Origin of the sequence: Pantoea sp. Lu_F5_004 (assembly GCF_051136245.1) — a bacterium.
Lineage (GTDB): Bacteria > Pseudomonadota > Gammaproteobacteria > Enterobacterales > Enterobacteriaceae > Pantoea > Pantoea agglomerans.
This window is the reverse complement of record NZ_CP194946.1, coordinates 1,200,950-1,257,088: the sequence shown is the minus strand read 5'-3', so window position 1 is coordinate 1,257,088 and position 56,139 is coordinate 1,200,950. Positions and strand designations below refer to the sequence as shown.

Sequence of the window (56,139 nt, the reverse complement as noted above, 5' to 3'; positions counted from 1 at the left end):
CGGACAAGCGTACACTGCGCCTCATTATGGCGTGTGGAGAGTCAGCATGTTTTTCCTATACCCGCTCTTTGCGGTAATAATCTGGTCGATCAACTCAATTGTCAGCAAACTCTCGGCGGATGCGATCGATCCGGCGGCGATCTCATTCTACCGCTGGTTGCTGGCTCTGCTGGTGCTGACGCCCTTTGTGCTGCCCGGCGTCTGGCGCACGCGTCAGGTCATTAAACCGCACCTCTGGCGGCTGGCGATCCTTGGCCTGCTCGGCATGGTGCTCTATCAGAGTCTCGCCTACTACGCAGCACAAAGTGTCAGCGCACTCTTTATGGGCATTATCGGCGCCCTCATCCCCCTGCTCACCGTGCTGCTGAGCGTGGTGATCCTGCGGATTGCGCCGACGCTCGGCATCCTGCTCGGCAGCATCATCTCCTTTACCGGTCTGGTGTGGCTGGTCAGTGAGGGCAACGTGATGCAACTGCTGAATCACGGTCTGGGTAAAGGTGAACTGCTGATGCTGGCCGCCTCCGCCGCCTATGCGCTGTATGGCGTGCTGACACGGCGCTGGGCACTGCCGCTGCCGATCTGGCAAAGTCTGTATGTGCAGATTTTATTTGGTGTCGTGCTGCTGTTGCCTGGTTTTCTGCTGGCCCCCGAGGTGGCGCTTAACCGGCACAACCTGCCGCTGGTGGCCTTTGCCGGTCTGTTTGCTTCGATCATCGCGCCATTCCTGTGGATCCACGGTGTGCAGCGTCTGGGTGCCAGCACCACCAGTATCTTTATGAATCTGATCCCGGTATTTACCGCGGTGATCGCGGTGATCTTCCTGCATGAGCAACTACACAGTTACCACTGGATTGGCGGCGGTCTGACGCTTGGCGGTGTAATACTGGCGCAGCGGCTGCGCACACCGCTCACCCGAACAAAACCGGTCAACCTGCGTCGGCAGTAAACCATACCGTCACGCGCAGCCCGCCCAGTTGCGGGCTGCGATCCAGCTGCATACGGGCACCATGCCAGGCACAGATATCCTGTACCAGCGCCAGCCCAATGCCGGCACCCGACTGCACGCCGACATTATCCAGCCGCTGAAAGGGCTGTAACGCCTTCAACTGCTCTGCCCCGGAAATGCCTGGCCCGTTGTCCTCGATTTCCAGCTTTCCCGCCACCACCCGCGCGGTAACGATACCGTGATGCGGAGTATATTTAATGGCGTTGTCCAGCAGGTTGGCACACAGCTCGCCGAGCAGCACGCCGTCCCCGATCACCTCACTGCTCTCATCGCCCTCATAGCCGAGATCGATTTGTCGGGTGCGCGCCGCCGTGTAACGGCTGAGACAGGCTTCACGCACGATGACCGCCAGATCGACCCGCATCATCGGCTTATCTTCACCGTGACGTGCCTTGATACGCGCCAGCTGCAGCAGCCGATCGGTGAGTAAGATGGTCTCATCCAGTGTATGACGCATACCATGAAGACTCTCCTGCCACTGCTCGGGTCGTTCACTGCTGAGCGCCACGCTCACCTGGGTTTTGAGGATAGTGAGCGGCGTGCGCAACTGATGTGCTGCGTCTGCGCTGAAGCGATCCTGACGCGCCAGCAGGCCGCGCAAACGCTCCAGATAGCGGTTAAAGGCGATGATCAGTGGTTGCAGTTCTGACCATGGCAGCGAGGGCAACGGGGTTAATTCTCCGCCGTCGCGCTGTAATACAATCCGTGACAGACGCCGCAGCGGGCGTAACACCCGACGCAGCATCAGGCTGGCCAGCAGCAACGTCATCAGCACCAGCCCGCTCTGGCTGATCAGCGCGGTACGCATCAGCCCGCGGGCAAACTCCTGGCGTGAATTGACCGTTTCCGCCACCAGTACCAGCGCCATACCGTCGACGCCCGCCTCGCTCACCGGTTGCCACAGTGCCGCTACCCGAATGCGATGCTGGTGATAACGCCCGTCATAAAAGTGCACCAGCGCCGGGTAAGCGGTCGACATTGCGCTGGCGGGGGGAATCGGCGGCAGGTCGTCGTAACCGGACAGCGTCTTTCCCTGTGGGGAGATCACCTGATAAAATAACTGGTCATTCATGTTGCGTTCGAAACTGTCCAGCACCACCCAGGGAACATCGACTTCCAGATGATGCTGGCGCACTACCAGCCGTTCTGCCACGGTGCGCGCCGAGGCCAGCAGCGAGCGATCGTACGCCTGATTAGCGGCCGCCAGCCCGCTCTGATAATGGGTGTAAACCGACAGCGCCCACAGCAGCAGCAGCGGCAGGCCGAGCCAGGCGAGCAGCTCGCCGCGCAGTGAATGGATCAACCGCACGGCAGCATTTCCAGGCTGTACCCGAGTCCGCGTAACGTCACGATGGCGACATCGCTGCCCGCCAGTTTTTTCCGCACCCGATGGACATACAGCTCAATACTCTCCGGGCTGGCCTCATCCGCCAGGCTAAAAGTCTGTTCATACAGATGCTGACGGGAAACCGGCCGGCCGTGGCGCTGCATCAGCGTAGTCAGAATGCTCGATTCACGCGGCGTCAGCGCCAGCGACCGGTCGCCCAGCATGAAATAGCCTTCGCCATCCAGCACCAGCTGGCCCAGCGACTGCGTTTGCGCAGCCTGGTTCTGGCTGCGTCGCAGCAGCGCCCGTAGCCGCGCTTCCAGTTCATCCAGTTCAAAAGGCTTGGTCAGGTAGTCATCCGCCCCGAGGTTCAGGCCGCGAACCCGATCGTCCAGCGCACTGCGCGCTGTCAGCAGCAAAACGGGCACGCTCTGTCCGCGTCGCCGCAACCGCGTCAGCACCTCCAGCCCATCGATGCGCGGCAGTGAGACGTCCAGCACGACCAGCGCATAGGCTTCACACTGCAAGGCGTGATCGGCGGCGACACCATCTGCCACCCAGTCAACGGCAAAGCCTTTTTGCGTCAGCGCTTTCTGCAGCCAGCGCGCCAGGTCAGCCGTATCTTCCACCAGTAAGAGACGCATATCACATCCTGTCATTAAATCCGGGCAGTGAAAGGTAAATGAAAGGTAATTGTTTTAACAATTCAGCAACGCCAATAGTTCGGCAGCAATCACACTCTGGAAGAATGAATGGAGCCTACGATGAAAAAAATAATCCATACCGCCCTGACTACCGCTCTGCTGGCACTGATGGTGCCTGCTGCAACCGCCGCCGACGGTCCAGGTCGTACTGAATGTATTGCACCGGCCAAACCGGGTGGCGGTTTTGACCTCACCTGTAAGTTGTTGCAGGTTTCGCTGCAGGAAACCAAACAGATTGAGACGCCGATGCGCGTCACCTATATGCCCGGCGGCGTCGGCGCGGTTGCCTATAACGCAATTATTGCCCAGCGCCCGGCTGAAGCCGGCACGGTAGTCGCCTTCTCGGGCGGCTCGCTGCTGAATCTGTCGCAGGGAAAATTTGGCCGCTACTCAGTTGATGACGTGAAGTGGCTGGCAGCGGTGGGCACTGATTACGGCATGGTGGCAGTCCGTGAGGATGCGCCGTGGAAAAACCTCGGTGAACTGATGGCGGCGATGAAAGCGGATCCAACCAAAGTGGTAGTCGGAGCCGGGGCTTCTATCGGCAGCCAGGACTGGATGAAAACAGCGCTTCTGGCACGAGAAGCCGGTATCGATCCACGCAAGATGCGCTATGTCGCCTTTGAAGGCGGCGGAGAGCCGGTGACGGCACTGCTCGGCAATCATATTCAGGTGGTCTCCGGCGACATGAGTGAAATGGTACCGCATCTGCAGGGCGGCAAAATGCGGGTACTGGCGGTCATGTCCGATCAGCGCCTGCCGGGCCAGCTGGCACAGGTACCTACCGCCAAAGAACAAGGCTTCAATATCGTCTGGCCGATTATTCGCGGCTACTACCTCGGACCCAAAGTCAGCGACGCCGATTATCAGTGGTGGGAGCAGGCCTTCAAAAAAATGGTGGATACCCCGGAATTCAAAAAGCAGCGTGATATGCGTGGGCTGTTCGAATTCAACCTGTTCGGACAGGAACTCGACAGCTACGTGAAAAAGCAGGTGGCGGATTACCGTGAGCAGGCAAAATCATTTGGCCTGGCCAAATAACAGGAGCACATCATGAGCGATCGTATTTTTGCGGGCCTGTGGCTGGCGCTCTGTCTTGGCGGCATGGTGGTGGCCTGGCAAATTCAGAGCGAATACAGCTATGAGCCGGTGGGGCCGCGGCCCTTCCCGATGGCGATTCTCGGCCTGATGGCGATCTGTGCCCTGCTGATGCTGTTCCGTAAACCCGACACCATTCACTGGCCTTCACGCAGCACGCTGAAACGGCTGGTCGCGCTGGCGCTGATGATGCTGCTGTATGGCTGGTTTTTTGAAACACTGGGCTTTGCCATCTGCACCACCCTGCTGACCTTCGGTATCGGTCTGCTGTTTGGCGCGCGCTGGTGGGCAGCAGCGCTGGCCGGGCTGGTGATGGGCAGCACGCTGTTTTACGCCTTTGATCGCCTGCTGGAAGTGACCCTTCCGGTCGGCAGCTGGCTGAGTTAAGGAGAGCATCATGGATACCTGGTCCTTTTTAATGCAGGGCTTTGCCGTCGCCATGACGCCAGAGAACCTGCTGATTGCCCTGATTGGCTGCTTTATCGGCACCATCGTCGGCCTGCTGCCGGGTCTTGGCCCGATTAACGGCGTGGCGATTCTGATGCCGCTGGCCTTTGCGCTGCACTTACCGGCGGAATCTGCGCTGATTCTGCTGGCAACGGTCTACATCGGTTGTGAATATGGCGGACGTATCTCCTCTATCCTGCTTAACGTACCCGGTGACGCCGGCGCAATCATGACCGCGCTGGATGGCTATCCGATGGCACAACAGGGCAAGGCGGGCGTCGCTCTGTCGATTTCGGCGGTCAGCTCCTTTATCGGTTCTACCATTGCCATTATCGGCATTATTCTGTTCGCTCCGCTGCTGGCAAGCTGGTCGCTGGCCTTTGGTCCGGCAGAATATTTTGCCCTGATGGTGTTCGCTATCGCCTGTCTTGGCAGCATGATGAGCCATAATCCGCTGAAATCGTTCCTCGCCGCGCTGATTGGGCTTGGAATGGCCACGGTGGGCGTTGATGCCAATACCGGCGTCTACCGCTTTACCTTTGACAGCGTTCATCTTTCCGACGGCATTCAGTTTGTGGTGGTGGTGATTGGCCTGTTCTCGGTCAGTGAAATTCTGCTGATGCTGGAGTCGACCAGCGGCGGGCAGAAAGCGGTTCGGGCCAGCGGACGCATGATGTTCAATATGAAAGAAGCGGCAATGGTGACCGGCGCCACGCTGCGTTCCTCTTTCATTGGTTTCTTCGTCGGGGTACTGCCGGGTGCCGGTGCAACCATTGCCAGCGCCATCGCCTATATGACCGAGAAGAAGATCAGCGGCAGCGATCAATTTGGTAAAGGCGATATTCGCGGTGTGGCTGCGCCGGAAGCAGCAAACAACGCTTCCGCCTGTGGCTCCTTTATCCCGATGCTGACGCTGGGGATCCCCGGCTCGGGCACGACTGCGGTGATGGTCGGCGCGTTGACGCTGTATAACATCACGCCAGGACCGGCGATGTTTGTTGAACAGCCTGATATCGTCTGGGGTCTGATTGCCGCTCTGTTAATCGGCAACGTGATGCTGTTGATCATGAATATCCCGATGATCAACGTTTTCGCCCGTATGCTGACCATTCCCCTCTGGTTCCTGGTACCGGCAATCGCCGCCATCTCGGCCGTTGGTGTTTACGCGGTACATAGCACTACCTTCGATCTGCTGTTGATGGTCGGGCTGGGGATCTTCGGCTATATCCTGCGTAAGATGGATTTTCCGATGTCGCCATTGATTCTGGGCTTTGTGCTGGGTGAAATGCTGGAGCAGAACCTGCGTCGTGCGCTGTCGATCAGCAACGGGAATATGGTCATCCTATGGGAAAGCCTGATTTGCAAAGTACTGCTGGTGCTGGCGATTGCCGTGCTGGTCGTGCCGCCAGTCTGGAAACGCTGGCGTCGTCATCGTCTGAAGCTGGCAGAAGAGTAAATCTCCCGCCGAAACGCGTGCGCCCCCGTGGGATTTCCCGGGGGCTTTTGCTATCATGGCCTATTCATTTTCCGGCGCACCCCACGCTGTTCTGTTTTCCCAAGGAATCCGCCATGCAACCACTCAGCGGCCCCGGTGTGCCGGTCGGCGATCGTTCATCTGTCAATCCACAAACTGGCGTAACGCGTCACGGTTCAGTGGCCGGTGAACAGCCCCTATCCCCTGCGCAGCGCACGACGTTAGAACGCCTGATCGTGCGTATCTCATCGCTCAGTAATCTTAAAGCGCCTGAACTGTGGGCGGGTGTACGCCATGAAGTGGGCGTAAAGAGTGAAGCAGAGTTGCAGTCGCGTCATTTTCCGGCAGCGGAACAGTACCTTAATGGCCGCCTTACGCAGACGCAAAATGGGCATGCCACACGCCAGCTGATGACCCAGCTCACCGATCTGCTGCCGAAAGGGAATAACCGTCAGGCCGTCAGCGATTTTATCCGTCAGCAATTTGGTCAGACCGTACTGAGCGCGCTGAGCCAGGATCAGCTGCGCCAGGTGCTGACGATGCTGCAGAACGGGCAGATGACGATTCCTCAGCCGCAGCAGATCCGCGTTAGCGATCGCACGCTGCTGCCTGCTGAACACCATACGCTGAATCAGCAGGTGGTACGCCTGGCCGCTGCCACTGGCGAATCCACCGGTAAGCTGTGGACGGCTGCGCTGAAACTGGTGAATCTGACCAGCGGTGATCCCATCCCGTCGCGCCACTTCCCGCTGCTGACCCAGTATCTGCAGGTGCGTCAGACGCTGAGTCAGCACAGCGCACCGACGCTGCAATTGCTGGAAGCGTCCCTGAAACAGCCGCTTGATCAGCAGGAGCGGCAGCAACTGGAGGACTATAGCCAGCAGCGTTTTCAGGCGACACCACAGACGGTGCTCACCGTAACGCAGACCCAGGATCTGCTGAACTTCCTGTTCAGCCGTCGCGCCGACCGGGCAGAAAAACTTCTCGAACAGCCGCTGGCTGCCAGCGAGATTAAACCGCAGCCGATCTGGTCGCCCTTTGTCGCCTCGCTGCCGCCCGCGATTCAACCTCTGGCAGAGCGCCCCCTGCTGGGTTTCTTTGTCGCACTGGTCGTCATCACCCTTTTACTCTGGCTGGTCCTCTGAGTTAACAGCCACAGAATGCTTTGGGCGCGGCGACTGGCCATTCACCCGGAGCATCACCCCAGGTCAGCGGATGACCGTCACGTTTCCAGAAATCCAGCCCGCCAATCAACTCCTTTACCTGAAATCCCAGCGAGGCCAGTTTCCAGGCCGCTTTCGTCGAGCCGTTACAGCCAATGCCGTCACAATACGTGACATAAACTTTGCTGCGCTCGAGCCGGGCCGTGGTAGTGGCATCCATCTCGCGATGCGGAAAGCTTATCGCGCCGCAAATATGCCCGGCGCGATAAGCCTCCGGCGCGCGAGCATCGATTACCACGATATCCGGGATTTGCCGCTCCAGATCTTCCGCCAGATCCCAGGCATCGGTGTAAAAAGCGAGTTTTGCCTGCAGATAGTCGTGGCTTTGCTGCGGGGTGGCGGCCGGAATTCGTAAAACCGATGACATAGTGATTCTCCTGTTGTGGTGAGTCTGCAGTTTACGGCAAAGTGGACTGCTTACTGATACCCATTCTCCATCAGGTATAAGACCCATATGTCTGCTCCGTTACTACAACTTTTCCAGCATCAGACCAGTGGTGGCGTGCGCGAGCGGCTCTGCTCTACTTTGCGACTGGCGATCAACCGGCACCATCTGCATGCTGGTCAGCAGTTGCCGTCCAGTCGGCAGCTGGCGCAGGATCTGCGTCTGTCACGTGTGACGGTGGAAGCGGCCTACGGACAGCTGGAGAGTGAAGGCTATCTGCGACGCGAAACCGGTCGCGGTACTTTTGTTGCCATCATCATCCCCACCCACTCATCATCATTACCTGCCCGGCCTCAGCCCGTCCGTTTCTCGGCGCGGGGCCAGCAGGTACTGGCAACCGGTGGCTGTCAGGATCCCCCTTTTCCTCATGCGTTCGCCGCCGGTTCACCGGAGTTACGCGCTTTTCCCCACGACACCTGGCGACGCCTCGGCAGCAGCGTGCAGCGTTCACTGGGGAGCGCCGCAATGGGATATGGCGATCCCTGCGGCTACCTGCCGTTACGCAGCGCACTCGCGGATTATCTGGCGCTTTCCCGGGGCGTGGTATGCCAGCCGGAACAGGTGATCATTCTGACCAGTTCACAACAGGCACTGCAGTTACTGGCAATGATGTTCGTCGATCCCGGTGATGAGGTATGGATGGAGGAGCCGGGCTATCCTGGTGCGCGTAACGCCTTTCTGGCTGCCGGCGCACAGGTGCGCGGGATTGGGGTCGATGCCGAAGGTGCCATCCCCGCCAGCGGCAGTGCAAAGCTGATGTACCTGACGCCATCGCATCATTATCCTGGCGGCGTGACGCTGAGCCTGGCGCGACGCCTGGCGTGGCTGGAGTGGGCGCAGTATAACCGGTGCTGGCTGATCGAAGACGATTATGACAGCGAATTTCACTACGACGAACGTCCTATCCCTGCGCTACAGGGACTGGATCGCCATCAGCGGGTGATTACGCTGGGTACCTTCTCGAAGTCGCTGTTTCCCTCACTGCGGCTGGCCTGGATGGTGGTCCCGCCCGCGCTGATTACCCCCATAGGCCAGGCACGCAGCGTGCTGGATGGACACAGCGCCCTGCTGCCGCAGGCTGTCACCGCCGCCTTTCTGCAACAGGGACATTTCGCCAGCCATCTGCGGCTGATGCGTCAGCTCTATCGCAGCCGTCGCGATCTGCTGCTAACGCTAATCGCTCAGCAACTGTCGCCGTGGATCACGCCGATTGCCAGCGGCGGCGGGTTACAGGTAACTGTCAGACTGCAACAGGATGAAGCGCGATTAACCGCACTGGCGGCTCAACAGGGTCTGCTGCTGCCGCGTCTGAGCCCGCTCTATGCCGGGTCTTCGTCTCAGCAGGGCTGGATGCTGGGCTTTGCCGCACTGACGCCTGACGAGATTGTGGCAGGATGCGATACATTGCTGCGGCTGCTGCAGCGGGAGGGCTAAAACGGAGGGTTGAACGAGGTAACGCGGATGGGCTGTAAAACAAAAAGGGCCGGCAAGCCGGCCCTTCAGAGTGCTGACGTAATAATTACGCCTGATATTTACGCATGGTCAGCGTGGCGTTGGTGCCGCCAAAACCAAAGCTGTTAGACATCACGGTAGTCAGCTCTTTTTCCATCGGCTCAGTGACGATGTTCATACCGGTTGCTGCCGCGTCAAGCGAGGTGATGTTGATGCTTGGCGCGATAAAGCCATGCTCCAGCATCAGCAGCGAGTAGATCGCTTCCTGCACGCCAGCCGCACCCAGAGAGTGGCCGGTCATCGCTTTCGTTGCTGAGATGTATGGCGTGTTATCGCCAAACACTTCACGAATCGCACCCAGCTCTTTCACATCACCCACCGGGGTAGAGGTTCCGTGGCTGTTCAGATAGTCAATTGGGGTATCGACACCGTGCATCGCCATCTTCATGCAGCGCACTGCGCCTTCACCTGATGGAGCAACCATGTCTGCACCGTCTGAAGTGGCACCATAACCGACGATTTCGGCATAGATATGCGCACCACGTGCCAGCGCATGCTCCAGCTCTTCAACGACGACCATGCCACCGCCACCGGCGATAACAAAGCCGTCGCGCTCATTGTCATAAGTGCGTGACGCTTTTTCAGGCGTGTCGTTGTAACGGGTAGAGAGCGCGCCCATGGCGTCGAACTCACAGGCCATTTCCCAGCACAGCTCTTCGCCGCCACCTGCGAAAACGATATCCTGTTTGCCAAGCTGGATCTGCTCAACGGCGTTACCGATACAGTGCGCAGAGGTGGCACAGGCTGAGCTAATCGAGTAGTTTACGCCATGAATTTTGAATGGCGTTGCGAGGCAGGCAGAGACGCCAGAGGCCATCGCTTTGGTGACCACATAAGGGCCAACCGCTTTCAGGCCGCGTGGGCTGCGCATTGCATCAGCACCAAATACCTGGAAACGAGGGGAGCCGCCGCCTGAACCCGCAATCAGACCCACACGTGGGTTGCTCTGATACGCTTCAGCGCTGAGGCCAGAATCTTTAATCGCTTCTTCCATGGAAAGATAAGCATAGATGGACGCATCACTCATAAAGCGCACAACTTTGCGATCGATGAGGCCGGTGGTATCTAATTTAACGTTACCCCAGACGTGACTACGCATGCCGGAATCTTTCATCTCTTCAGAAAAGGTGATGCCAGAGCGTCCTTCACGCAGAGATGACAGCACCTCCTGCTGGTTATTACCAATACTGGAAACGATCCCTAAGCCAGTAATCACAGCACGTTTCATTCAATCTTCCTCATCCACTTCTTCTTAATTGGCATGCACTCTAGCGTACACTTGTACGCCGAACAAGTCCGATCAGCTATTTCCTTTTGTAAATTTGCGTCATGTCACGCGGGTCGCTAGAATCGCGCCACTGCCTGAAAAACGAGCCTTTACCGTGAAATTGACCCCGGTTGAACATGCAAAGCTAAACTGGAATGAACAGGGTACACCTGTTTCCCGAGCGTTTGGCGATGTCTATTTCTCTAATGACAACGGTCTGGAAGAGACACGCTATGTCTTCCTTGGCGGCAACGGTTTTCCCCAGCGTTTTGCTGAGCATCCGCGCGATCTGCTGATCGTGGCGGAGAGCGGTTTTGGCACCGGTCTCAATTTCCTGACGCTGTGGCAGGCGTTCGATGCGTTTCAGCGCGAACAGCCCGACGCCACTTTAAAACGTCTGCATTTCATCAGCTTTGAGAAATTTCCGTTAACCCGTGAAGATTTAACCGCAGCGCAGCAGCACTGGCCCGAACTGGCCCCCTGGGCGGAGGCGCTGCAGGCGCAGTGGCCCGCTGCCCTGCCCGGCTGTCAGCGTCTGCTGTTTGATGGCGGCCGCATCACGCTCGACCTGTGGCTGGGCGATATTAACCTGCTGATGGGTCAGCTGGATGAGAGCCTGAATCGTCAGGTGGATGCCTGGTTCCTGGATGGGTTCGCGCCCTCAAAGAACCCGGATATGTGGACGCCGGAGCTGTTCGGCATGATGGCAAAACTGGCGCGGCCGCAGGGGACCTTCGCGACTTTTACAGCTGCAGGTATTGTCCGGCGCGGTCTGCAGCAGGCGGGCTTTGCGGTCATTCGCCGCAAAGGATTTGGCCCGAAGCGCGAAATGCTATGCGGGCCGTTGCAGGATGCGCCTCCGCTGCCCGCCGCGCAGCCCTGGTATCATCGTCAAGCTGCGGAGCAGCGTGATGTGGCCCTGATTGGCGGTGGCGTCGCCAGTGCCACCCTGGCGCTGGCACTGCTGCGTCGCGGCTGGCGGGTAACACTTTATTGCGCCGATGAGGCGCCCGCGCTGGGCGCATCCGGCAATCGTCAGGGAGCGCTCTATCCGCTGCTCATTCAGCACGACCCGGCGCTTGCCACTTTTTTCCCCTCGGCCTTCAGCTTTGCCCGGCGGCTCTATGATCAACTAACCGTCACCTATGAGCATCACTGGAGCGGGGTGCTGCAGCTGGGCTGGGATGAGAAAAGCCGTAAGAAGATCGATCAGATGCTGGCGATGGACCTGCCTGAAATCATCGCCTGTGGCGTCGATGTGGCAGAAGCTGAAAAACTGGCAAATGTTGAACATGGCTGTGGCGGCATTTTCTATCCGCAAGGCGGCTGGCTCTCACCGGCAGAGCTGACCACCGCGATGCTGGCGCATGGCGAGACCCAGGGATTGCGCATTCACTGGCTGCACCGGGTGAGCACGCTTTCCCGGGAGGATGATCACTGGACGCTGACGTTCAGCGATCGTCCGGCGGTGCGTCATCCGACCGTCGTACTGGCAAACGGTCATGCGATTGCCGACTTTGCGCAAAGCGCCCCGCTGCCGACCTATCCGGTGGCCGGTCAGGTAAGCCATGTTCCCTCCACGCCCGGCCTCAACGCGCTGCAAACGGTGCTCTGTTACGACGGCTATCTGACCCCTGTCAGCCCGCAGTTTGGTACGCACTGTATCGGGGCCAGCTATCACCGCGGCGATACCGCAACCGCGTATCGGGAAGAGGATCAGCAGGAGAACCGCAGCCGCCTGCTGCATTGCCTGCCTGACAGCAGCTGGGCCGAAACGGTGGATATCAGTGATGGAGAGGCAAGAATGGGGGTGCGCTGCGCTACCCGGGATCACCTGCCGATGGTGGGCGGCGTGCCGGATTATGCTGCTACGCTGGCGCAGTATGCTGATTTACCAGCACAGCAGGCAGCAGGCGGCGATATCGCTGACGCACCCGACCTTGCGGGCTTGTATCTGTTTGGGGCGCTGGGATCGCGCGGCCTGTGCAGTGCGCCGCTGGCGGCCGAAGTGCTGGCAGCTCAGCTGGCGGGCGAGCCGCAGCCTCTGGATGCCAGTACCCTGGCAGCACTCAATCCGAATCGTTACTGGGTGAGGAAATTACTGAAGGGAAAAGCCGTTTAGCGGACGCTAAGGGCGGCATGCCGCCCTGCACCATTACGCGGAGAGCTGGCGTGCCTGAACAAACAGGTTATCCCACATCCCGACCACTAATGCCTGGTCGCGCGGCGAGAGTTCTCCGGCAGCTATGGCATTTTGCAGACTGCGGGTCACCTGAATCTGCAGCGCTTCTGGCGTATGTTCGCCCAGTTGCTCCACTTCAGCGACGGCCAGTGTCAGATGCCCGCGCAGATAACCGCTGGCGAACAGCTCATCGTCACTGGCATGCTCGACCATGTCGTCAATCAGGGCCAGAATACGCGCTTCAAATTCTGCGATCATCTCAATTCCTCTTTTAATAATGCCGTTCTGCATCACAGATCGTCCGGCCAGGGAAACTGCGATGCTGTTAATGAAGGCCTGCCATAAAATTCCGCCAGGGCGGTAATAAAACGCGCGGGACGGTCGGGAATGCCCGACGTCAGATAGCTCATGACCTGAGCATGCACTTTACGCTGGAACGCAATGCGATCCGGCTCACAATCTCCGTCGAGATTGTCACAACTCACGTTGAAGGGAAAGCCTGCCGCCGTACAAAACATCCATTCCAGCGCCTGTGGCTTCACTTCCACCGCTTCAAACTGACTCTGGGTCAGCGCATCGCGGCCATCCGGACAGTACCAGTAGCCAAAATCGACCAGTTTGCGGCGCGCTTCACCGGCGATGCACCAGTGAGAGATCTCATGCAGGGCGCTGGCATAGAAGCCGTGAGCAAAGACCACACGATTCCACGGCGATTCGGCATCAGCAGGAAGATAGATCGGTTCATCATCGCCTTTAATTAGACGGGTCTGAAATTCATCGCTGAAACAGCGATCAAACAGCGTGATCAGCTGTTCATAATGATGTGTCGGGTTCATGACGGTATCAGGTTTTAGGTTACGATTGCAGCGTGGCAAGCCAGGCCATAACGGCGCTGCCATGGCTGTCCCACAGTAATTTAATGCTCATGACGGCAGACACAATCACCACCATCGGGCGGATCAGCTTCTGTCCGCGGCTCAGCACCAGTCTTGCGCCCAGACGCGCGCCGCAGAAAGCGCCGAGCATCATGATCAGGCCGGTTCCCCACACCACTTTGCCGCCGAACATAAAGAACAGCAGGCTGCCGAGGTTCGAGGTGAAATTGAGGACCTTGGCATGGGCGGTCGCTTTGGCAAGGTTGTAGCCGCAGAGCGTGACGAAAGCCAGCGCATAAAAAGAGCCTGCGCCCGGTCCGAAAAATCCGTCATAGAATCCCACAGCCCCGCCGCCGACCAGCGCATAGGCCAGACCATGCAGGCGACGCGCCTGATCCACTTCGCCGAGGCGCGGCATCAGCAGGAACCACAGACCGATAGCGATTAAAAACAGCGGCAGCATCTGGCGCAGGAAATCCGCCTGCAGGCGCTGAATCAGTATCGCGCCCAGCACGGAACCCAGCAGCGTCATGGCAATGTTCAGCCACTGTTCATTCAGATTGACCGCACCACGCCGGATAAAGTAGAGACTGGCGGAAAACGATCCACCGACCGATTGCAGTTTATTGGTCGCCAGCGCCTGGGCCGGAGAGAGGCCCGCCGCCAGCAACGAAGGTACCGTAAGTAATCCCCCGCCACCCGCGATTGAATCAATAAAACCGGCGAGCATGGCGATTAAAAACAGCAGCCCGACGAGCAGCGGGCTGACCACAAACCAATCCATGGAATCCCTTACAGTAGATGTTTATCCAGCAGGGCCTGACAGGCAGGCGGTAATGGCGGCGGCTCACGTTTCACCGGCGCGCCCGAACCAGGCTGTTTCGGCAGGAACCAGCTCTGCAGCTCTGCGCCACAGCCATCGCCAGCAGGCGGTGCGGGCTGATCTTCACAGCCAATGCTGCCCGCCGGGCAGCGCAGGCGCACATGCATATGGGCCCGGTGAGCAAACCACGGGCGCACTTTACGCAGCCAGTCACGATCGTTACCTGCATCGGCACAAAGCTGCTTTTTAATCGCCGGATTGACGAAGATGCGTGTCACATCATCATCTTTGGCGGCCAGTTTAATCAGGCTATCAATTTCCGGCTGCCAGTGACGCGCAATAACATTTTTGTCACCCGGCCCGACCAGATCGAGCGGCTGCGGCTTCAGCAGTTGCTGGGCGCTCCAGCGGGTTTTCGGCAGTTGCAGCCAGATATCGACATCCAGCCCGGTCTGATGACTGGCGTGACCGCTGCTGAAACGTCCGCCTGCTGCCATGCCCATGTCACCAATCAGCACGTTGCCCAGTTGCAGGTTATGCACCTGCGTACTGAGCCGCTGAATAAACTGAATCAGATCGGGATGACCAAAGTAGCGCCGCTGATCCTGACGCATCACCTGATAGTGCGGTGAATTCAGCGGCAGCGCCTCGGCGCCAACAATACAGCCGTTGGCAAAGCCGCCGATTGACTGCGGTGCGCCGGTGATCGGCTGCTGGATGCGTTGCCACGGCGTCGCCGCCAGGCTGGAGGCGCTGATTAACAGCGCACTCAGGGTAAGCAGAAGAGCCTTCATGGCATCACCAGCGCGGTACGGAGCTGTTAACGTCACCGTTCTGCGCCCGCTGGCGCAGCAGATGATCCATCAGGACGATCGCCATCATCGCCTCGGCGATCGGCACTGCGCGGATCCCGACGCAGGGATCGTGGCGGCCTTTAGTGATCATCTCCACTTCTTCGCCGTCGCGGGTAATGGTTTTACCCGGCACGGTAATGCTGGAGGTCGGTTTCATCGCCAGATTGGCGCTGATGGTCTGGCCGCTGCTGATACCGCCCAGAATACCCCCGGCGTGGTTGCTCTGGAAACCATCGTGGCGGATCTCGTCGCGATGCTGACTGCCGCGCTGGTTAACCACCGCAAAGCCGTCACCGATTTCAACGCCTTTAACGGCATTGATGCTCATCAGCGCATGCGCCAGATCGGCATCCAGTCGGTCAAATACCGGCTCGCCCAGGCCTGGCGGCACGTGATCTGCCATGACTGTGACTTTAGCGCCAATGGAGTCGCCCTCTTTTTTCAGGCCGCGCATCAGTTCATCCAGCGCCTCCAGCTTGTCCGCATCCGGGCAGAAGAACGGATTCTCTTCCACGATGCTCCAGTCTTTCAGCTCACAGGCGATGTCACCAATCTGTGACAGATAGCCGCGCACCACCACACCGTGTTTCATCTGCAGGTATTTCTTGGCTATCGCACCGGCCGCCACGCGCATCGCGGTTTCGCGCGCCGACGAGCGGCCACCGCCACGATAGTCACGCTGACCATATTTCTGCTCATAGGTGTAATCAGCATGGCCCGGACGGAAGAGATCTTTGATAGCGCCGTAATCCTGCGAACGCTGATCGGTGTTCTCAATCAGCAGGCCAATCGAGGTGCCGGTGGTCACCCCCTCAAACACACCGGACAAAATTTTCACCTGATCCGGCTCGCGGCGCTGCGTGGTATAGCGCGATGTGCCAGGGCGGCGGCGATCAAGATCATGCTGAATATCCGCTTCGGTCAGCGGAATGCCTGGCGGCACGCCGTCAACGATACAGCCCAGCGCAAGCCCATGGGACTCGCCAAAGGTCGTTACTCGAAAAAATTGCCCGATGCTGTTTCCGGCCATGCTATTTCCTTCTCAGGGTTCCGCGGGCGATGCTTCGCCCCATTTTTAGTCTTTGTAAAAAGAGAAATGGTGTTGTGCGTCGACAATCTGCTGGCGCGTCAGCGTAAAGACGCCGTCACCGCCGTTGTCGAATTCCAGCCAGGTAAAGGGCACATCGGGATACTGCTCGATCATGTGCACCATACTGTTACCCACTTCGCAGACCAGGACGCCCTGCTCGCTGAGATAATCCGGTGCACAGGCCAGAATGCGACGCACCAGCTTCAGGCCGTCGCTGCCTGCCGCCAGCCCCAGCTCTGGTTCGTGGCGATATTCGTTCGGCAGATCATCCATATCTTCCGCATCAACATACGGTGGATTGGTGACGATCAGATCATATTTCAGCGGTGGCAATTCGCGGAACAGGTCAGCGCGAATCGGCGTAACCTGATGAATCAGGCCATGTTCTTCAATGTTCTGCTCGGCAACCGCCAGCGCACCGGTAGAGATATCCACCGCGTCCACTTCCGCTTCCGGGAAGGCATAGGCGCAGGCAATCGCGATACAGCCGCTGCCGGTACACATATCCAGAATATGATGGGGTGGCGTGCTGACCAGACCGGCAAAGCGGTTCTCAATCAGTTCGCCAATCGGTGAACGCGGCACCAGCACGCGCTCATCAACAAAGAACTCGTGGCCGCAGAACCAGGCTTTATTGGTCAGATAGGCGACCGGAATGCGCTCGTTAACGCGACGAATGACGCGCTCGACGATCAGAAGACGTTCGCTGGCGGTAAGACGCGCATTGCGCATATCTTCAGGAATATCCAGCGGCAGCCAGAGTGACGGCAGGACCAGTTGAACGGCTTCGTCCCAGGGATTGTCTGTGCCATGTCCGTACCAGATTCCGGCAGCGGAAAAGCGGCTGACCGCCCAGCGCAGCATGTCCTGAATGGTGTGCAGTTCGTTCACTGCCTCATCGACGAAAATTTTGTCCACGTAGCCCTCCGCAGGCCTTTTGCTAAATCGGCCAGTAGTGTGCCATGAAGCCGGGGAGAATTCAGCGCAGCGAGGTGAAAAAGCTGACATTTAATGACGCTTAACGGTAAGGTATCGGCTCTGCTGTGTGACAGCCTTTTCTGATATGACTGACCTGCCATGAGTAAAAAAACACCACTAAGCCCGGATGACCAGGCGCTGTTTCGCCAGTTAATGACGGGGACACGCCAGTTGAAACAGGACACGTTTGTCCACAAAGCGCCGGTTAAAACCCGCCAGATCCCGGTAAAGCGTCTGCTTTCAGAGCAGGCGGACAACAGTCATTACTTTTCGGATGAGTTTCAGCCGCTGCTCTCAACGGAAGGTGCCACCCGTTATGTGCGCGCCGATGTCAGCCATTTTGAGCTGAAAAAATTACGTCGTGGCGACTATACGCCAGAGATTTTCCTCGATCTGCACGGCTTAACGCAGCAGCAGGCCAAGCAGGAGCTGGGGGCACTGATCGCCGCCTGCCGCCGTGAACATCTGTTCTGCGCCAGCGTCATGACCGGTCATGGAAAGCATATTCTGAAGCAGCAGACGCCGCTGTGGCTGGCCCAGCATCCGTGGGTGATGGCTTTTCATCAGGCACCCAAAATGTTCGGCGGTGACGCCGCGCTGCTGGTTTTGATTGAGATTGAGGAGTGGCAACCGCCTGAATTGCCCTGAGAGGGGCCGGAATGATCGGCCCACAGACGTCAGATTGCTTTAGCCAGCTTTTTGGGACTGACATGCCACAGCAGTTTACCGGCACTCGCCGCGGGATCGAATTCCACGCAGGCAATAGCGGAAGTGGCAAACATTGGCGGTGCTTCCTGCGGGCACAGTTCAGAGACTAAATACCCCACCAACGGTAAATGTGAGATCACCAGAGCCGATTTCACCCCTTCATTCGCCAGGGCCTGCAGATAGCACCCGACCATCTCCGGATCGCCGCCCGGCGTTAATTCCGGCAGAACGTCCTGGCTTTCCGGCAGGGGAAAGGCTTCACGCACGGTCGCGAGCGTTTGCTGCGCGCGTAAATAGGGACTCACCAGGACACGCTCAATGTCCGGCGTCTGGCTGTTAAGCCAGTTGGCCATCTGACGTGATTCATTGCAGCCACATAAGGTTAAAGGCCTGACTGAATCACTGGCTGCTTCCAGAGCCGCATCGCCGTGACGCATGATAAAAACTTGCATAAAGCACCGCTGTTGTTTGTCGACATCGCCCGACGCGTAGCGCCTGACTCTTCACTCTGCGAATGAACGCTGTGTTTTACCCTAATGGCTTTAGTATAGTCAACCGGTTGTTTATTAAATAAGCACTTCTCAGAATCATGCTGCGCCGCACACTCTGGCGGCGCTTTTCTAAGCCGCTGAATCGGATTGGTTATTCCATTTTCAGCAGAAATGTAAAATTTCGTCTATTTTGCAGCCGCCTGAATCAGCGCCTCACAGGGTGTGAATCGTTCGCCATGCTGCTGCGCAAGCCGGGTTAATCTGTTGACCACGTCCGCCGCGCCCAGTTTGTCCATGTAGTGGAACGGGCCGCCTAAGAAAGGCGGAAAGCCGATGCCAAACACCGCACCAATATCCCCATCGCGGGCGCAGCGAACCACCTGCTCATCAAGACAGCGTGCAGCTTCGTTCAGCATCATCATCACGCAGCGTTCAGCAATCTGCGCTTCGCTCTGCCTGGCCTGCGGCGAGACTTTCAGCAACGTATACAGCGAAGCGTCCGGTTTTTTACGCTGCCAGCGCGGCTGGTCATAGCGATAAAAGCCTTTGCTGTTTTTACGTCCCTTGCGGCCATCTTTCAGCACCGCATCAAAAGCGGCTGGCGCGGCAAAGCGTTCACCATAAGCCTGATACAGGATGGGACTGATTTTGCTGCCAACGTCGATACCGACCTCATCCAGCAGCTGAATCGGGCCGACCGGGAAACCAAACTTCACCAGCGCCCGATCAATATGGTCAATCGGCTCGCCCTCCAGCAGGCAGCGCATCGCTTCATTTATATAGGGCGTCAGGATGCGGTTAACATAGAAGCCAGGCTTGTCCGCCACCACAATCGGGGTTTTACCCTGGCTGCGCGCCAGCGTCACAATCGTCACCAGCGTCGCGGTAGAGGTATTCAGATGAGGAATCACCTCCACCAGCGGCATTTTCTCTACCGGACTGAAATAGTGCAGCCCGATGACGTTCTCAGGACGCTGGGCGCCGGCGGCGATCGCCTCAATCGGCAGCGAAGAGGTATTGGAGGCAAACAGCGTATGCGGCTGACAGTGTGCCTCCACTTCGCTGACCATCTGCTGCTTCAGGGCTAAATCTTCAAATACGGCTTCAATTACCACGTCGCGCTGTGAGAAGCCCTGATAATCGATGCCGCCCGTGATACTTGCCATCTGCTGCTGACGCTGTGCCGGAGTGAGCTGGCGGCGTTTAACCTTTTTGCTCAGCAGTTCCCAGCTGGTTTTCAGCGCATGGTTCACCCCTTCCAGGCTGATATCTTTAATGCGTACCGGCAACCCGGCGTTGATTGCAGTGACGCTGGCGATGCCGCCGCCCATCAGGCCGCCGCCGAGGATACCAACACGCTTAACGGTGCCGGGTTCCGCTTCACCGCCCCGCTCCTTTTTCATAGCCGTAGTCGCGAAAAAGATCCCGCGCAGCGCAACCGATTCTGGCGTCATCGCCAGCTCACCAAAAGCGCGTGCTTCAGCCTCATGTCCGGCCCGACTGCCCTGCTCCAGCCCGATGCGTACCACCTCAATAATGCGTTTTGCCGCCGGATAGTTACCCTGTGTTTTGGCTGCGGTCTGTCGGGTCGCCAGCGCAAACAGCGCCTGACGGCCAACCGGACCATGCAGCAGACGATCGCGCAGCGGCAGCGTTCGTCCACTAACCTTGCCCTTTTTCACCCGGGCGATGGCGGTCTCCAGCAGAATCGCCTGCGGCACCGCGTCATCGACCACGCCCAGCTTACGGGCCTGTTTCGCCCGCAGGGCTTTGCCGGTCAGAATCAGTGGCAGCGCCTGCTGCACGCCGATTAAGCGTGGCAGCCGCTGAGTGCCGCCAGAGCCTGGCAGTAAGCCGAGCTGCACCTCCGGCAAACCGAGGCGGGTTTTATCATCCAGCGAGCAGATACGGGCATCACAGGCCAGCGCCAGTTCCAGTCCGCCTCCCAGGCAGGCGCCGTGGATCGCCGCGACCACCGGGAACGGCAGCGCGTCAAGCGCAGCCATCACTTCCTGGCCCTGTTTTGCCAGCGCTTCGGCTTCCTGCGCGCTCTTACAGCGGTCAATCATGCTGATGTCTGCGCCCGCGATGAAGTTGTCCGCTTTGCCGGAAATCAGCACCAGGCCAGCCAGTTGCGGATCGCGCCGCGCCTCCGCAATGATGGCGGTGATGTGCCCGGCAAATTCCGCTTTCAGGGTGTTCATCTTCTCACCAGGGACATCGATCGTAATGATGCCAACGTGATCCAGTCGCATCTTCAGATGAAACGCATTCTGCTCCATTATTCGGCCTCCAGAATCATTGCCGCACCCAGGCCGCCTGCCGCACAGGCCGTGACCAGTCCTAACCCGCCACCGCGACGGCGTAATTCATTCAGCGTCTGGGTGATCATGCGCGCACCCGTGGCGGCAAAAGGATGACCATAGGCAATCGATCCTCCCAGCACGTTAAAGCGCTCTTCATTCACTTCGCCCAGCGCGTGTGGCCGATTCAGCACCTCACGGGCAAAGCGCTCGTCGCGGAACATTTGCAGGTTGCTCAGTGTCTGGGCAGCAAATGCTTCATGCATATCGATCAGCGTCAGATCGGCCAGGGTTATGCCGGCGCGATCCAGTGCCAGTGGTGAAGCGTACGCCGGGCCCAGCAGCATATCCTGCTGCACACCAATGGCGGTAAAGGCGTAACTGCGCAGATAGCCCAGCGGCCTGATGCCCAGTTCGCGGGCGCGGCCCTCGCGCATCAGAATCACTGCCGCCGCGCCGTCGGTGAGGGGCGTGCTGTTGGCCGCGGTGACGCTGCCGTGCTGGCGATCAAATGCCGGACGCAGTCGGGCGTAATCCTCCGCTTTGGCATTCATCCGCACGTTATTGTCCTGATCGATGGCGCTTTTCCACGGCGGCACAAAGGCTGCCATGACTTCCTGATTCAGTACCCCGGATTGCCAGGCCCTGGCGGCATGCTGATGGGATCGCAGCGCCAGCGCATCCTGTGCTTCGCGAGTGATGCCGTGACTCTTAGCCATCTGCTCCGCAGTGTCGCCCATGCGCAGGCCGGTCGAATACTCCGCCACTGCGGGCGGGACCGGCAGCAGATCACGCGGACGCAGACGCCGCAGAATGTGCAGTTTTTGACCGAAGCTGCGGGCTTTATTGAGATCCACCAGCGCGCGGGCCAGCGTTTTACTGACCCCAATCGGCAACACCGACGAAGAGTCTGCGCCTCCGGCGATACCGGCAGAGATGGTGCCCGCCAGCAGACTTTCTGCCACATTCGCTACCGCCTGAAAGCTGGTGGCGCAGGCACGGCTGACGCTGTAGGCGTCGGTATGCACACTCAGCCCGCTGCTTAATACAATTTCACGCGCAATGTTCGGCGCTTCCGGCATCTGCACCACCTGCCCAAAGACCAGTTGCTCGATCACCTCAGCCGGCAGTTCACTGCGCGCCATTAATTCGCTGACCACCATGCGTCCCAGCTCAATGGCGGGAATACCATGAAAGCCGGTCGCCTGGCGTAAGAAAGGGGTGCGTAATCCGTGGGTTATTGCGATGCGTTCACCATCACGCGTCAGCAGCGGCTGCGCTTTGCTCATTGTTCTCACCTGTGGCTGGGACTGTGGCATCATTGCCTGAAGAGGTCTGACCTGATCAGTGTTAACCACAAGCGGGTGAGCCGCCAATATCGGAAGGGAAAAAGTGCGAAGGGAAACACGAAAATGAAAAACGCCGCAGTGACGCGGCGTAATGATACTTAACGCAAACCGAGCTGAAAAATCATGGTTTCAGCCTGGCAGCTGAAGGTGAAATCGATATCCAGCTGCACACCCTGATCCACTTCGCTGAAACGCGATTCAATCAGACAGGGTTCCGATTCAACCTCGCGGGCACGTTCGGTCAGTTGCGCTAATTTCGCTTCCGCATCGGCACGCTGAGCAAACCATTCTGACCAGCTGGCGGTGCAATCGGTGTTATCCATTACCGTGCCGACATCAACACAACAACAGGCTGCGGTTTCGGTCGCACTGCATTTTTTAATGGCATCAGTCATTTCATTCTCCAGACCAGCAATTGCATAGGTTGAGCGATTTTATGGACGAAATCTTACCTGCTCGCTGAAAGATGCGCCACGCACCTGTTGCTAAGTGACGAATATCACAATAAAAATTGATCCAGAACAAACTGGAATGGTTATGCTGTCCAGGATCAGGGGCTTTTTGTTATGCAGATCGAATTTTAAGCGATCAAACCTGAAATATTTTAAAAACAATATTGCAACATGCACACAGGTCGGACCTATACTCTCCGCACTGGTCTGATATGTGCGCTTTACATCAGTCCCTACAATCCGCCGTCCTTTGTTACGCGACGTTATAGCGTTAAATAATAATTCACATGAGGTTGTGGTCATGAACCATAAAAACCTGTTTGCAAAGTCAGCCGTGGCGGCTGCAGTGGCGCTTGTTTCTTCCCACGTTTACGCTGCTGGGTTTCAGTTAAATGAATTCTCTTCGATTGGTTTAGGTCGCGCATATTCAGGCGAAGGGGCAATGGGTGATACCGCGGCGTCTGCCAGCCGTAACCCGGCGACAATGGCGTTAATGGATCGCCCGGAATTTTCTATCGGGGCCGTCTATATTGCGCCGGATGTAAATATCAGTGGTCGCAGTCCCAGTGGTCGCAGCCTGGATGCAAATAATATTGCCCCTAATCAGTGGGTACCCAATATTCATTATGTCCAGCCCATCAACGATCAGTGGTGGATTGGCGCATCTGCAACCTCAAACTACGGCTTAGCAACAGAGTTTAATAATGGCTACACCGCTGGCGGTTACGGCGGTAAAACTGACCTGATGACCGGCAATTTAAATCTCAGCACTGCTTATCGCTTTAATGAACATTTTAGTGCAGGCATCGGTTTTGATGCGGTTTACGCTAAAGCCAAAATTGAGCGTTATGCCGGTGAGTCAGGCGCGAGGCTGGGGGTTCCGGCTGATACGCAGGTTGCCCATCTGAAAGGCGATGAGTGGGGTTACGGCTGGAATGCTGGCATCCTGTATGAAGTGGATGAAAATAACCGCTTCGGCTTTACCTATCGTTCAGAAGTGAAAGTCGACTTTGATGGCGATTACAAAAGTAATCTCTCATCCCGGCTGAATGCGGTGAATAATCCGGAAGTGTCAGGCGTACCTTTTGGCACCAACGGCACCACCGTTCCAGGCGCGTTAACGCTGAATCTGCCAGAGATGTGGGAAGTGTCGGGCTGGCATAAAGTGGCACCGCAGTGGGCAGTTCACTACAGCATGGCTTACACCAGCTGGAGCCAGTTCCAGGAGCTGAAAGCCACTGGCTCTAACGGCCAGACGCTGTTCTATAAAGATGAAAGCTTCCACGATGCCTACCGTATTGCACTGGGCACAACCTATTCCTACGACAAGAACTGGACCTTCCGTACCGGTATTGCGTTTGATGACAGCCCGGTTCCGGCCGATAAGCGCTCTATCTCCATCCCGGACCAGGATCGTTTATGGCTGAGTGCCGGTACTTCTTATGCCTTTAACGATGATGCCTCGGTGGATTTAGGCATCTCTTATATGCACGGACAGAAAGTCACGGTGAAAGAAGGTCCTTATACCTTTACCTCTGAAGGCAAGGCCTGGCTCTACGGCGCGAACTTTAACTATAAGTTCTGACTGGATGGTACGAACAAAAAGGGCGACTCTGGTGAGTCGCCCTTTTTTGTGGCCGTGGATTGCTTAATGGCTCAGGGAGCATACGCCCTGCCCAAAGAGGCATAAACCGCCATCCCTGGCGGCGCAGCGCGGGCGATTACTCGGCGTCAATATCCTTCAGGTCATCCTGAATCGCAGCCGCGTTAGGATTATCTTCCGGCTTGAGCTTGCCGCCGCGCGCCAGGAAGTCATGACGCTGGAAGTAAGCATTACGGATAAAGGCGTACGGATCGCTCTGCTGTTTCAGGATTGCATCAGAGTCCAGCAGCTGCGCGCGAGTCTCAATCCCTTCAAGCGTCCATTTACCAATCGACATTGGCCAGGTCAGCCAGCCAAGGATCGGATAAAGCGTATCAACGTAGTCGCCGCCATCCTGACGCACCGTAAAGCTGCCGTAAGCAGGCAACTCAACATAAGGCCCGTAGCCGACGCCATAGTGACCGAGCGTAGTACCGAAACGGTGCGGCTCTTCACGCGCCAGTTCCGGATTCGCTTTACCGGCAACATCAATGAAGCCGCCCAGTCCCAGCACGCTGTTCAGGAAGAAACGGGTGAAGTGAATACCTGCATCACGTCCGTTACCGATCAGGATGGCGTTGACCATGCTGGCAGGTTCTTCCAGGTTGCCGAGGAAATTGCTCAGGCCGGTACGTGCCGGCACCGGCACATAATCACGCCAGGCCACAGCGACCGGACGCAATACATACGGATCCAGCACGTTGTAGTTAAAGTTAAACATCGTGCGGTTAAAGCCTTCGAAAGGATCGCTGCGCTGAGCAGGATCGCTATTCGCCGGCTTTGAACTGGCACAACCTACCAGAAGGACGCTGGCGACAGCCAGGCTGGTCAGGCGATAATTCATTCCAATCTCCCTGTGCGGATGAAAAAGGTCTACCCATCGTTCAGGTCACAGCCCGGTATCGAATCGACTTACCCGATGAGCATAGCTGACTTTGTGCCAGAGGCAGCAGGCAATGGCACGCATCATCCTGAACGCGGTCAGTTGATGCGTTCAGGGAAGCTGCTGATTAATCTCTACCGCGATCGGCTGATGCCCATCCCAGGGCGTCACTGCGCTCAGGCCCAGCCAGTCACCCGGCCGGGGATTGGCGCTGCCATCGCGGGAGATTCGCACCCGGACCTCGACCTGATGCTGCGCCGAAAGCAGGCGATCCGGCATCATGGCGTTGCTGTCATCCAGCGTCAGCGACAGCGGGAAGTGACTGAGCGGCATCCGCTTAACAGCCACCGGCACCGGTGAAGCACCGTCAGAAACCGAAATATACAACACTCCGTCCTGCGGTAACATTTTTTCTGCCTTAGGTGCCAGCGTCACGGTCAGCGCCAGTTGACGACTCTGTTGCCCGGCGGCACTTCTGGCCTTTTCGATGCTGCGGGCGATCATAGCGTGTCGCGAATCACCGGCCGGCAACAGACCCAGCAGGGTCTGCCATGCGTCGATAGCCTGATCATATTGCTGCTGTCCGTAAGCATTAAATGCCAGCAGGCTCAGCGTACGCAGGTTTTGCGGATCCGCTTTTAGCAATGCCTGCAGCAGCAGTGACGCCTGACGGTTATCCTGCGGATCAGGAGATCGCGTCAGGACTTCGGCATAATCCTGTTTTAGCGCCAGATCGTTGGGAGCAAGCTGTAGCGCATGCTCAAATGCCTGGCTGGCGATATCGGCATTATTCAGCACCATGCCGAGCCGTCCCAGCATCGTCCAGTCAGCCAGATTATCCGGTTCCGTTTGCAACGCGGTACGCAATCCGAGCTGTAAACGCGCCAGCTCCTCCATGCTCAGCGGTTTAGCGCCAGGATCCATCAGTCGGGCACGCAGCTCAGGATACGCCTGCTGCACCTGCTTCCAGCCCGTGAGCTGTGCCAGGCCACCGGTTTTCAGGTAAGTCCCCAGCGATACCCCAATCAGCACGATCAGGCCTGGCAGCAAAATCCAGCGGCTGCTGCTGTGTGACTTCATCGTCTGTGCCGGCGGAATATCCGCCAGCAGTGTCTGCTGTAACTCCCGCTCCATCAGCGGACGCTCAGCGACGACGCCCTGATCTTCATCCTGCGCCAGCTCATCTATCCGCTGGTGGTAGAAGCGCTGATTAAGGCGATCGCGATCGCCTGTGCTGGCCTGACGTTGCCGCCAGCCCGCCGCCATAAACAGCGTACAGGCCGCCAGCAGTAACAGAAAAAGGGTGATCCAACATGCACTCATTACGGCTTCCTGTCTGACTTCAGTAGCGCATTAAGACGCTGTTGCTCATCTTCATCCAGCTCACTGCGGGTTTTTCGCTGACGGCTGCGCAGGATAATAACCGCGCCGCCCAGCAGCGCAAACAGCGCCGGACCAGCCCACAAAACCAGGGTTGAGGGCGTGACCGGTGGCGAATAGCTGACGAAGTTGCCGTAACGCGCCACCATATAGTCGATGATCTGCTGGCGACTCTGGCCCTGTTTCATCAGCTGATAGACTTTCATCCGCATATCGGCGGCAATCATGGCATTTGAGTCGGCGATGCTGTTGTTCTGGCACTTCGGACACCGCAGTGAAGCGGTCAGGTCGCGGTATTGTTCTTCCTGGGCCACCGAGTCAAATTGCAGCGTGTCGATGCTTGCCCACAAGTTGATACTGAACAGCAAGCCGCAGAGCAGTAACAGCGTTCTCATGATCCCGCCTCCGCGCTGTATTTCACCCACAAGGGTTTCACTTCCTGATCCCAGACGCGCGCATTGAGATCGCCCGCGTGGCGATAACGGATGATCCCTTTACCGTCGATCAGAAAGGTTTCCGGCGCGCCATAGACGCCGAGATCCAGTCCCAGCATGCCGTTGCCATCATAGAGGCTAAGCGCGTAGGGGTTACCCAGCGTATTCAGCCAGTTAACCGCCTTGTGACGATCGTCTTTGTAGTTCAGCCCGACGACGCGAATGCCCCGCTCCGCCAGCGTATTCAGATACTGATGCTCGGCGCGACAGGTCGGACACCAGGTCGCCCAGACGTTCAGCAATATCGGTTTACCATCTGTCAGCACGCGCTGGTCGTAGGTTTTGCCTGGCTGATCGAGTGCTTCCAGCCGGAACAGCGGCACAGGCTTGCCGATCAGAGCGGATTCGAGACGGGTCGGATCGTCGCCATCGGCATTACGTGTCAGCTGCCACAGCAGCGCCGCCGCCAGCAACAGAAACAGCATCAGGGGAATAAACAGGATTTTCTTGTTCATATCCGCTCCTCAATTCCCGCTTTTTTGCGCGAGCGATAACGGGGATCAAACAGGCAGAACAGCCCACCCAACGCCATCAGCGCGCCACCGAACCAGATCCAGCGGACAAAGGGTTTGTAGTAGATGCGCACGGCCCAGCCGCCATCCTCCAGCTCTTCGCCCAGCGCCGCATAGAGATCGCGGCTGAAACCCCCATCAATCGCCGCTTCGGTCATCATGGTGCGGGCGGCCGTATAAAAGCGTTTCTCTGCCTGCAGCGTCGCTTCATGTTTGCCGTTGCGCGTGACATCGATGATGCCCATGCCACCGCTGTAGTTAGGCCCCTGCAGATTCTGCACGCCGCGGAAGACAAAATGATAGTGATGAATATCAATGTTATCACCCGCCTTCATCCGCACATCGCGTTCCACGCTGTACTGGGTGCTGAATGCAATACCGATCACCGTCACCCCCACCCCAAGATGGCCCAGTACCATGCCCCAGTGACTGCGCGACAGGTGACGTAAACCGGCAAAGAACGGATGACGGTGAGTGGCGCGCTCATGCAGTTCCAGCAGCGTCAGCACGATAATCCAGAGTGACATCAGCAGGCCAACCACGGTCATCGCCTCAATGCGATCCTGCAGCCACCAGGGAATAATCATGGAACATGCCAGAGTCACGATCAGCGCCAGCGCCAGCCGTTTTGCCAGCTTCTGCGGCTCATCGCGACGCCAGCGCACCAGCGGTCCGATCCCCATCAGCAGCGCAAACGGCGCCATCAGCCAGCTGAACATGGTATTGAAGAACGGCTCACCGACCGAAATGCTGCCCAGGCCCAGTTGCTTGTGCACCAGCGGCAACAGCGTGCCGAGCAGAACCACCAGCATCGCGGCAATCAGCAGCACGTTATTACCCAGCAAAAACGATTCGCGCGACCAGGTTTCATTCTGCACCCGGCCACGTACCTGCCCGCCTTTAATCGCGTAGAGCAGGAGCGAACTGCCGATAACAATCACCAGAAACGCGAGGATAAACATCCCGCGTGCCGGATCGGAGGCGAAGGAATGCACCGACACCAGCACCCCGGATCGCACCAGGAACGTCCCCAGCAGGCTCAGCGAAAACGCGGTAATCGCCAGCAGCACGGTCCAGGCCTTAAAGGTGCCTCGCTTTTCAGTGACCGCCAGCGAGTGCATCAGGGCGGTGCCTGCCAGCCACGGCATAAACGACGCATTTTCAACCGGGTCCCAGAACCACCAGCCGCCCCAGCCCAGCTCGTAATAGGCCCAGGCCGAGCCAAGGACGATACCAATCGTCAGAAAGACCCAGGCCGCCGTGGTCCAGGGACGCGACCAGCGCGCCCAGGCCGTATCCAGCCGACCGGCCATCAGCGAGGCGATAGCAAAGGCAAACGCCACCGAAAAGCCGACATAGCCCATATAGAGCAGCGGCGGATGGAAGATCAGGCCGATATCCTGCAGCATCGGATTCAGGTCGTGCCCGTCTATCGGAAAGTCCGGCAGCGTGCGGCCAAATGGATTCGAGGTCAGCAGGATAAACAGCAGGAAGCCGAGATTGATCATCCCCATGACCGCCAGCACGCGTGCCAGCGCATCCTGCGGCATACCGCGACTGAATATCGCCACCGCCAATGTCCAGGTGCTGAGCAGCAACACCCACAACAGCAGCGATCCTTCATGCGCGCCCCAGGTGGCGGCAATGCGATAATAAACCGGCAGCAGACTGTTGGAGTTTGTAACGACATAGGCAACGGTAAAATCGTTGCTGATAAAGGCCCAGACCAGCAGCGCAAAAGCCGCCGCGATGCAGATAAACAGACCGCAAGCCAGCGGACGCGCCATCGCCATCAGGCGGGCATCCTGGCGCACTGCGCCCCACAGCGGATAGCTGCTCAGCAGCAGGGAGAGCCCCAGCGCCAGACAGAGCAGAAAAGTACCAATCTCGGGCATCATGATGATTTATTTCCCGCCTGATACAGGGACTGCGGGCCGGTGTGATTACTCTTCATCGCGTCTTCAATCTCCGGCGGCGTATATTTCTCATCATGTTTCGCCAGCACTTCTTTGGCGATCACGTGGTTGCCCGCCGCCAGCACGCCCTGTGCGACGACGCCCTGCCCTTCACGGAACAGATCCGGCAGGATGCCTTCAAAACTGACGCTGACCACGCCGCGGGCATCATAAAGTTTGAACGACACGGCAAGCGTATTCGGATCGCGCCGGACGCTGCCGGGCATCACCATGCCGCCGACGCGCAGCCGCTGGCCCGCTTCGGGCTTCTCGTGCGCCTCGCCTTTGCCGTAGAGGATTTCACCTGGGGTATAGAACAGATCGATGTTTGAGCGCAGCGCATACATCACCAGCGCGGTGGCCAGGCCGAGGCCGAGCAGAATCGCCACTGCCGCATAGAGGCGGTTGCGTCGACGGGTATTCACAATGTCTCTCCTGCCGCTTCAGCCGCGGCTTTTTTCGATTTCGCTGCCCGGATGCGGCGTTCCCGCGCGTCGCGCTGGCGGATCTCAGCCAGCAGGCGGCGGCGCAGCAACAGGGTATGCAGCGTCAGCCCGACAAGCGGAATCAGCGTGCAGGCAACCGCCAGCCAGACATAGAAGGCGTAGCCCCCCATCTCAAAGAAAGCGTGCCAGGAGGAAAAGGCGGGTGTCATGCCTGCTCTCCTCGCTTCGCCACATCAATCGCCCAGGGACGATGACGTTCGGTTAACAGAATCAGGTTGCGCAGCCGCATCAGGGTCAGCGTGATAAACACCAGCAGATAACCGATGATTGCCCAGCGCAGCGGTGTTCGCATCACCGGCGCAATCGCCTGCTGGAGAATGCCCGACGAGCCCTGATGCAGGGTATTCCACCACTGCACTGAGAAGTGAATGATCGGCAGATTAACTACGCCGACCAGAATGAGAACACCCGCGGCCCGCCCTGCGGTGCGGCGGTCATCAAAAGCGTGCCAGAGCGCAATCACGCCCATATAGAGGAACAGCAGTACCAGCTCCGAAGTGAGGCGTGCATCCCAGATCCACCAGGTCCCCCACATCGGCTTACCCCATGCGGATCCGGTGACCAGCGCAATAAAGGTAAAGACCGCGCCCACCGGTGCCATGGCGGCGGAAACCAGATCGGCCATTTTCATCTGCCACACCAGGCCGATAAAGGCGGCGATGGCCATCGAGGCATAAATGCCCATCGACCACATCGCGGCAGGCACATGAATGTACATGATGCGGAAACTGTCGCCCTGCTGATAGTCAGCGGGAGCAAATCCAAAGCCCCAGGCCCAGCCCAGCAGCAACGCCGCCAGCCCTGAGATGGCGAACCACGGCACCAGTCGCCCCGAAAACTGATAGAGCCGTTCGGGCCTGGCCAGCTGATGTAACGCTTTCCACATATCAAATGCTCACATTAACGATAAAAGAGTGTTGCCGCGTCTTTTACGCGCGGTTATTTCAACGGCTGTTATTGCAAAGTAATTCTTAGCGCTGCCGCCGTGGCAAACGGGGAGAGCGTGGCGCTGCCCAGCAGCATCGCGCCGAGAATCGCCAGATAGCCATTAATCGGTAACCCCTGACTGGCCGCCTCCATCGCCGCACTGGCGAAGATCAAGACCGGAATAGCCAGCGGCAGCACCAGCAGGCTAAGCAGTACGCCACCACGCCGTAAACCCACCGTGAGACCTACACCAATGGCACCGAGAAAACTCAGGGTTGGCGTGCCGAGCAGCAGCGTCAAAGCCATCGCCCGCCAGCCATTAAAATCCAGTGACAGCAGCAGCGCGGCCAGCGGCGACAGGATAATCAGCGGCACGCCTGTGACCAGCCAGTGCGCCACTACTTTGCCGATAACCGTTACCGGCAGCGGCGTCGGCAGCAGTACCAGTTGCTCCAGCGAGCCATCGCTGAAGTCATCGCGAAACAGCCGCTCCAGCGCCAGCAGCGACGCCAGCAGCGCGGCAACCCAGGCTACGCCCGGTGCAATGCGTGCCAGCTGTTGCGGGTCAGGGCCGATGCCCAGCGGAAACAGGGTAATAACAATGAGGAAAAACCAGAGCGGATTGACCACATCAGCCCCGCCGCGAAAGGCGATGCGCAATTCACGCTGGATGAGGCGAAACAGCATCAGCCTGCCTCCCCGTCGCCGAGGCGAATTTTACGCACCCGCGCAGCATCCGCGGGCAAATCCTGATGGGTTGTCAGGATCACTGCGCCACCGTTATCGGCATGCCGGGCGAATTTCGCCATTAATTTTTTAACACCCGCTTTGTCGATGGCGGTCAGCGGCTCGTCGAGAATCCATATGCGGGCCTGGCTGAGCCATAGCCGCGCCAGCGCTACCCGACGCTGCTGACCCGCCGATAACCGGCTAACCGGCACCTCTTCGTCGCCCGTGAGATCGACGCTTTCCAGCGCAGCAAAGATCTGCGCATCACTGCAATCAGGATGGTAGAAACGCAGGTTTTCCAGCGGCGTAAGCACGCCTTTAACACCGGGATGATGGCCCAGATAGAGCATCGCCTGATGCCAGGCTTCGCGCTGCCGCAGAATTGGCTGCTGCTGCCAGCGTATTTCACCCTGTTCAGGACGGCTCAGACCAGCCAGCAGCCGCAAGAGTGAGGTCTTACCGGCACCATTAGGGCCTTCAATCTGCACAATGTCGCCTGCAGAGACGCGAAATGAGAGCTGCCGGAACAGCGTACGTTCGTCGTATGCACAAGTGAGCGTAATGATTTCCAACATCGAGGGGGGAATCGCACCAGCTAAAAGTGGCCGGGATATTACCACAATGTTGCTGTGGGCCGAAGTGTGAGCCACCGCTCAGTTTTGATGCCATGGGTTTATTCGTGCGGTATCGCCCGCAGTCTGAATAAAAATGCAGTTCCGAAAAACGTTGTTACGCTTATTCGCATCAATCGTTACATTATCGGCAAATAAAAAACGGCTACGCTTATTACGCGACAGCACTATCACCAGGAGAAAATATGAAGCCTTCATCAGGTAATGAACAGGGTCCTAACGACGTAGAGAGTGAAGAGAAGGATAAGGGCACTGACATCGAAGTCGATGAGGAGGCTTTACCCTCCCGCGCCGCCGCCATCCATGAAGAGATCCGCCAGGATGGGGAGAAGGAGCTGGAGCGCGATGGTATGGCGCTGCTCTGGTCAGCCATTGCGGCGGGCTTATCCATGGGCGCCTCGCTGATGGCGAAGGGGATATTTCAGGTGCATCTGGATGGCGTACCAGGGGCGTTCCTGCTTGAAAACCTGGGTTATACCTTTGGTTTTGTTATCGTCATCATGGCGCGTCAGCAGCTGTTTACCGAAAATACCGTTACGGCAGTCCTGCCGGTAATGCACAAACCGACCTGGAGTAATGGCGCTCTGCTATTACGTTTATGGGGCATCGTCTTGCTGGGTAACCTGATCGGGACGGCGCTGGGTGCGCTGGCGTTTAATGAGATGCCGATATTTGACGAGGCTACCCGTCAGGCGTTTACCAGCATCAGTATGAAGGTGATGGACAATACGCCCGGCGAGATGTTTGCCAATGCGGTGATCTCCGGCTGGATTATCGCCACCATGGTCTGGATGTTCCCCTCGGCGGGCGGCGCCAAACTGCTGGTGATTGTGATGATGACCTGGCTGGTTGCGCTGGGTGATCTGGCGCATATCGTGGTGGGATCGGTGGAAGTGCTCTATCTGGTCTTTAATGGCAGCATCAGCTGGCATGAATTCTTCTGGCCGTTTGCCCTGCCGACGCTGCTCGGCAACATTACCGGCGGCACGCTGATTTTTGCCCTGATCAGCCATGCGCAGATCCGCAACGACATGAGTGAAGCGGCTGTAGCTAAAGCGAAGGCTGAGAAGAAGAAGCAGGAGAAACGTCGCCAGCGTGAAGAGCAGGAAAAGGCTGAGTAAGAAGAAAGGCAGACAGTTTACCCTGTCTGCCTTTCTGGTCTGTTTGCTGAAGGCGATTTGCCAGGCGGGCGTCTGAAAAACGTTTACTGGAAGTGTCTGCTGCAAAGGGGGAGTGAAGATTTTAGAGTCGGGGTGCCGCTTCAGTCTGGATGACATCCCGGACTTCAGTACAGCTGTTTCCGCTTTCTGCACGTAACGTTAGCGTGCGCAGAAAACCGGGATTGCTGGCGGAATGAGCAAACGGACGGCGATGTAGTGAATCTCACTGCCTGTTTGCGCTATACTGCGCGCCGCTGTCCTCTTAGTTAAATGGATATAACGAGCCCCTCCTAAGGGCTAGTTGCAGGTTCGATTCCTGCAGGGGACACCAAATGCCAGTCTCTCAACGTATCTCAATGTCTACTTTACCTATTCCATTCAGTCACTTAACTCATCTTGATAGTCCACCTGCGTCTCCAGCGGGCTCACAAAATCCACATTGTCATGTTGGTACAATTGTTGGTATGTTTGGTTCGATAATGCAGATACCATCAGCCGGGGATTTTTACTATGCCGCTCACTGAGTTAAAGGTAAGAAATGCTAAGGCTGCTATGAAACCGGTCAAAATGACAGACGGTAATGGTATGCATCTTTTGATTACCCCACACGGTTCCAAATACTGGCGTTTTCAGTATCGCTTTGGTAGCAAACAAAAGATTCTTGCTCTCGGTGTTTATCCTGAGGTCACGTTATCGGAAGCCCGACGCAGAAGAGACGAAGCCAGGCAACTCGTGGCAAATGGCGTTGATCCAAGTGAAAAACGCAAAGCTGATAAGGTCGAGATCAAAGGGCTGCTGACATTTGAAAAGATTGCACGAGACTGGCATTCCAGTAACAGGACCTGGTCGGAAAGCCACAGAACGACTGTGTTAAGCAGTCTTGAGAGTCATTTATTCCCCATTATTGGCAATCGTAATATCACAGAACTCAAAACCCGTGACTTACTGATTCCATTAAAAAGGGCTGAAGCAACAGGTCACTTGGAACTCGCTTCACGTCTTCAACAACGCATAACTGCGATCATGAGATATGCTGTCCACAATGCATTGATTGAGCAAAATCCTGCCTATGACCTCGCTGGTGCCGTAATTTCTAAAAAAAGTATTCACCGCCCTGCCCTTCCTTTAGAACGACTACCAGAGCTCATGCAACGTATAGAAGCTTACAACGGCAAAGGCATCACACAGATTGCGACCCAGCTTACACTCCTGACATTTGTACGTTCGAGTGAATTAAGATTTGCACGTTGGTCAGAGGTAGATTTTAAAAACGCTCTATGGACTATACCCGCAGAGCGCCAGGCACTTGCTGGGGTTAAATATTCAGCAAGAGGGGCAAAAATGAAAAGCCCTCATCTGGTGCCTTTAAGCAAACAAGCCAAAAAATTGTTGTTACAGCTACATGCAATCAGTGGTGGCAAAGACCTCATGTTCATCGGATTTAGTAATGACGACAAACCGATCAGTGAAAACACCGTCAACAAAGCCCTTAGAACCATGGGATACAATACCCAAACTGAAATTTGTGGGCATGGTTTTAGGACTATGGCTTGCAGTGCATTGATTGAATCCGGGCTTTGGTCAAGAGACGCCGTAGAGAGACAAATGAGCCATCAGGAGCGTAATAGCGTTAGAGCAGCTTACATTCATAAAGCACAGCATTTGGAAGAGCGAAAACTGATGTTGCAGTGGTGGGCTGACTATCTGGAAGCTTGTAAAGAAGAAGCACAAACACCTTTTTACTTCTCAAAAAAATCCCATTCTACAGGGACGTAATTTTTTGTGGATAGTTTTTAATTAATAAGCATAAAACACTTAGAGTTACTAACTTCTAATTCAGACAGTTATTCTTCCTGCACCATAAAATACATCAAAGAGGTCAGGATATTTTTCTTCTTTTCCAAATATCAACTCATGTCTTACCTGCTGGTGCAGATTTATAACCATAGATTCAAAGCTTGAATAGTTTTTATTCAAATCTCTCGAAGCCTTACTTTTTAAATTGTTAGCTAGTTCAATTGCTGTTTGGTTCATTGAGAGCGATAAATTTAGTGCTGCAACACCAGCCGCTACCGCGCAAGCTCCGCTTGTGCCTTTAAAATTATGCGTATATTTCTTGAGGTCTGCGGAGAGCGTAGTAAGACCTAAGTTTTTAATTTCTCCATTTGAAGAATAGGCATCATGTGATGGAGCACAAAGATCAATACCGGGTCCAAAACAAGAATAAGATGCTTTCTCATAAAAAGGGCTAATAGCTGATACAACTAATACATTGCTGAGAGTACTTAGATTATTGCTAAAATGAGATGAAAACTTCAGTTCACCATTAATATTTTGTGAGTATACTATCTTCTTATCCCCGTCATAGTTAATAGGGCAATTACTATTACCAGCTGACCACAAAAAAAGCACACCTTTACCTCTTCTCCCTCCTTGAGAGGATAAAGAAGAGATCAAATCAATACTTTCATTATTAAGAATAAAATCAGGAAGCTTTGACCATGTATTTACGAATATATCAACTTTATCCGAGAGAGCCTTAACAAACTGCTGAAATCCAGATTGGTTTATGATAAATCTGTTATCGTAAGGCCATCGGATCGGTAAAATCTTTACCGTAGGGGCAATACCTACAGGAAGGCTATTGCTCAATGGCCCAGCTATCAGACCACAAATTGCCGTTCCGTGCTTGAATTTATCAGAGAAAACTCTATCAGCTTTCGATTTATCTTTAGTTATATTAAGCTTACCGTTTTCAATGTAAGTAAATGCTTCAATATTATCTGAGTAATCATTACTAAAATTGTCAATCAAACACCCATCATCAGCTACTGCAACAACTATGTCACTATCACCAAAAGACTGATTTGAATTCCAATAATATTCAGCATTAACTGAACATAAAGAGCCTGATGTAAAAGAGGGATGCTTACCATGCAAGTGCCATTGGTGATCATAAAGAAGATTATCTTTTAAAAGAGAATTAAGGGCATCAAATGATTTCACTGAGCATCCTCCAGAGATACAGTTTCATTTTCCCAATGCTGTTTATATTCTTTACAACTTATCAAAAGTTCATGGTGCTTCCCTTCCGCGAATACACTACCATTTTTTATGAAAATCACTTTATCCATATCATTAATGATATCAACACTATGAGATATACATATTACTGTTTTATTCGAAAAAAAGTTTTTGAGATTTTCCAAAACTTTCGCTTTGGTATTTGGATCTAATGCTGAAGTTACTTCATCAAGTAAGAGAACATTATGTTTTTTAATTAAACCACGAGCTATATTTAACCTCTGCAATTGCCCACCCGACAAAGTAGAACCTTTATTCCCAATTTTTGTATTTAAAAGAGAGGTGAAACTTTCTTTTTCATTCATAAGGTCTTGCAAACAAACCGAACTCAGAACATGCTCAATTTCATTAATAGATAAGCTTTCCTTAGAAGTGCAAATATTATACAAAACCGTATCATCAAAGAAATTTGCGTCCTGAGATACATATGAAATGTTCTCTCTTAGACTTGAGGTATTGAAATCATCCAATTCAGATGTATTAATCAATATAGAGCCATGTCTTTCATAATCATATAAACCTAACAATAACTTTAAAATAGTTGATTTCCCACACCCTGTAGCACCGACTAAACCTACCTTTTCTCCTTTTTTAATTTTGAAGTTAATTTCTTTCAGGACCAACTTTTCGCCGTGTTTCATTGAGACGTTTTTAAACTCAATCAATTCGATATTATTTAGACAGTGACAACCTTCTTTTTCTTTTTCATTCTTTATCAGTGTGTTTAAGCTTGTATTGAATAAAGCATATGCACGAAACAAGGCAGTAAATTGGTCCATTAATGTCGAAAAAAGTCCCTCTAGCTTAAATATCAATGCGTACACAACAGCCACTTCACCTGAAGAAATACCTTTTGAAATCCATAGAAACAAGATCATCAGTGTTATGATAGCCATTATGAGTGAACTTGTAATAATCATTATCGTCTCTGATCTCGTAATTGACCTTAAATACAAAGCAGATTTATTTATAAAATCCTTTAGTGAAACCACTATCCTGTTAGATTCATTTACATCATTGTATTTAGAAAATAACTTCAGAGTTAAAACGTTATTGAAACTATCGCTAATTACTCCATTGACGTTCACGGATTGATTTGCCGACTCACGAGCTAGTTGTTTTGTTTTAGGAACATAAAATTTAGCAATAAAGAAAATCGCGAGCATCCACGTGAAAATTGGAGCAAGCAAATACAGGTTAATCGACGCCATAACAGAGAAGGAGAATATAAAAAAAGCGGTTGTAACCCAAATATTCTGGAAGAACAGAGAAGACATTTCATTGACAGCCTGACCAGCCTGCCAAATAGAAGATGTTATTTTACCAGGATTATTACTGTCAAAAAAAGCCATCTTATTTTTCAAGGTTTCTTTGTAGAGCTGAACTCGAACTAATGCACTTAATTTCGAGTAAACTGCTTGATTTATTGTTAGTAAATTTAAGCACCTTAATAGAGGCCTAATAAACAAAAGCATTGCCAAGAAAAGAATAATAAAAATTTGGTTATCGCTTAATGCTTTAATGATAGTATCGCGATCCCGACTAACCTCACTAATCAGATCAACAAGCTTTCCTGAAGAGTGAATTATAAAAACCTCACAACCAGAACATAATAAACCAAGTATGAAAAGTGAAGAAGCTAAAATCTTATGATCTAATGCAAGTTTAAGTAACACTCTTACAGAATTCTTTTCTTTTAGAAAACCATTATCCTCTTCAAATGGCTTAATAAAGCTCTCGAATTTTTTTAAAATAGAAGTTAGCATTTTCTATCCTTATTTAAGCAACAGCGCATAAGCGCTGTTGCTTATCCCTATTGATAATTAAGACCTCATTTAGAAGTGTCCACCAACACCCGGTCCGCCACCACCAGCGCCTACGGCACAGCAAAGAAACTCAAAATTACCTTCTTCATCTTCAGGATGTTTTGAAATAAAAGTAATTTCAACATCTTCATCCTCTACACTAATACTGTTTTCACTTTGATGCAATTTCGAATCAAGACTCATTTTACTCTCCTTTGATTGGAAAAAACACTACTCACACATCATTCCGCCAGAGACTGCTGTACTCCAAATTTTAGCAATTCCCTGGTGATATGACATATCGGGCCATGTTCAGCTATGCCATTCTTATCGTAACGTGCAGATAAGCATCCTGATGCACAACTCCATCTGGCAAAACATTTAGAACAATCACTAAATGAAGTGTTGTTAATTTGTCTTAAAGCGTTAACTTTTTTCACATCAAATTTAAAATTATTATCTTTGAATGTTCCAACATGGAATAAATCATAACCTTCATTTTCACTACGACTATATCGGTGACAACCTGCTACCTCCCCTTTTGGAGTAACAGCAAATTCTACGTTACAAAAACGACCACCTCTGCGATCTACATTACCCATTAATTTTTTTGTGACATTAATGCCATTTTTTTTAGCTAAAAAATAGGCTTCTTTAAATTGATCTATGAACTCTTGTTGTTTAGGTTTTGAAAGTTCACTATCTGTAGCTCGGCCAATCTCAGCCATTGGTTCCATGCGAACTTCCTTGGCTGATGTATAGTCCCTTATGTATTCGACCATTTCAACTAAACGTCCTGTTGATTCGCTAGATAAAGTTGTCCTAAAATGATATGGAACTCCATGCTTCGTTAATAACTCGCTTGTTCTAAGTAGCGCTTTTTGTGAACTTTTTCCATTCGGGAAAGAACGGTTCAATTGAAGGTCGGGTAATACGTCAAATGATAAAGTTACAAAGTCGATATTTTTTTTGAGCCACTTTGCCTTTTCATCATTGATCAACACTCCATTAGTTATTAATCTGATATAAGTATTCACGCCAGCCTCGTCAGCTTTATACTTGATATAATTATTTATCCATACAATCAATTCCCATTCCGTTGTAGGTTCTCCCCCTCCAAGGTATCTGAACTCTGCGGTGTTACTTGAGATTGATTTTGCATTTTCAATAGCAATGTCAACAGCCTTTTTAGCTATTTCTTTGCTCATTGCTTCACTCTTCTCACCTGTCGCCCTGGCATAACAGTAGTTACAAGCCAGATTACATGTTTCAGTAAGCAGCAAAGTGGCCTCAAACGGCTTAAAATCTTCAAGATCTTCTATTACAGGTAACGGCTTAATATTTTCTCCAATAACATTCCACTCGGACAGTTTTTTTATTATCGGATGATTTATTTCTTCAGCATTCAGATTAACATGATTTGTAAGCTTTTCAATTAATGGTAAAGATGCCTTACTACTTTTAAACGCTATACCTCTTAAAGGCAAATGTGAGTATATAAGCCCATCATCTCCTTCAAAGTGATACATAGGTGTATTCAATACTTTATGCTCCGATGAACTCATAACTCACCTCACTTTATTTAAAGTAATATAGTTTTTAATTTCTCTTCAAGTTCTACTTCTAAGTTAATTTCGTGCGCATTTCCTTTATCAAGAAAATTTGAGTGCCTTTTATTAAGAAGTCGATGCAAGTGGTAGTGAGATGGTTTCTTGATTAAGATTAATTTCATTCCATCGGGAAATTCAACACCACAGTGTCTTGTTTCATTCGCATACTTATCTGAAACTAATTTGGATTTATGGAATTTAAGGTTTAACTCTTTCTTCCAGACTCTTATATGTGGATTAATTAGCTTCTTGCCATACATGTCTTTGTACATTTTTGAATTTACAATATAAGACGAAGTAGAATTCAATGTATAGCATTCAGTCATTACGGCTTGGTGTTCAGCATAATCTGTGCAGATTTTCTCATAGAAAGAAAGATCATAAACATCATCCGCATCATGTTGCATAACCCAATCAACATCTTTTTTGTACAAAATGTCTAAGGCAGCATTGCGAGCTGATATTTGATCATAACCCCCATCTCGGGTCGAAGTTTCATAACCAGAACCATAGTTCCCACATTTAACTTCGAACTTATGCGAAAAACACTCTGATGATTCCAAAAAGGCATAATTTTGATTTATGTTTTCGTTATCAGTGATCAGAATAAGAATGTTAGAAACAAATTCAGAGCGTGCTGCAAAAGATAGTGTTTTAAAAGCCAGCAATAGCTCATCACAACTGACCGTGCAAAAAATCCCTACAGAACACCTATACTTAGCTTGCTTACAATATGCTGGATCAGTATTAATGATGTGTTCACTCACTACGCACCTCCATGGAATTCCAAGAAGCTAACTCATCAGTAACGTGAAAGGTTAAAATCAACCTAACACTACTTTTGTGAAGTTATATTCATCAGAAATGTTTCAGAATAGGCGGTTAGTATGTAAGTTTGTTAATTTTATGTTGCGTGTAAAACTTTGCATTAACTCTGGAGTATATGAAAATATCACTATTTATGGATGGACTCCCAACCATAAAACAGAACTTTCAACTACAAATATCACTTTTATTTATTAACTAAATGGCTTTTCCATATTAATAAGTTACATTTATTAAAATCTTAATACTCCTCTATATTTTGCTAATAATTCAAAAAAATATATTTATCATGCTAATTATACATGTGTTAGTAATCAAGAATTTCGTTTCTATATTTGAATGAAGTTTCCAGATTATTGCTCACATGTGAGTGAAAATTCACATCATGCCGTCTCATACGAGATGTGTTGTCCAGTCAAAACAATGAATGTCTTTTTGTATCCATAACCGCAGCTCTCGCTGGGCTTCTCCTTGGGCTTGATATAGGTATTATCTAAAGTGCCCTGCCACTCTGGGAGCTGCGATAGGAGCAATCTGTAACGGCTGGGTTTCAAATCGACTGGGAAGAAAGTACAGCCTTATGGCTGGAGCCATACTCTTCATAATGGGTTCCCTTGGATCAGCCTTCGCCACAAGTGTTGAAGCTCTGCTTACATTCAGGGTTTTACTCGGGCTGGCCGTTGGTATCGCCTCCTATACCGCCCCACTCTATCTGTCAGAGATGGCAACAGAGAATGTTCGTGGAAAAATGATTAGTCTTTACCAGCTCATGATCACCTTTGGTATTGTCGTAGCTTTCCTGTCGGATACAGCATTCAGTTACAGTGGCAACTGGCGGGCAATGCTGGGTGTTCTCGCGATACCAGCAGTAGTTCTTTTCGTCATGGTCATTTTCCTGCCAAACAGCCCCCGCTGGCTGGCTTCCAAGGGCATGCACGTTAAGGCGGAAGAAGTTCTGCGAATGCTTCTTGATACCTCAGTGAAAGCCAGACAGGAACTGAATGAGATAAGGGAAAGCCTTCGTATGAAGCAGGGAGGATTTGCTCTTTTCAGGCAAAACGGGAATGTTAGACGCGCCGTCTACCTTGGTATGTTGCTACTGATAATTCAGCGTGGAGTGCGGGCGACATTCGTTATAATCCTGACGCCATTCGCTGATGGTTTTCCTGGCATGACTGACGTCACTGAACCAGTGTTCATTCAGGCATTCATCGCGAAAGCGTCCGTTAAAACTCTCAACAAATCCGTTCTGTGTCAGCTTGCCGGGCTGGATAGGACGCAGCTCCACTCCATGCTCAAAGGCCCACTGATCGAGCGCGCGGCAGGTAAACTCCGGGCCCTGATCGGTTCTTATCGTAGCCGGATAGCCGCGAAACAGCGCAATGCTGTCCAGAATACGCGTGACCTGAACGCCTGAAATCCCGAAGGCAACAGTGACCGTCAGGCATTCCTTTATGAAGTCATCGACGCAGGTCAGGCACTTGATCCTGCGACCGGTAGCCAGCGCATCCATGACGAAATCCATCGACCAGGTCATGTTGGGCGCCGCCGGGCGGAGCAGCGGCAGACGTTCTGTTGCAAGCCCTTTACGACGACGTCTGCGTTTAACGCCCAGCCCGTTCAGATGATAAAGGCGGTACACGCGCTTGTGATTAACCAGAAGCCCTTCATGGCGCAGTAACTGCCATATGCGGCGGTAGCCTAAACGCCTGCGCTCCAGTGTCAGTTCAGTAATGCGCCCTGATAAATGGGCATCAGCAGCCGGATGCTGAGCGTCATAGCGGCAGGTCGACAGGGACAAACCTGTGAGTCAGCAGGCACGACGTTGCGACAGACCGGTCGCATCACACATCAACACCACGACTTCGCGCTTCTGGTCTGTCGTCAGCACTTTCGCCCAAGAGCCACCTGAAGCGCCTCCTTATCCAGCATGGTCTCGGCGAGCAGCTTCTTGAGTCTGGCGTTCTCTTCCTCAAGCGACTTCAGGCGCTTAACCTCAGGCACCTCCATGCCGCCATACTTCTTACGCCAGGTATAAAACGTGGCGTCGGAAATGGCGTGCTTACGGCAGAGTTCCCGGGCAGAAACTCCGGCTTCAGCCTCGCGGAGAATACTGATGATCTGTTCGTCGGAAAAACGCTTCTTCATGGGAATGTCCTCATGTGGCTTATGAAGACATTACTAACATCGCGGTGTATTAATCAACGGGGAGCAGGTCAATATCCTATATTTGCAAAAATCGCACTACACCGCACCCGCCTGCGGTTTACGTATTAAGAAATTATTTCAGTTTCGCTTTTCTTAAAAGCACTATCCCCGCCCGCGTCAGCAGAGGGTCTACGGCTCATACCCTTGACTGAAATCGTTGAAAGGAATTTCACTTTTTTCAGTTTCGCAACAACTTCAAGCCATCAAACTTTCATTCAACTTATTGATACTTAATGGAATTGTATTTTTTCGTGACCAAATAAATCAATCTCAGTCAAAATTATTGAAATATAATCCATTGATATTTGATGACTTTATCAGAATGACTATTGAAATTTTTCCATCCAAAAAGTAAGTCGGATGCTCACGTTCTGCCCGACATAGTAGTTAACCCTTAATCTCTTCCTCTCTAAGTAACTCAAGCACCTGTTTACGCTCATCCTGCCCAAGCGCGTTTAGCAGCTCCCTTACCCTTCCATCTCCAGCTAACGAACTGGGACTGAAAGTATGTAAAAACGAGACCATCATTACAAAGGTGTGCCTACATTCCAGATAGGTGCACTTGAAACAAACATCCGACAGCTGAAGATGCTTTCTGTTTTTTTACGTGCCGTTGCGCGCATCTGGCAAACCGGGCAAGTCATTTAGTATCAGCTCACCAATTGAGGTTAAAAACAGTATGATTTGAATTATAACTACTCAGCTTCTGTTTTTGGCAGAATTACCTGTAGACTATGGCGGTGAACCTCAATTACTCTACAATCTTAAATCTATATTATATAATGACGACCTTACAAACGAACAAGCATACTCAGGTCATGTAAGAACATTAAAAATATTTTTTGTTTAAATAAATTCTGAAAATAAGATCAAATTATTCAGGGGAGAATTATAAGAAGAAACCAATCCCAACCACTCTGCAATTTACATATACCTTTTTGAAAGGCAATATAACTTTTTCTGGTAACCACCAGACTATATGAGTTATGATCGGTCTAAACTTACAGCCTTGGTGACCATATGAACGTTTTTGAAATTGAAAGAAGACTTGCTGAAAGCGGTTTCAATGCGAAAGATATTGCTGCTTTAAGAATGCAAGCCGAAAAAAGTGGAACAACTTACCCAGTTTTACTCAAAGAGCTTAGCCTACGCTTTATTGCCTCAATGCTCCTTGTAATCATTCTTGCTGTGGTTTGGATATACACGTTTATATATAAGGATAGCCTCGCTATCACCTCATACTCAATCACAATGCTAATCATAGCTCCGATTTTTTACATTTTTACACCGATGAAGTTAGGCTACAAATCATTCCGATATACAAGAAAAAAGTGACTTATTTTTTATTATCGTATATCGATTTGAGAGCAGAATAGTCGTTATATATTTCAACTCCTAGTTCAAAACGGCTCATATCTTTGATACCCCGAACAAAATCGGAGTTTATGTAGTAAAAGAGACGAAATGTTTCGGGTTTTCTTATCAGCCTAAACATGCCGTAGGCAGAGAGAGCAAGATCCATACTGCTGTAAGCAATTTCACCTGTTTTTTGATCGAAGCCTAAAAACTTAGCTGCTCCAATATAGCCATCCTTTAAGAAACCTTGGGCGTCATTTTTTCCTGTAATAACATTCATCACGCTCTCCTGGATCCCATTCACACCATGAAGTGTGAGCATTGCACCAAACCCAACCCCTATTATATTTCCGGTTGCAGCTGAAGCGGCCATGACTCCAAACCCAGCCACTACCTGTAATCCACTCAGAACTACTCCTACACCATTGATAACATATCCCCAAATATCACCTTGCTGAACAAACTGTACTGAAGCATGCAATGCCGCCTGACCTGTCCGCAGAAGTTGATCTTGTTTCATGAGATTACGATGTTCTTCTTTCAGATTTTGTATACATCGCTGGCATTCATCATCGCTGGCACCTGAGCGAATAGTATCCATTTGAGCGTTAATGAAAATCTTCATTTCGTCCTGAAACTGAACCCTGTTGTAGCCATCATACAAGTGAATTAAAGAGAGGTGGCTTGACGTACTAAGTAGCTGATTAGCCTCAGCATTAGCCATTGTCAGAAAGTAATCCTTAAATCGGTCTGGTTTCCAGTAGTCCATGACTGTACCTTTATGTCACTATACGTATCATTAAGATTATTTAATCAGATTCCTCTTCTCAGGGAAAGCAAAAGGACCAGCTATGAGTACAGATCTCTTCTTAAAAATCGATGGCATTACAGGCGAATCTCAGGACAGTAATCATAAAGGCTGCATCAGCATTGAATCATTCACCTGGGGTGCAAGCCAGCCAGGGAACATGACGGTTGGTGGGGGCGGTGGCGCAGGAAAGGTTCAGTATCGTGATCTCACTGTTCAGGCGCTTATAGACAAAGCTACTCCAGCAATAATGCGTTACGTCTCCAACGGCAAGCATATTGGCAAAGTGGAGCTTTCGGTATGTAAGGCAGGAGGGAGCCAAATCGAGTATTGCCGCATTACGCTTGAAGACGTTCTTATCACCAATGTGGTTTTCAATGGCACTACAAATCGTGATCTGATCGGAGTTTCATATCAGTTTCAGGCATCAAAAGTTAAAACACAGTATTGGGAACAGTCAGCGAGTGGCGGCAAAGGCGCGGAAACTCAGTCAGGGTGGGATATTAAAGGTAACAAAGAACAGTAATGTCTCAAGAACACTGGATGTTTTAGCACGATCTGAAGCTTATTATTTATTTAAGGTGTCAATTAAAACTGGCACCTTCGTGTTTTATTAAGCCGTAATAATTTCTCTCAAATTATGATAATTAATCCAATCATACAGTCTTAAAAACACTTATGAAGCATTAAGATAAATAACGACTCACATATTAAGCCAGAATTCGCATAAATAAAGAAACTTGCAGAATAGTTAAACGGTAATCCAAAGTTAGATCCTCAATGTGGCTTAATACCAGTATCTATAGAGGCAATTTCAGAAATTTCAGCGACTCCCCCGCCGACACGCCGAGGGCGTCATGCCATAAACCTGCCGGAAACGATTGCTGAAGTGGGCTGATGAGTGGTAGCCACACTGAAGGGCAATATCGGTCAGCGTCAGCTCGGGCCGCTCAAGCAACATCCTTGCACGATCCATTCGACGACGCATCACGAACTGGTGCGGCGCTTCGCCAGTGGTATGGCGGAACATGCGGGCAAAGTGAAACTCACTCAATGCTGCTTCCTGCGCCAGCACCGCCAGGGTTAAAGGCTGGTCAATGTGAGCCTCAATGAAGTCGAGAACCCGACGTAATACCGCGGGAGCCAGTCCGCCCCTCACCTGGGGCAGTTGCCACTTAACTTCGCTGTAGTGCTGCAGCAGATGGGTCAGCAGGAGTGTTGATGCGCTGCTCAGCGTCAGCTGGCTGGCGGGCTGTTGCCAGTCGCTGCTCAGCAGAAAGTGTCGATAGAGCTGGGTAATGCGGTCATCAACAGAAAAGATTTTCTCATGCAGGTTTAACTGCGCCGGACTGCGGTCCCAGACCCGTTCGGCTAGCTGCCGCAGTTGGTTCTCGCTGCAATAGAGATGAACAAAGGCGAGATCGGCACGCAGATCCCAGGTCGATTCTGTGCCAGCCGGCATCAGACAGAAGCGATCGGGTGCGCCACCGTTACGCCAGCCATGCGGGGTTTTATGCCAGGTATCGTAGCCGCCCGCCACATAAAGGCTTAGCGTGTGATGATCGCTGAGGTTTGTCACGCGATCGCCACTATTAAACCAGGCTGCCAGCTGAATGCCGCTGTTAAGTTGCACCTGATCGCGCAGTTGTGCTTTGTGGCGTTGCAGCATGTCAAAGGTCTGGAAGCGACTCATCGGGGTATCAGTTCAGATAAACAGAGTGCCAGTTTACGGATTGCGCGGGACAGAAAACAGAGCACATCGGGACAGCGAGTAAAAATGCGCAAGATTTTGCAAACCCTGCGCAATCCGCTGCAAGCCCCGGGAGCGTTGCGGGTGCAGACTCGGCGTTTTGCGGTGGAGAATCTGGCAATGAACCTGTTTTTGTATCTCTCAGTCGTGCTGATCTGGGGCACGACCTGGATTGCGATTTATGCGCAACAGTCTGCAGGCATCAGCGCCGTAACTGTCGCTGTCTTCTGGCGCTTTTTGCTGGCCTCGCTGGTCATGTTATTGCTGCTTAAGCTGATAAAGCGTCTGCACAGGCTGACGCTGCAGGATCACCTCTTCTGTGTGCTGCAGGGCTGTTGCGTTTTTGGCTTCAACTTTGTCTGCTTCTATTACGCCTCTGGCTATATCAGCAGCGGACTGGAGTCGGTCATTTTCTCTATGGCTGTGATGTATAACGCCATTAACAGCTGGATATTTTTCCGTCAGCGCCCTTCTGAACGTCTGATTCCGGCGATAGTGCTCGGCATGGCTGGCATTGTTGCGTTGTTCTGGCACGATCTGCGCAGTACTCAGGCCTCGGCCGGCTTGATGTGGGGCATTGGGTTAAGTGCGCTGGGCACACTGGGATTTTCATTCGGCAATATGATCAGTCAGCGGCATCAGCGTCTGCAACGTGACGTGCTGACAACCAACAGTTACGGCATGTTATACGGTGCGCTGATCATGGCACTGGTCTCGCTGCTGCAGGGTGTTTCGCTGCAGCCGACATGGAATACACAGTGGTTTGGAGCATTGATCTATCTGGCTATCGTGGGATCGGTGATGGGATTCGGGGCCTATTTTACACTGGTGGGACGTATCGGAGCCAGTCGGGCTGCCTATACAACCGTTCTGTTTCCGCTGGTGGCGCTGGCACTCTCTACCCGTTACGAAGGATATGAGTGGCATGCCAGCGCCATCCCTGGCCTTGTCATGATTTTGCTGGGCAATATCGTGATGTTTGCCCGTTGGCCGGCAAGTCGTCGCCGGGTAATCATCTGACGCGGAGGCGGGCTGAGGCCCGCGCCCGTATGGACGTTACGCCCACTGCTGCTGAAGGAGTTTCTGTGGTTTATTGATCGCTTTACGCGCAATCCAGTAAAGCAGAACACGCTCATCATCACTATCACGATCGGCCATCGACAGTAGTTTTAATGCCAGCGTCGATTTGGTCACAGGCTGCTGTTCTGTACTGAGTTCAATCACCGCCTGACCGATAATGCAGCAAACTTCATCCTCACTGGTGCTGGATTCATATGTCCGGTCTTTCATATTTCCTCCTGATAAGTGAACTGTTAGCCTGGCAAATAATCTGAAAACCTGCTCACAGAATCATCTTAATGAAACATTATCTTACGGCTAATTACGCTTACTTATTAAGTTGCCGCTTTGCTTACTTTTGACGCGACGTCGCTAACCCCTCCCGATGCCATTCATACCGCCTGAATGGCATTTCATTCCCCAATCCGTTCCGTTCATGCCTTTACTGCTCACGCGCGCGAATCACTGCTTTATTCTGACCGCAGTTTCCAGATTCCCGGACGGGAGAGATAAATTATGAACCAGACTCAACAGGCTTCTTACCAGCGTGCTCGCTGGCTTACATTGTTCGGAACGGTAATCACTCAGTTCGCACTGGGGTCAGTCTACACATGGAGTTTGTTCAACGGCCAGCTGTCACAGAAGCTGGATGCGACGGTCAGTCAGGTCGCTTTTTCGTTTGGTCTGCTGAGCCTGGGGCTGGCTATTGCCTCCTCGCTGGCCGGTAAATTACAGGAACGTTTTGGCGTACGCCGCGTCACTATCGGGGCGGGTGTGCTGATGGCGCTGGGTTTCTGGCTTACCGCGCATGCTAATAATCTGATGATGCTCTATTTCAGCGCCGGACTGCTGGTGGGTCTGGCGGATGGCGCAGGTTACCTGATGACGCTCTCAAACTGCGTGAAGTGGTTTCCGGAGCGCAAAGGGATGATCTCTGCCTGTGCGATTGGCGCTTACGGTCTTGGCAGTCTGGGATTCAAATTTATCTGCGGGGCGCTGCTGGCGACGGTGGGTCTGGAGCAGACCTTTATGATCTGGGGCGTGCTCGCGATGTCGATGATTATCCTCGGTGCACTGCTGATGCGTGAAGCCCCACTTCAGGATACCGGGAGCAGCACGAATGGTCAGCAACATGCGCGGGATTACACGCTGGCACAGTCGGTGCGTCTGCCGCAGTACTGGATGCTGGCGCTGATGTTCCTGACAGCCTGCATGAGCGGTCTCTATGTGATAGGCGTTGCTAAAGATATCGGCGAAGGGCTGGTGCATCTGACTACGCAGACCGCTGCCAGTGCGGTAACGGTGATCGCGATTGCCAACCTGAGTGGCCGTCTGGTGCTGGGTATACTGTCTGACAAAATGATGCGCATCCGGGTTATTTCACTGGCGCAAATCGTGTCGCTGATCGGGATGAGCGTGCTGCTGTTTACCCGGATGAATGAGATCACCTTCTTCCTGTCACTCGCCTGTGTAGCCTTCAGCTTTGGCGGTACCATCACGGTATTCCCGTCGCTGGTCAGTGACTTTTTCGGCCTCAACAACCTGACAAAAAACTATGGTCTGCTCTATCTCGGATTTGGTATCGGTAGCGTGCTGGGCTCACTGGTCGCCTCGCTGTTTGGCGGGTTCACCGTCACCTTCAGCCTGATTATGACGCTGCTGGTCATCTCCCTGTTCCTGTCACTCACCATCCGCTTACCACAGAGTTCTGTTACAGCAACACCTGTATTGCAACGTCATTAACCATCACGACGGGCCGCGCCAGAGCGGCCCGTTCACGTTTAGCCGCGGAATCGCGGCTCTGCCATGCCCGCCACAGAGACGTCCACCGCAAAGATATCGCCTGACTGCGGATAGCGCGCCAGCTCCTCTTCGGTGCGATCTTCCCGTGAACTGGTAATAAACAGCGTTTTAAGATCGGCGCCACCAAATGCCACCATGGTTGGCCACTTCACCGGCAGCAGGATCTCATCGACGATTTCGCTGCTCCGGGGATCGATGCGTACTACGCGTCCGCCATCAAACTGTGCGGACCAGTAAAATCCTTCGCTATCCACTGCGGCACCATCCGGCAATCCCCCTTTCGCGTCGAAACGGCGGAACAAGGTGCGTTCGCCCGGTTCGCCCTGCGCGTTTAATGGATAGCGATAGAGCGCTTCATTCGGCGTGTCACTGTGATACATCCAGCGCCGGTCGGGAGAAAAGGCCAGCCCGTTGGAAATTTTAATGTCACGCGCTTTGACCTCCAGCGTCAGGTCAGGCGTCACACGGCACAGCAGCCCGCCATTTTTGTCCTGCGGTTCCCACAGGCTGCCGCACCAGAAATTCCCCCAGGGATCGACACGGCCATCATTAAATCGGCTTTGCGCAGCCACACCGGGATTTTCTGCGATCTTTTTCTCTGGCTTACCCTGCGCATCCAGCAGCCAGACACCGCCACGCAATGCAGCTATCAGACCGCCCTGCTCACGCAGACCGATGCATCCCACCTCTTCCGCCTGCGGGAAGGTTTGCAGTTCACCGCTGACCGGATCAAAACGGTGAATGGCGGGTGCCAGAATATCGACACAGTACAGCACCTGTTCTTCCACTGACCAGAGCGGGCATTCGCCCAGTTCAGCCTGTAAAGCCAGAATATTTTTAACGTCATGCGCCATGTTTTTCTCCCATTGAACTGACATGCTAATAATGTAGTTGTAAAAACTTTCAAATGAGAATTATTTTCGCTTGATTTTGAGACTATTCTCTTTGATAGTATTTACTATTCAGTTCATTCTTATTTCTTTATTATTCTCCGCTGCAAAACGCAGCACTCTGAAATATTCGGTCATACCTTCTTAAATAACTCTACAAAGCCTGCATCTTCACTCCACTTTTCCAGCGTAGTGTCATAGTCATTGGAAAAGAGGAGAAGCTTCCGATGAAGAGATTAATTAAAGTCGCTTCGGTGGTTGCGCTGATGACCTTATTAAGTGGTTGTATCATCAGCCCCAGACACGACAATGGCTGGCACCGTGGGGGTGGCGGCGGATATCATGGAGGCTACTATGGAGGTTATCACGGTGGGTATCATGGCGGTCACCATCGCCGCTAACGGGCAAAGATGTCACACAGCATAAAATAAAAGCATTAAACTTTAAGGGCGGGATAATTATCCCGCCCGTTTTATTTAGCTTTTCACAGCATAATTACACTGGAACCACGCTTTCTGCAGTCCCGGAATATGACTCTCCTGCGCAGGTAACGCCTCGACTTTATCAAAGCCTTTATTACTGCAGTAATTCGCCAGATCAATATTCATTGCATCACGATTGACCTTTACCGGGTCAAAACGGTACTGCACGGTATTTGAGCCTGGATCTTCATCTACACGTTCAAATGCCCCGGGTTTGCTGGCAGTACATCCACTCAGCAAAATCAGCGCCAGTGCGCTGGTAATTAGTTTTTTCATTTAGTTATCCTCACGTTGCCGCGCAGTTTATGACGCAGCATGCCGCGCATCCATAGGATTAATGCACGAAAAATCAAAACTTGAGAAGCTTTTACCGATTAATGTAATACGATTAAACGGCTAGCACTATCATACGCGGCGTGACAAGATGCATTCAGACAAAACGAAGACTGCACCACACCAGGAAATGCCAAAAATAAAAATCTGTTCCTCTCTTCCCTGCCCGCGCTTAGCGGGCTTTTTTTCGCCCGCCATTCCGCTGCTCAGCTGCCGCTTACTGGCCAGTCAGTGCAATCATTCTACGTAACAGGTTAGCGGCGCGCTTGTCAGGTAATGCCAGAATCGCACTGTAGAGGTCAATCGACATCGCACACAACGATGAGCGATCAACCGCCGTGTCGGCAGGCATATTCAGCTGCTGCAGCTTATCCCCCCACTGCTGATAGAGCCGGGCGACAATCTTTTGCAGATCATCCTGCGCCAGCGCCTTATCCAATGGCTGATCGGGCAATGGACTGTTCAGCAGCAGCTGCTCCATGGCATCCGCCTCTTTGCGATTCAGCGACGGCGGCAGCGTGGTCAGCAGATTGATGCCACCACTCACCTGCGGATAGAGATAACGGAAGCAGAGGCCCGGATCGATTTGGTTCAGCGCCCGCATCTCTTCAACCGAGACGCTGATATAGTTGACGACCGCCGCGTCAGTTCCGCGCATCAGCCGCTGATTAATCACCTCAATCAGCCAGCCACGTAGCTCGCCCGTCGCCTTTTCAGCTGGCTCCCCCGCACGGATGCGCCGGGTCAGCTCCTGGGTCAGCAACAGCCATAACGCCGGTTCCTGAGTCTGCAGCACCCGATAACCGGGCATCTTTGCCAGTTGATTTACCGCCTGCTCACGCTGACTGGCCTGCAACTGATGCGGCGCAACCCAGCTGAACCAGAGCAGATTCGCCAGTATCAGGGGCAGCAGAAAGATGATCAGCCCCTGCCACAAACGCAGCCGGGTGGTTTTGATCAGTACAATTACAATCAGCGCCAGCAGCGCAAACGCGGCCAGCGTAATAAAAAGCAGAGCATTCATGCGGCGGGATTAATCCTTACGCACATCGATCAGCACAGGACAGTGAGCGCGCTCAATAACGGATGCGCTGACCGAGCCTTTTAACAGCCGATTCAAAGAGGAGAGATGGCGACGTCCCATGATAATCATGCTGGCCTTGAGCTGTTGCGACTGGGCAACGATAGTATCTGCCGCGTCACCCGCCAGAATCATGCCCCGCGCATTAATGCCCGCGCGCAGTAACGGAGCCAGTGCATGGCGCACCACCATTTCTGCCGTATTCTGCTCATCCTGCGCGGCCACAAAATCGGCCGGATCTTCACCCGCATCGATTTCCATTGGCTGATTACAGGAGGAGTAAGCGGGATCGACGCAGCACAGCACGACCACCTCGGCGCGATGCGCCAGCGCTTCTTCAATGGTTAAGGCGACCACTTTTTCCGCTACCGGAGAGTGATCAATGGCCATCAGCAGGGTTTTCATCGAATGCTTATCCTTCTATCGCGGCGACTTTGCCGATTTCACGCACCAGTGCCTCTTTACACTTCAGCATCTCGTCACGAAAACGGGCTTCGTGTCGCAGAAAACGTGCAGAGGGCACCAGCAAAGAGACAGAAAAGCGACCAAACAGCGTATCCAGCGCAAACGCCATGGTAGAGATACCTTCCAGCGTTTCACCGCGATCCACGGCGATACCGGTTTCGCGCACTTCCCTGATAAGTTGCAGCAACTGAGGCAGCGTTTTCACCGTCATATCGGTTAACTCCTGCCAGGCGTCGCCAACGATCGTCCGTACATCTTTTTCACACTCCAGCGCCAGCAACGCCCGTCCACCGGAGGTGCTGTAGAGCGGCAGATTGAGTCCCATATGCGGAACCACCCGAAGCTCACGCGACGCCACCACGTGGTGAATAATCGCCAGCTGGCTGCCGCTGGCGCGCGCCAGCGAGACGGTTTCATTGGTGTCGGAAGAGAGTTTTTCCAGCAGCGGACTGACCAGATCAACCACATCGGTATGTACGCTGGAGATCAGTTTTAACAGCGCCGGCCCCAGACGCAGTCCGCCCGCCCCGCTGCTGCGCACCAGCTCTGCACTGTCGAGCGCGGCAACAATACGCTGCACCGTTGAGCGCGGCAGTTCGACCGCCTGAGCGATCTCACCGAGGCTCATGCCGCCGGGCTGTTCGCCAAGCGCATTAAGAATTTTTGCCGCACGGGCGATGACCTGTATACCGCCCGTTTTTTCATCCTCGCGGCTGGAGGGTTGATGTGCCATAGCGTCGTCCTGTTTGAGCTGCCTTACTGTAGCGCGAATGCCGCACTTTTTACAGCCTGTACCACATTGCAATACAGTATACCGGGATGTAATATTACGACCTGTATCACATCGCAGTACACTGCATCATAATAACGAGATCGCCTGCAATGAATGCTAAGCCTGCCACCGCGCCGGCCCCTCATCCTTTTACACTGCGACTGGCACTGGGATTAGTCGGCGTGCTAATCGCCGCCCTGACCTCCGGGCTGAACGATCGCGTCAGTGATATCGCGCTGGCCGATATCCGTGCCGCCATCGGCATCAGTTACGATCAGGGTAGCTGGATTATCTCTGGTTATCAGGCGGCAGAAGTAGCCGCCATGATGATTGCGCCCTGGTTTGCCGTCACCCTGTCGCTGCGGCGTTTTACGTTAGGCGTGTCGGCGGGATTTATGCTGACCGGCATTCTGCTGCCGCTGGTGCGGGATCCGACGCTGTTTATCACTCTGCGCGTATTGCAGGGCCTGTTTGGCGGCGCCTTACCACCGATGCTGATGACGGTCGCCCTGCGCTTTCTGCCGCCGCCCTTTAAACTTTTTGGCCTGGCGGGCTATGCCCTGACTGCGACGTTTGGCCCCAATATGGCGGCCTCGCTGGCCTCGTTGTGGACCGATCACGTCAGCTGGATGATGGTGTTCTGGCAGGTCGTGCCGTTGATGCTGATCGCTATGCTGCTGACAGGATGGGGATTGCCCCAGGATCCGCTGCGGCCGGAACGCTTTCAGCAGATCGATCTGTTCGGCATGGTGACCGGCTGCAGTGGTGTTGCGCTGCTGATTCTGGTGCTGACCCAGGGTGAGCGCCTCGACTGGCTGAACTCGCCACTGATTACCGGTATGTTGCTCACCGCGCTGCCGCTGCTGCTGGTTTTCCTGATTAATGAGTGGTTTCACCCGCTGCCGCTGTTTAAATTGCAGATGCTCCGACGGTCAAATCTGGCGCATGGCTTGCTGGGCCTGGCCTGCGTGCTCATCCTTGGGCTTTCAGGCTCCGCGCTGCCTTCGGCCTATTTTGCTCAGGTCAGCGGCTTTCGCACCCTTGAGTTTGCCCCGCTGGCGCTGGCGGTGGGCCTGCCGCAACTGCTGATCGCACCGCTGATTGCGGCCCTGCTGAATATCCGCTGGATCGACTGCCGCTGGATGCTGACGGCGGGCGTTGGCCTGCTGGTGACCTCCTGCCTGCTGGGCACACAGATCACCAGTGACTGGGCAAGACAGAATTTCTGGCTGCTGCAGATCCTGCAGGCGTTCGGACAACCGATGATCATTTTGCCGATACTGATGAGCGCCACCAGCGTTGTGGCCCCACCAGAAGGCCCGTTTGCCTCGGCGATGTTTAATACGGTGCGCGGCTTTTCCAGCATCGCTGCCTCTACGCTGGTTGAGGTTTTCCTTTCGCATCGTGAGCAGTTTCACTCCAGTGTGCTGATTAATCAGGCATCCAGTCGCAGCTGGCTGATGACAGCGCCGACGGCCAGTCAGGCCAGCAGCAGCTTGCCGCTGTTGCCGGATGGCAGCATCAGCGCCGCCGATAATCTCAGCGGATTCGCCACCCTGGTCAGGCATCAGGCCACGATCCTTGGCCTGAGCGACAGCTGGCTGATGCTGACCGGCTTTGCCGCCTGCCTGTTACTGCTTACCGCCATCCTGCCAAAACGGGTGTGGCCGCCTCAAACTTTGATTCAAAACCCTTCCCGGAATAACTGAATATGCGTGCTTTCGAAATGAAAAGAACCCTGCTGCTGAGTCTGTTGCTGCTGGTGTTACTGGCCATCGCTTTTGTGGTCTGGTCACTGATGACCGGCAACGATCACCGCACCAACGACGCTTACGTCAATGCGGACTACACCCTTGTGGCACCGAAAGTCTCGGGCTACATCAGCCACGTGCAGGTGCAGGATAATCAGCAGGTCAAAGCGGGTCAGCTGCTGGCGACGCTGGACGATCGTGACTATCGTGTGGCGCTGGAGAGTGCGGAGGCTGACCTGCAGGTGAGCCAGGCGAAACTGCTGAGCAGCCAGGCACAGCTGGAGCAGCAGCAGTCGGTGATTGATCAGCAGAAAGCCAGCGTCGCGGCCAGCGAAGCCTCTGCGCAGTATGCCGGTCAGAGCGCCGATCGTTATAACCGCCTCTATAAAAGCGGTACCGTGGCAGCCGACGATCAGCAGAAAGCCAGCTCAAACCAGCGCTCGGCGCTGGCAGCCGTGCATCAGAGTCAGGCCGCGCTGGCGTCAGCAGTAAAACAGGTGGGAGTGCTACAGGCGGCGGTGCGTTCAGCAGAAGCGGACGTTGCAGCGGCGAAGGCCAGCGTCGATCAGGCCAGGCTGAATCTCTCCTACACCCGCATTACTGCGCCCGTTGACGGCATGGTGGGTCAG

The 56,139-nt window shown here is 53.5% G+C and carries 54 protein-coding genes, 1 tRNA gene and 2 pseudogenes (1 of these 57 running past the window's edge); 19 read left to right on the top strand and 38 right to left on the bottom strand.

All coding sequences use genetic code 11. The features are described 5' to 3' along the window. Nucleotides 1-46: 46 nt before the first annotated feature. Nucleotides 47-946: a DMT family transporter gene (locus tag ACR8BN_RS05990; RefSeq protein ID WP_434747408.1), complete on the top strand. Its 900-nt coding sequence runs from the start codon at nt 47-49 to the stop codon at nt 944-946. Here the strand turns inward: ACR8BN_RS05990 and ACR8BN_RS05985 are convergent. Together ACR8BN_RS05985 and tctD are read right to left on the bottom strand one after the other, a co-directional pair. After that, nucleotides 927-2,315 (bottom strand): sensor histidine kinase, encoded by a 1,389-nt coding sequence (locus ACR8BN_RS05985; protein ID WP_434747407.1) that lies wholly within the window; start codon nt 2,313-2,315, stop codon nt 927-929. The two genes, ACR8BN_RS05990 and ACR8BN_RS05985, sit on opposite strands and share 20 nt — an antisense overlap. Continuing rightward, nucleotides 2,306-2,977, bottom strand: coding sequence for a transcriptional regulator TctD (gene tctD, locus ACR8BN_RS05980; RefSeq protein WP_434747406.1), 672 nt, complete (start codon nt 2,975-2,977; stop codon nt 2,306-2,308). Before tctD ends, ACR8BN_RS05985 begins: the two co-directional genes overlap by 10 nt. Nucleotides 2,978-3,097: 120 nt before the next feature. Here tctD and ACR8BN_RS05975 point away from each other — a divergent pair, with 120 nt between their 5' ends. From ACR8BN_RS05975 to flk, 4 genes are all read left to right on the top strand, one after another. Next, a complete protein-coding gene (locus tag ACR8BN_RS05975; protein WP_039388599.1) occupies nt 3,098-4,078 on the top strand; it encodes a Bug family tripartite tricarboxylate transporter substrate binding protein in 981 nt (326 codons plus the stop codon). Nucleotides 4,079-4,090: 12 nt separating this feature from the next. Continuing rightward, nucleotides 4,091-4,522: a tripartite tricarboxylate transporter TctB family protein gene (locus tag ACR8BN_RS05970; RefSeq protein WP_039388427.1), complete on the top strand. Its 432-nt coding sequence runs from the start codon at nt 4,091-4,093 to the stop codon at nt 4,520-4,522. A 10-nt stretch (nt 4,523-4,532) separates the two neighbouring features. Next, nucleotides 4,533-6,038 carry a tripartite tricarboxylate transporter permease gene (locus ACR8BN_RS05965; protein ID WP_064703774.1) on the top strand — a complete coding sequence of 502 codons (1,506 nt, stop codon included), beginning with the start codon at nt 4,533-4,535 and terminating at the stop codon, nt 6,036-6,038. Between the two features lie 113 nt (nt 6,039-6,151). Then, entirely contained in the window at nt 6,152-7,201 is a 1,050-nt protein-coding gene (flk, locus tag ACR8BN_RS05960; protein ID WP_010671443.1) for a flagella biosynthesis regulator Flk, read from the top strand. Nucleotide 7,202: 1 nt separating this feature from the next. Here flk and ACR8BN_RS05955 read toward each other — a convergent pair whose 3' ends face one another. Continuing rightward, nucleotides 7,203-7,646 carry a rhodanese-like domain-containing protein gene (locus tag ACR8BN_RS05955; protein WP_031590582.1) on the bottom strand — a complete coding sequence of 148 codons (444 nt, stop codon included), beginning with the start codon at nt 7,644-7,646 and terminating at the stop codon, nt 7,203-7,205. An 87-nt stretch (nt 7,647-7,733) separates the two neighbouring features. Between ACR8BN_RS05955 and ACR8BN_RS05950 the strand changes: the two genes are divergently transcribed. After that, a complete protein-coding gene (locus tag ACR8BN_RS05950) occupies nt 7,734-9,158 on the top strand; it encodes a PLP-dependent aminotransferase family protein (RefSeq protein ID WP_434747405.1) in 1,425 nt (474 codons plus the stop codon). 85 nt (nt 9,159-9,243) lie between these two features. Here the strand turns inward: ACR8BN_RS05950 and fabB are convergent, their stop codons facing one another. Beyond that, on the bottom strand, nt 9,244-10,464 hold the full coding sequence (fabB, locus tag ACR8BN_RS05945; protein ID WP_010257968.1) for a beta-ketoacyl-ACP synthase I: 1,221 nt from the start codon (nt 10,462-10,464) through the stop codon (nt 9,244-9,246). Nucleotides 10,465-10,618: 154 nt separating this feature from the next. Between fabB and mnmC the strand changes: the two genes are divergently transcribed. After that, the gene (gene mnmC / locus ACR8BN_RS05940; RefSeq protein WP_434747404.1) at nt 10,619-12,625 is read left to right on the top strand and encodes a bifunctional tRNA (5-methylaminomethyl-2-thiouridine)(34)-methyltransferase MnmD/FAD-dependent 5-carboxymethylaminomethyl-2-thiouridine(34) oxidoreductase MnmC; all 2,007 of its coding nucleotides are present in this window, start codon (nt 10,619-10,621) and stop codon (nt 12,623-12,625) included. Nucleotides 12,626-12,658: 33 nt separating this feature from the next. Here the strand turns inward: mnmC and ACR8BN_RS05935 are convergent, their stop codons facing one another. From ACR8BN_RS05935 to prmB, 6 genes are read right to left on the bottom strand one after another with little or no spacing between them, the layout of a single operon-like run. Then, nucleotides 12,659-12,943, bottom strand: a complete 285-nt coding sequence (locus ACR8BN_RS05935; RefSeq protein ID WP_010257960.1) for a YfcL family protein — start codon at nt 12,941-12,943, stop codon at nt 12,659-12,661. A 32-nt stretch (nt 12,944-12,975) separates the two neighbouring features. Beyond that, nucleotides 12,976-13,521 carry an elongation factor P hydroxylase gene (locus ACR8BN_RS05930; protein ID WP_003854284.1) on the bottom strand — a complete coding sequence of 182 codons (546 nt, stop codon included), beginning with the start codon at nt 13,519-13,521 and terminating at the stop codon, nt 12,976-12,978. Between the two features lie 19 nt (nt 13,522-13,540). Next, nucleotides 13,541-14,344: a sulfite exporter TauE/SafE family protein gene (locus ACR8BN_RS05925; RefSeq protein WP_031590579.1), complete on the bottom strand. Its 804-nt coding sequence runs from the start codon at nt 14,342-14,344 to the stop codon at nt 13,541-13,543. A gap of 8 nt (nt 14,345-14,352) precedes the next feature. Further along, the gene (gene mepA, locus ACR8BN_RS05920; RefSeq protein ID WP_010257953.1) at nt 14,353-15,177 is read right to left on the bottom strand and encodes a penicillin-insensitive murein endopeptidase; all 825 of its coding nucleotides are present in this window, start codon (nt 15,175-15,177) and stop codon (nt 14,353-14,355) included. A 4-nt stretch (nt 15,178-15,181) separates the two neighbouring features. Next, the gene (gene aroC, locus ACR8BN_RS05915) at nt 15,182-16,267 is read right to left on the bottom strand and encodes a chorismate synthase (protein WP_010257950.1); all 1,086 of its coding nucleotides are present in this window, start codon (nt 16,265-16,267) and stop codon (nt 15,182-15,184) included. Nucleotides 16,268-16,312: 45 nt separating this feature from the next. Further along, nucleotides 16,313-17,245 (bottom strand): 50S ribosomal protein L3 N(5)-glutamine methyltransferase, encoded by a 933-nt coding sequence (gene prmB, locus ACR8BN_RS05910; RefSeq protein WP_039388414.1) that lies wholly within the window; start codon nt 17,243-17,245, stop codon nt 16,313-16,315. Nucleotides 17,246-17,404: 159 nt separating this feature from the next. Between prmB and smrB the strand changes: the two genes are divergently transcribed. After that, on the top strand, nt 17,405-17,953 hold the full coding sequence (gene smrB, locus ACR8BN_RS05905; protein WP_031590577.1) for an endonuclease SmrB: 549 nt from the start codon (nt 17,405-17,407) through the stop codon (nt 17,951-17,953). Nucleotides 17,954-17,982: 29 nt separating this feature from the next. Here smrB and sixA read toward each other — a convergent pair whose 3' ends face one another. The 4 genes from sixA to ACR8BN_RS05885 form a co-directional block, all read right to left on the bottom strand. Beyond that, the gene (sixA, locus tag ACR8BN_RS05900) at nt 17,983-18,465 is read right to left on the bottom strand and encodes a phosphohistidine phosphatase SixA (protein WP_434747403.1); all 483 of its coding nucleotides are present in this window, start codon (nt 18,463-18,465) and stop codon (nt 17,983-17,985) included. A 224-nt stretch (nt 18,466-18,689) separates the two neighbouring features. Next, complete coding sequence (fadJ, locus tag ACR8BN_RS05895) at nt 18,690-20,786, bottom strand: fatty acid oxidation complex subunit alpha FadJ (RefSeq protein WP_425034897.1); 2,097 nt, start codon at nt 20,784-20,786, stop codon at nt 18,690-18,692. Beyond that, nucleotides 20,786-22,096 (bottom strand): acetyl-CoA C-acyltransferase FadI, encoded by a 1,311-nt coding sequence (fadI, locus tag ACR8BN_RS05890; RefSeq protein ID WP_137229677.1) that lies wholly within the window; start codon nt 22,094-22,096, stop codon nt 20,786-20,788. Before fadI ends, fadJ begins: the two co-directional genes overlap by 1 nt. Before the next feature lie 158 nt (nt 22,097-22,254). Continuing rightward, nucleotides 22,255-22,551 (bottom strand): YfcZ/YiiS family protein, encoded by a 297-nt coding sequence (locus ACR8BN_RS05885; RefSeq protein WP_010671435.1) that lies wholly within the window; start codon nt 22,549-22,551, stop codon nt 22,255-22,257. A 358-nt stretch (nt 22,552-22,909) separates the two neighbouring features. Between ACR8BN_RS05885 and fadL the strand changes: the two genes are divergently transcribed. Then, the gene (gene fadL / locus ACR8BN_RS05880; RefSeq protein WP_010671434.1) at nt 22,910-24,193 is read left to right on the top strand and encodes a long-chain fatty acid transporter FadL; all 1,284 of its coding nucleotides are present in this window, start codon (nt 22,910-22,912) and stop codon (nt 24,191-24,193) included. Nucleotides 24,194-24,329: 136 nt separating this feature from the next. On the opposite strand, the gene mlaA is transcribed toward fadL, so the two are convergent. From mlaA to ccmA, 10 genes are all read right to left on the bottom strand, one after another. Then, the gene (mlaA, locus tag ACR8BN_RS05875; protein ID WP_010257927.1) at nt 24,330-25,094 is read right to left on the bottom strand and encodes a phospholipid-binding lipoprotein MlaA; all 765 of its coding nucleotides are present in this window, start codon (nt 25,092-25,094) and stop codon (nt 24,330-24,332) included. A gap of 150 nt (nt 25,095-25,244) precedes the next feature. Further along, nucleotides 25,245-26,456 (bottom strand): c-type cytochrome biogenesis protein CcmI, encoded by a 1,212-nt coding sequence (ccmI, locus tag ACR8BN_RS05870; protein WP_434747402.1) that lies wholly within the window; start codon nt 26,454-26,456, stop codon nt 25,245-25,247. Then, a complete protein-coding gene (locus ACR8BN_RS05865; protein WP_080760127.1) occupies nt 26,456-26,908 on the bottom strand; it encodes a cytochrome c-type biogenesis protein in 453 nt (150 codons plus the stop codon). The genes ccmI and ACR8BN_RS05865 overlap by 1 nt, the downstream gene beginning before the upstream one ends. After that, on the bottom strand, nt 26,905-27,462 hold the full coding sequence (locus tag ACR8BN_RS05860) for a DsbE family thiol:disulfide interchange protein (protein WP_208443310.1): 558 nt from the start codon (nt 27,460-27,462) through the stop codon (nt 26,905-26,907). Before ACR8BN_RS05860 ends, ACR8BN_RS05865 begins: the two co-directional genes overlap by 4 nt. Beyond that, complete coding sequence (locus ACR8BN_RS05855; RefSeq protein WP_434747401.1) at nt 27,459-29,417, bottom strand: heme lyase CcmF/NrfE family subunit; 1,959 nt, start codon at nt 29,415-29,417, stop codon at nt 27,459-27,461. Before ACR8BN_RS05855 ends, ACR8BN_RS05860 begins: the two co-directional genes overlap by 4 nt. Next, nucleotides 29,414-29,899, bottom strand: a complete 486-nt coding sequence (ccmE, locus tag ACR8BN_RS05850; RefSeq protein ID WP_434747400.1) for a cytochrome c maturation protein CcmE — start codon at nt 29,897-29,899, stop codon at nt 29,414-29,416. The genes ACR8BN_RS05855 and ccmE overlap by 4 nt, the downstream gene beginning before the upstream one ends. Further along, nucleotides 29,896-30,129: a heme exporter protein CcmD gene (gene ccmD, locus ACR8BN_RS05845; RefSeq protein WP_010257916.1), complete on the bottom strand. Its 234-nt coding sequence runs from the start codon at nt 30,127-30,129 to the stop codon at nt 29,896-29,898. The genes ccmE and ccmD overlap by 4 nt, the downstream gene beginning before the upstream one ends. After that, nucleotides 30,126-30,866: a heme ABC transporter permease gene (locus ACR8BN_RS05840; RefSeq protein ID WP_010257913.1), complete on the bottom strand. Its 741-nt coding sequence runs from the start codon at nt 30,864-30,866 to the stop codon at nt 30,126-30,128. The genes ccmD and ACR8BN_RS05840 overlap by 4 nt, the downstream gene beginning before the upstream one ends. A 68-nt stretch (nt 30,867-30,934) precedes the next feature. Next, nucleotides 30,935-31,594 carry a heme exporter protein CcmB gene (ccmB, locus tag ACR8BN_RS05835; RefSeq protein WP_010671428.1) on the bottom strand — a complete coding sequence of 220 codons (660 nt, stop codon included), beginning with the start codon at nt 31,592-31,594 and terminating at the stop codon, nt 30,935-30,937. Next, nucleotides 31,594-32,211: a cytochrome c biogenesis heme-transporting ATPase CcmA gene (gene ccmA, locus ACR8BN_RS05830; RefSeq protein WP_434747399.1), complete on the bottom strand. Its 618-nt coding sequence runs from the start codon at nt 32,209-32,211 to the stop codon at nt 31,594-31,596. The genes ccmB and ccmA overlap by 1 nt, the downstream gene beginning before the upstream one ends. A 242-nt stretch (nt 32,212-32,453) precedes the next feature. Between ccmA and ACR8BN_RS05825 the strand changes: the two genes are divergently transcribed. The 3 genes from ACR8BN_RS05825 to ACR8BN_RS05815 all read left to right on the top strand — a co-directional run bounded on the left by ACR8BN_RS05825 (nt 32,454) and on the right by ACR8BN_RS05815 (nt 35,204). After that, the gene (locus tag ACR8BN_RS05825; protein ID WP_434747398.1) at nt 32,454-33,389 is read left to right on the top strand and encodes a formate/nitrite transporter family protein; all 936 of its coding nucleotides are present in this window, start codon (nt 32,454-32,456) and stop codon (nt 33,387-33,389) included. Between the two features lie 295 nt (nt 33,390-33,684). Then, a tRNA-Arg gene (locus tag ACR8BN_RS05820) sits at nt 33,685-33,759 on the top strand. Between the two features lie 179 nt (nt 33,760-33,938). After that, nucleotides 33,939-35,204 carry a tyrosine-type recombinase/integrase gene (locus ACR8BN_RS05815; protein ID WP_434747397.1) on the top strand — a complete coding sequence of 422 codons (1,266 nt, stop codon included), beginning with the start codon at nt 33,939-33,941 and terminating at the stop codon, nt 35,202-35,204. A gap of 60 nt (nt 35,205-35,264) precedes the next feature. Here ACR8BN_RS05815 and ACR8BN_RS05810 read toward each other — a convergent pair whose 3' ends face one another. The 5 genes from ACR8BN_RS05810 to ACR8BN_RS05790 form a co-directional block, all read right to left on the bottom strand. Next, complete coding sequence (locus ACR8BN_RS05810) at nt 35,265-36,434, bottom strand: S8 family serine peptidase (protein ID WP_434747396.1); 1,170 nt, start codon at nt 36,432-36,434, stop codon at nt 35,265-35,267. After that, nucleotides 36,431-38,278 carry an ABC transporter ATP-binding protein gene (locus ACR8BN_RS05805; protein ID WP_434747395.1) on the bottom strand — a complete coding sequence of 616 codons (1,848 nt, stop codon included), beginning with the start codon at nt 38,276-38,278 and terminating at the stop codon, nt 36,431-36,433. The genes ACR8BN_RS05810 and ACR8BN_RS05805 overlap by 4 nt, the downstream gene beginning before the upstream one ends. A 69-nt stretch (nt 38,279-38,347) precedes the next feature. Further along, on the bottom strand, nt 38,348-38,521 hold the full coding sequence (locus ACR8BN_RS05800; RefSeq protein ID WP_215480540.1) for a hypothetical protein: 174 nt from the start codon (nt 38,519-38,521) through the stop codon (nt 38,348-38,350). 38 nt (nt 38,522-38,559) lie between these two features. Continuing rightward, nucleotides 38,560-39,882 carry a radical SAM protein gene (locus ACR8BN_RS05795; RefSeq protein WP_434747394.1) on the bottom strand — a complete coding sequence of 441 codons (1,323 nt, stop codon included), beginning with the start codon at nt 39,880-39,882 and terminating at the stop codon, nt 38,560-38,562. A gap of 17 nt (nt 39,883-39,899) precedes the next feature. Next, entirely contained in the window at nt 39,900-40,694 is a 795-nt protein-coding gene (locus ACR8BN_RS05790; protein WP_434747393.1) for a hypothetical protein, read from the bottom strand. Between the two features lie 566 nt (nt 40,695-41,260). Between ACR8BN_RS05790 and ACR8BN_RS05785 the strand changes: the two are divergent. Further along, nucleotides 41,261-41,858, top strand: a pseudogene (locus ACR8BN_RS05785) (MFS transporter); the annotation flags it as partial. Here the strand turns inward: ACR8BN_RS05785 and ACR8BN_RS05780 are convergent. After that, a pseudogene (locus ACR8BN_RS05780) lies at nt 41,852-42,900 on the bottom strand (IS3 family transposase); the annotation flags it as partial. The pseudogenes ACR8BN_RS05785 and ACR8BN_RS05780 sit on opposite strands and share 7 nt — an antisense overlap. 1,080 nt (nt 42,901-43,980) lie before the next feature. On the opposite strand from ACR8BN_RS05780, the gene ACR8BN_RS05775 reads away from it, so the two are divergent. Next, complete coding sequence (locus tag ACR8BN_RS05775; RefSeq protein ID WP_061703729.1) at nt 43,981-44,295, top strand: hypothetical protein; 315 nt, start codon at nt 43,981-43,983, stop codon at nt 44,293-44,295. 1 nt (nt 44,296) lies between these two features. On the opposite strand, the gene ACR8BN_RS05770 is transcribed toward ACR8BN_RS05775, so the two are convergent. Next, nucleotides 44,297-45,085 (bottom strand): DUF4225 domain-containing protein, encoded by a 789-nt coding sequence (locus ACR8BN_RS05770; protein ID WP_061703728.1) that lies wholly within the window; start codon nt 45,083-45,085, stop codon nt 44,297-44,299. A gap of 82 nt (nt 45,086-45,167) precedes the next feature. Between ACR8BN_RS05770 and ACR8BN_RS05765 the strand changes: the two genes are divergently transcribed. Beyond that, entirely contained in the window at nt 45,168-45,650 is a 483-nt protein-coding gene (locus tag ACR8BN_RS05765) for an Hcp family type VI secretion system effector (RefSeq protein ID WP_086906201.1), read from the top strand. 297 nt (nt 45,651-45,947) lie between these two features. On the opposite strand, the gene ACR8BN_RS05760 is transcribed toward ACR8BN_RS05765, so the two are convergent. Continuing rightward, nucleotides 45,948-46,817, bottom strand: a complete 870-nt coding sequence (locus ACR8BN_RS05760; protein WP_064703378.1) for a helix-turn-helix domain-containing protein — start codon at nt 46,815-46,817, stop codon at nt 45,948-45,950. A gap of 177 nt (nt 46,818-46,994) precedes the next feature. Between ACR8BN_RS05760 and ACR8BN_RS05755 the strand changes: the two genes are divergently transcribed. Further along, nucleotides 46,995-47,894, top strand: coding sequence for a DMT family transporter (locus ACR8BN_RS05755; RefSeq protein WP_434747575.1), 900 nt, complete (start codon nt 46,995-46,997; stop codon nt 47,892-47,894). Between the two features lie 36 nt (nt 47,895-47,930). Here the strand turns inward: ACR8BN_RS05755 and ACR8BN_RS05750 are convergent, their stop codons facing one another. Then, a complete protein-coding gene (locus tag ACR8BN_RS05750) occupies nt 47,931-48,164 on the bottom strand; it encodes a hypothetical protein (RefSeq protein WP_010257893.1) in 234 nt (77 codons plus the stop codon). A gap of 285 nt (nt 48,165-48,449) precedes the next feature. Here ACR8BN_RS05750 and ACR8BN_RS05745 point away from each other — a divergent pair, with 285 nt between their 5' ends. Beyond that, nucleotides 48,450-49,676: an L-lactate MFS transporter gene (locus ACR8BN_RS05745; RefSeq protein ID WP_137229962.1), complete on the top strand. Its 1,227-nt coding sequence runs from the start codon at nt 48,450-48,452 to the stop codon at nt 49,674-49,676. Nucleotides 49,677-49,714: 38 nt separating this feature from the next. Here the strand turns inward: ACR8BN_RS05745 and ACR8BN_RS05740 are convergent, their stop codons facing one another. The 5 genes from ACR8BN_RS05740 to ACR8BN_RS05720 all read right to left on the bottom strand — a co-directional run bounded on the left by ACR8BN_RS05740 (nt 49,715) and on the right by ACR8BN_RS05720 (nt 53,720). Next, nucleotides 49,715-50,590, bottom strand: a complete 876-nt coding sequence (locus ACR8BN_RS05740) for an SMP-30/gluconolactonase/LRE family protein (RefSeq protein ID WP_083069194.1) — start codon at nt 50,588-50,590, stop codon at nt 49,715-49,717. Between the two features lie 512 nt (nt 50,591-51,102). Continuing rightward, the gene (locus ACR8BN_RS05735; protein ID WP_031590547.1) at nt 51,103-51,384 is read right to left on the bottom strand and encodes a hypothetical protein; all 282 of its coding nucleotides are present in this window, start codon (nt 51,382-51,384) and stop codon (nt 51,103-51,105) included. Between the two features lie 274 nt (nt 51,385-51,658). Beyond that, complete coding sequence (locus ACR8BN_RS05730; protein ID WP_010257881.1) at nt 51,659-52,465, bottom strand: hypothetical protein; 807 nt, start codon at nt 52,463-52,465, stop codon at nt 51,659-51,661. A 9-nt stretch (nt 52,466-52,474) separates the two neighbouring features. Beyond that, nucleotides 52,475-52,927: a universal stress protein gene (locus ACR8BN_RS05725; RefSeq protein ID WP_010257878.1), complete on the bottom strand. Its 453-nt coding sequence runs from the start codon at nt 52,925-52,927 to the stop codon at nt 52,475-52,477. A gap of 7 nt (nt 52,928-52,934) precedes the next feature. Beyond that, a complete protein-coding gene (locus tag ACR8BN_RS05720) occupies nt 52,935-53,720 on the bottom strand; it encodes an IclR family transcriptional regulator (protein ID WP_010257875.1) in 786 nt (261 codons plus the stop codon). Nucleotides 53,721-53,869: 149 nt separating this feature from the next. Here ACR8BN_RS05720 and ACR8BN_RS05715 point away from each other — a divergent pair, with 149 nt between their 5' ends. Both ACR8BN_RS05715 and ACR8BN_RS05710 read left to right on the top strand, forming a co-directional pair. After that, a complete protein-coding gene (locus tag ACR8BN_RS05715) occupies nt 53,870-55,468 on the top strand; it encodes an MFS transporter (RefSeq protein WP_434747392.1) in 1,599 nt (532 codons plus the stop codon). 2 nt (nt 55,469-55,470) lie between these two features. Next, on the top strand, nt 55,471-56,139 hold the 5' portion of the coding sequence (locus tag ACR8BN_RS05710; RefSeq protein ID WP_010257869.1) for an HlyD family secretion protein. 360 nt of this gene lie beyond the right edge of the window; the window shows 669 of its 1,029 coding nt (coding positions 1-669); it begins with the start codon at nt 55,471-55,473; its stop codon lies beyond the right edge, outside the window.

What these genes read in the sequence shown, in the direction of transcription:
- ACR8BN_RS05955 (WP_031590582.1), bottom strand. Translation starts at nt 7,646, where the DNA reads ATGTCATCGGTTTTACGAATTCCGGCCGCCACCCCGCAGCAAAGCCAC.
- ACR8BN_RS05805 (WP_434747395.1), bottom strand. Translation starts at nt 38,278, where the DNA reads ATGCTAACTTCTATTTTAAAAAAATTCGAGAGCTTTATTAAGCCATTT.
- ACR8BN_RS05800 (WP_215480540.1), bottom strand. Translation starts at nt 38,521, where the DNA reads ATGAGTCTTGATTCGAAATTGCATCAAAGTGAAAACAGTATTAGTGTA.
- ACR8BN_RS05735 (WP_031590547.1), bottom strand. Translation starts at nt 51,384, where the DNA reads ATGAAAAAACTAATTACCAGCGCACTGGCGCTGATTTTGCTGAGTGGA.
- fadL (WP_010671434.1), top strand. Translation starts at nt 22,910, where the DNA reads ATGAACCATAAAAACCTGTTTGCAAAGTCAGCCGTGGCGGCTGCAGTG.
- ccmB (WP_010671428.1), bottom strand. Translation starts at nt 31,594, where the DNA reads ATGCTGTTTCGCCTCATCCAGCGTGAATTGCGCATCGCCTTTCGCGGC.
- mlaA (WP_010257927.1), bottom strand. Translation starts at nt 25,094, where the DNA reads ATGAATTATCGCCTGACCAGCCTGGCTGTCGCCAGCGTCCTTCTGGTA.
- ACR8BN_RS05840 (WP_010257913.1), bottom strand. Translation starts at nt 30,866, where the DNA reads ATGTGGAAAGCGTTACATCAGCTGGCCAGGCCCGAACGGCTCTATCAG.
- ACR8BN_RS05930 (WP_003854284.1), bottom strand. Translation starts at nt 13,521, where the DNA reads ATGAACCCGACACATCATTATGAACAGCTGATCACGCTGTTTGATCGC.
- ACR8BN_RS05795 (WP_434747394.1), bottom strand. Translation starts at nt 39,882, where the DNA reads ATGAGTTCATCGGAGCATAAAGTATTGAATACACCTATGTATCACTTT.
- ACR8BN_RS05775 (WP_061703729.1), top strand. Translation starts at nt 43,981, where the DNA reads ATGAACGTTTTTGAAATTGAAAGAAGACTTGCTGAAAGCGGTTTCAAT.
- ACR8BN_RS05750 (WP_010257893.1), bottom strand. Translation starts at nt 48,164, where the DNA reads ATGAAAGACCGGACATATGAATCCAGCACCAGTGAGGATGAAGTTTGC.
- ccmD (WP_010257916.1), bottom strand. Translation starts at nt 30,129, where the DNA reads ATGACACCCGCCTTTTCCTCCTGGCACGCTTTCTTTGAGATGGGGGGC.
- ACR8BN_RS05865 (WP_080760127.1), bottom strand. Translation starts at nt 26,908, where the DNA reads ATGAGAACGCTGTTACTGCTCTGCGGCTTGCTGTTCAGTATCAACTTG.
- ACR8BN_RS05855 (WP_434747401.1), bottom strand. Translation starts at nt 29,417, where the DNA reads ATGATGCCCGAGATTGGTACTTTTCTGCTCTGTCTGGCGCTGGGGCTC.
- ACR8BN_RS05755 (WP_434747575.1), top strand. Translation starts at nt 46,995, where the DNA reads ATGAACCTGTTTTTGTATCTCTCAGTCGTGCTGATCTGGGGCACGACC.
- ACR8BN_RS05965 (WP_064703774.1), top strand. Translation starts at nt 4,533, where the DNA reads ATGGATACCTGGTCCTTTTTAATGCAGGGCTTTGCCGTCGCCATGACG.
- tctD (WP_434747406.1), bottom strand. Translation starts at nt 2,977, where the DNA reads ATGCGTCTCTTACTGGTGGAAGATACGGCTGACCTGGCGCGCTGGCTG.
- ACR8BN_RS05760 (WP_064703378.1), bottom strand. Translation starts at nt 46,817, where the DNA reads ATGAGTCGCTTCCAGACCTTTGACATGCTGCAACGCCACAAAGCACAA.
- fadJ (WP_425034897.1), bottom strand. Translation starts at nt 20,786, where the DNA reads ATGGAGCAGAATGCGTTTCATCTGAAGATGCGACTGGATCACGTTGGC.
- ACR8BN_RS05975 (WP_039388599.1), top strand. Translation starts at nt 3,098, where the DNA reads ATGAAAAAAATAATCCATACCGCCCTGACTACCGCTCTGCTGGCACTG.
- aroC (WP_010257950.1), bottom strand. Translation starts at nt 16,267, where the DNA reads ATGGCCGGAAACAGCATCGGGCAATTTTTTCGAGTAACGACCTTTGGC.
- ccmA (WP_434747399.1), bottom strand. Translation starts at nt 32,211, where the DNA reads ATGTTGGAAATCATTACGCTCACTTGTGCATACGACGAACGTACGCTG.
- fadI (WP_137229677.1), bottom strand. Translation starts at nt 22,096, where the DNA reads ATGAGCAAAGCGCAGCCGCTGCTGACGCGTGATGGTGAACGCATCGCA.
- ACR8BN_RS05765 (WP_086906201.1), top strand. Translation starts at nt 45,168, where the DNA reads ATGAGTACAGATCTCTTCTTAAAAATCGATGGCATTACAGGCGAATCT.
- ACR8BN_RS05770 (WP_061703728.1), bottom strand. Translation starts at nt 45,085, where the DNA reads ATGGACTACTGGAAACCAGACCGATTTAAGGATTACTTTCTGACAATG.
- smrB (WP_031590577.1), top strand. Translation starts at nt 17,405, where the DNA reads ATGAGTAAAAAAACACCACTAAGCCCGGATGACCAGGCGCTGTTTCGC.
- flk (WP_010671443.1), top strand. Translation starts at nt 6,152, where the DNA reads ATGCAACCACTCAGCGGCCCCGGTGTGCCGGTCGGCGATCGTTCATCT.
- ccmI (WP_434747402.1), bottom strand. Translation starts at nt 26,456, where the DNA reads ATGAGTGCATGTTGGATCACCCTTTTTCTGTTACTGCTGGCGGCCTGT.
- ACR8BN_RS05990 (WP_434747408.1), top strand. Translation starts at nt 47, where the DNA reads ATGTTTTTCCTATACCCGCTCTTTGCGGTAATAATCTGGTCGATCAAC.
- ACR8BN_RS05885 (WP_010671435.1), bottom strand. Translation starts at nt 22,551, where the DNA reads ATGACTGATGCCATTAAAAAATGCAGTGCGACCGAAACCGCAGCCTGT.
- ACR8BN_RS05720 (WP_010257875.1), bottom strand. Translation starts at nt 53,720, where the DNA reads ATGGCACATCAACCCTCCAGCCGCGAGGATGAAAAAACGGGCGGTATA.
- sixA (WP_434747403.1), bottom strand. Translation starts at nt 18,465, where the DNA reads ATGCAAGTTTTTATCATGCGTCACGGCGATGCGGCTCTGGAAGCAGCC.
- ACR8BN_RS05860 (WP_208443310.1), bottom strand. Translation starts at nt 27,462, where the DNA reads ATGAACAAGAAAATCCTGTTTATTCCCCTGATGCTGTTTCTGTTGCTG.
- ACR8BN_RS05925 (WP_031590579.1), bottom strand. Translation starts at nt 14,344, where the DNA reads ATGGATTGGTTTGTGGTCAGCCCGCTGCTCGTCGGGCTGCTGTTTTTA.
- ACR8BN_RS05825 (WP_434747398.1), top strand. Translation starts at nt 32,454, where the DNA reads ATGAAGCCTTCATCAGGTAATGAACAGGGTCCTAACGACGTAGAGAGT.
- fabB (WP_010257968.1), bottom strand. Translation starts at nt 10,464, where the DNA reads ATGAAACGTGCTGTGATTACTGGCTTAGGGATCGTTTCCAGTATTGGT.
- ACR8BN_RS05740 (WP_083069194.1), bottom strand. Translation starts at nt 50,590, where the DNA reads ATGGCGCATGACGTTAAAAATATTCTGGCTTTACAGGCTGAACTGGGC.
- mepA (WP_010257953.1), bottom strand. Translation starts at nt 15,177, where the DNA reads ATGAAGGCTCTTCTGCTTACCCTGAGTGCGCTGTTAATCAGCGCCTCC.
- ACR8BN_RS05725 (WP_010257878.1), bottom strand. Translation starts at nt 52,927, where the DNA reads ATGAAAACCCTGCTGATGGCCATTGATCACTCTCCGGTAGCGGAAAAA.
- ACR8BN_RS05730 (WP_010257881.1), bottom strand. Translation starts at nt 52,465, where the DNA reads ATGAATGCTCTGCTTTTTATTACGCTGGCCGCGTTTGCGCTGCTGGCG.
- ACR8BN_RS05715 (WP_434747392.1), top strand. Translation starts at nt 53,870, where the DNA reads ATGAATGCTAAGCCTGCCACCGCGCCGGCCCCTCATCCTTTTACACTG.
- ACR8BN_RS05950 (WP_434747405.1), top strand. Translation starts at nt 7,734, where the DNA reads ATGTCTGCTCCGTTACTACAACTTTTCCAGCATCAGACCAGTGGTGGC.
- ACR8BN_RS05935 (WP_010257960.1), bottom strand. Translation starts at nt 12,943, where the DNA reads ATGATCGCAGAATTTGAAGCGCGTATTCTGGCCCTGATTGACGACATG.
- ACR8BN_RS05970 (WP_039388427.1), top strand. Translation starts at nt 4,091, where the DNA reads ATGAGCGATCGTATTTTTGCGGGCCTGTGGCTGGCGCTCTGTCTTGGC.
- ACR8BN_RS05815 (WP_434747397.1), top strand. Translation starts at nt 33,939, where the DNA reads ATGCCGCTCACTGAGTTAAAGGTAAGAAATGCTAAGGCTGCTATGAAA.
- ACR8BN_RS05745 (WP_137229962.1), top strand. Translation starts at nt 48,450, where the DNA reads ATGAACCAGACTCAACAGGCTTCTTACCAGCGTGCTCGCTGGCTTACA.